The sequence below is a fragment of the Gelidibacter sp. genome (assembly GCF_053579655.1).
This window is the reverse complement of record NZ_JBMDWE010000001.1, coordinates 115,344-173,014: the sequence shown is the minus strand read 5'-3', so window position 1 is coordinate 173,014 and position 57,671 is coordinate 115,344. Positions and strand designations below refer to the sequence as shown.

Sequence of the window (57,671 nt, the reverse complement as noted above, 5' to 3'; positions counted from 1 at the left end):
ATAAATACCATAAAATATCAAGACAATTCTATTTATAATTACAATGTTTTAGAAATCAGTAAAATTTGTGGTTTAAATATTTCTTATAGTTTCTGGATCCCTGAAAACCTCGATTTTATGGTGGATTCTTTAAAAACTGAAGCCTTAAAATCGGACATCATTAAATCAATTAGTGCTCTCAAAGATTCCAACAACATTATTTCTTGGCATATTGAAAATGATATTCAATACAATCAAAACAACTTTTACCATAAACCTTCAATTCTTTATCAAAATAGATCATACATATTATGGCTAAAAAATTTAGTTGCTGAAATAAAAAAAATAGATGCTAAACGTCCTTTGATAGTTGATGTTGAAGTTAACCAACATTCTATATTTCATATCAATCGGATACTATCAAACATAAAAAATATTGATGCTATAGGGCTGTTGGTTAAGGATCCTGAGTATTTAGATGATGTGGTTGCATATTTAAAAGAAATAAAAAAGCAGTATATTTTAAGCGGAATAGAAAGTGATTTCTTAGAAGATCATAATATTGTAAGAAATAAAACCCCCTTCTTTATTATGTCTTGGCAAGACAAACATGAGAGTAATAAACTTGATTTTGATGGAATAGTCGATAGAAAAGGTAGGTATAAACCATCATATGCAACACTTTCAGCTCAATTAAATCAGAATAGTAGTAAGATTGAATTGCCTAAAATTAAAATCTTCAAACCCGCGAAGTTAATTTATGATGATAAAACTTACACTTTTCATGCTATGGTATATCAAAAGGATGAGGGGTGGCAATTTGCCTCTAAAATTAAGGGTTTAAGGTATGAGTGGTCATTGGTGAAATGTGACGCATATGGAAACTATCTTGCAATAAAGGACATAGGAGTGGATGCGAAAATATCATTAAAAATACCGAAAAACCATAATCATTATAGATTGTACTTAACAATTATCAATGGTGATTATGTTTCAACAGATATCACCAGTCTCCATACACCATTAATTGTAAAATGATTTTATTCTTTGACGGTTGAATGTTTGGTATCGTTAAATTATATTCGGTTTATCTATTCAATTACAAATTTTAAAATGAATAAATAGAAATATAAGAGACTGCTGAGTAATTGCAAACTCGCCAATAATTTGATCTTGCTCAGCAACCGGCAGACTTAAAGATATGTGTGCATGCGTATTTTTCACAATAAGAATTATTTTTTTGACATAACTATATATTACCGATAAGATAGATATGAGCAGAAAACAAATAGTGTTAACTTTATAGTATAGACACCTGAACGATGGGTTCGCCGATAACCACCTTAAAAACACATAATTCCTTATCGTTGAAATCTAAAAATGATTAAGGCTAAGGAGGTCAATGAAAAATGCTTCTCTTGATAATCCTGAATTTTCTGTTTCAATAAATAAACCACACTTTGGAAAAGGTAATCCGAAAGCTAAAAAAACAGGCTTATCAAATTGTGATGACGAATTTTAAAAAATAGGTAACGGCCATGAAAAAAATATTTACAAATATCTCACGCGTCGTCTGGATACTTTCTTTGGTAAGTATGTTTGCTGATATCGCAAGCGAAATGCTTTACCCCATTATTCCCGTTTATCTGCAGAGTATCGGTTTTTCGATATTTCTGATAGGCTTGCTGGAAGGTGTTGCTGAAGCGACTTCCGGATTGAGCAAAGGTTATTTTGGCAATTGGAGCGACAGGATTGGCAGGCGAATGCCGTTTGTGCGGATGGGGTATTTTTTAAGCGCCATAGCCAAACCGATGATGGCTGTTTTTATATTTCCGGTATGGGTGTTTTTTGCAAGAACTATTGATCGACTTGGAAAAGGTTCGCGCACGGCTCCAAGAGATGCAATTCTTTCAGACGAATCTACATTCAAGACTAAAGGGCAGGTATTCAGTTTTCATCGAGGGTGGGATACTTTAGGAGCGGTCTTTGGCCCTGCGTTAGCCTTGTTGTTCCTGCATTTTTATCCAGGGAAACTCGCATGGCTTTTTTATATAGCGTTTGTACCTGCCATTATTTCGGTGGCGTTTACCTATTTTATTAAGGAAAAGCCTGTACTACCACAAGAGCAAAAAGGAGCACCAGGTTTTTTTTCATATTTTAAATATTGGAAAGTGTCAACGCCCGCTTACAAAAAGTTGATGATCGGATTAGTCGCATTTGCTCTTTTTAATAGTTCTGATATGTTATTATTGCTCAGAGTGAACGAGGCAACGGGGAACGAGAACCACGTGATTATGGTATACATTTTTTACAACCTGGTGTATGCGCTCTTGGCATTTCCTTTAGGCTTATTGGCGGACCATTTGGGCCTCAAAAAGATCTTTCTTTTTGGTTTAATTCTTTTTTCTGGTATTTATTTTGGAATGGCTGAGGCGAGCACCAACTCCTTGTTTTATGTACTGTTCGGGATTTATGGAATATATATGGCAGCTACCGAGGGAATTTCGAAAGCGTGGGTGGCGAGCCTCTGTAAAAAAGAAGAAGTAGGTACGGGAATTGGGCTTTTTGTAGCACTGCAAAGCATCGCCTTGATGATTGCTAGCGCCTTGGCAGGATTATTATGGACCTACTACGGGGCAGCGGTGGCCTTTATGTTAACGGCTATGATGAGTGTCTTGGTATTTGTGTTTATTTTGATTTTTGTTAATAAACCTGAAAGCCAAGAGAAAACCCAATAATGATTTGATGAATAAAGGCCTTAAAGATATAGCGTACCATAAAATTTCAGTTTCAGTGGATGGTAGTGAATTCCATCGCACCCATTATAAAATAAAAATGTAGGATTACCACCTACATTCATAAAAATTGATACTTTGTATTAGAATTTATATGTAAGGTTTAAAAAATGGGCTTGAATCATATTTTTTGTTGTCTTTGTGTTTTGTCGAGACACCTTATTGTTGTAATTTATCTTTTGAATGGAACAATCAACGAATCTAAACTTGCTTTTAGTTTTTCTTCGAGCGAATGCCTCTTGACCTTTTTCCTTTTATCATCCCATTGTGTTTTTTCAACCGAAACACCAGAATCAATGTAGGGCTCAATTTTGAGCCTAAACAATTGTGTCCCATTTATCTTTAGGTAAGGCGATAGATAATAGCTGAAATTAATTAGTTCAGTATTAGTTCGAAAAACAAACAAATACCAACAATCATTCGCTTCTGATAATAAGTTTATACTTGTGATTAACAGTGCTTTACGTCTTTACTCCTCCATCGTATGATACACGTTCTGGACGTCATCATCTTCTTCCAATCTTTCTAAAAGCTTTTCAACATCTTCAACTTCTTCAGCTGTCAACTTTTTAGTTACTTGTGGAATACGTTCAAAGCCAGAGGACAAAATTTCAAGACCTCGTTTCTCCAATTCCGATTGAATGGCACCAAAACTTTCAAAAGGGGCATAGATCAAGATCCCATCATCATCCTTAAAAACTTCATCTGCTCCGAAATCGATAAACTCCAATTCTAATTCTTCCGGATCTAAACCTTCGGCGGCAATTCTGAAATTACAGGTATGGTCAAACATAAATACGACAGAACCTGAAGTTCCCAAGTTCCCATGACATTTATTGAAATAACTGCGCACGTTGGCGACCGTTCTGGTATTGTTGTCTGTAGCTGTTTCTACTAAAATGGCAATCCCGTGCGGTGCATAGCCTTCAAAGAGCACTTCTTTAAAATCGCCCAAACTTTTATCTGATGCTCTCTTAATCGCACGTTCCACATTGTCTTTTGGCATGTTTACGGCCTTGGCATTTTGGATAACGGCCCGTAAGCGTGCGTTGGTATCAGGATCAGGACCACCGTCTTTCACGGCCATTACAATGTCTTTGCCGATACGTGTAAAGGCTTTACTCATTGCTGACCAACGTTTCATTTTACGTGCTTTACGAAATTCAAAAGCTCTTCCCATTCTTGTAAGTTCTAATTTTTAAGTTTAATATTCAGTATTTCAGTTATCAGTCTCCAGTCTCCAGTCTCCAGTATTCAGTCATCGGTCATCGGTCATCGGTCATCGGTCATCGGTCTTCGGTCTTCGGTCTTCGGTCATTGTGCATCTTTCTCCCAAATTCTGAGCAAATTTAAAAAAATTCATGTCATTAGTGCGATGTATCCAATGAAAAAACAATAGGTCAATTATATTTAATGTTCTTAATATCGCTCAAAATTGCCAGTGCTTCATGAATGTAAATATCAGTCGAAATATCTTCAATCTGACTTTCGTTAAGCTTCATTTGATCAACATCCCATAATTTATTGGTGGTTTCTGCGGTGTTTTTCACCAGTATTCTTTGAGTCTTAAAATCGAGTGTTTTGTAAAGTGTAATCCATAAATCATTATAAGTCTGTACATCATCATAAATGTTGCCGAGAGTTAAAGGATAATTTAAATCTCTATCCATATAATTAGATAAGAGCTTAGTGTTCATGTCTTTGATTGCCGTAAAATTGCTATTGCTCTCGACACGGAACTTGCTTTTAGACTGGATTGCAGGCATAGGAATTTGTTTATAGGCGCGATGTTTCATGAATGGAACGATGGTGTCATTGGACAGTGCAAATGGACTATAAGCTTCACTGGTTTTAAAATCGTCATATAACGACGGTAAGATAATATCGGGGACAACACCAATCGATTGGTGGCTTTTTCCGGTAACCCGATAGAATTTCTCAACGGTTAGTTTACAAAACCCCAATTCGTCAGTATCGCTTAAGGGTACAATAATTTGTGCTGATGCCTTTCCATGACTTGGAGAGCCCACAATAATGGCGCGATTATAATCTTGCATGGCGGCTGCAAAAAACTCCGCGGCAGAGGCACTGTAATTATCGATAAGGATGACGATGGGCTTGTTGAAAAATGAGCCTTTAATGCCGTCTTCTATTGTAAAAGTATCGCCATTTCCAAATTTCAAAATCGCCAAAGGTCCTTTGTTTATGAATAATCCGGAAAGGTTCGAGGCTTCTTTCATGGAACCTCCACCATTGAACCTTAAGTCCAACACTAAACCTTTAATGTTTTTATTATCAATTAATTGTAATTGAGTGGCAACGTCATAGGTTAAGCCAATGCCGCTGGGCGAATCAAAATCTGTATAAAAACTAGGAATCTTTAGATAGGCGTAATCTGATTTTTTATGGAGTAGAAATACTCTACAGGAATTCTCTACAACTTTCAGTTCGGTTTTTGTGAGTGGGATATCGTGAACGGCTCCATTTTGCTTCTTGATTTTAAAGATGATGGTTTCATTTTTTTCATTAGAAGTAAAAGCGGCAATATCTTCATTGGACACGCATAAGGTTTCTAATATTTGTGTGGGAGACGTTAAGGATTTGATCACATCATTCTCGTCAAAATTACCGTTTAAAGAGGCTGCACTTCCAGGTGCAATATAAGCGATGACAATATCGCCATTCTTGTCTTTTGCGGTATCAATTCCGAAAGTTAACTGATGATTGGACACAGAGTCTTCAAACTGTGATTTATCTGAATCATTATAAAAAAACGAATTGGGATCTTGATAATTGGCAAAAGCATTTAAAAAGGCTTCTTTTACAAAATTAGTGATATCACCATTTTTATGAAGAAATTCATCTAGCAAACAAATTTGATTTTGAATGATTTTTGGTTTGATCTCCGCTTCTAGAACTTTGAAGTTTTTTTCTAAATTAGAAAGCGAACTGTCCTGTTCAACCAAATAATCCAAAATAAAATAACTCAGGCGTTTGTTCCAATATTTTTTGAACGCTGCATCATCTTTATAGTAATCAAAATCAGGCTTTGATTTAAAATAAAGTGTATCCTTACCGGAATAATCAAAAACCACATCGTTTAATGTGTTAATGTAGGTTTTGGAAGCTTCAATACGTTGTTGAAGTATCGCGCTATACTTCTCTATAAAATCACAATTGCCCGAACTTATGGCATCATCCAGTTGATATTCATCGGTTTTAAATAACTGGATGTCAGCTTCATGAAAAAAACGTTTACCTTCATCCAATCGCTCCAAAAACAAATTAAAAACACCCTTTGAGAGACTGTCGTTAAGTGGTTTTGGGCGAAAATGATGTTGCTGAATGCGTTGGTGCAAGGCATTTAATTGATCACAAAAAACAGGGTCCTTTTGCCCATAAGTCCATGAAACGACCAAACTAAGAGCAATTATAAGTCGCCTTTTAAGCATAATTTATAAGCGCGTTTTTACTATTCTTGAACTTCGACAATCGCTTCAATAGCTTCAGCAAGTTTAAAATCTTTCGCCGTAACCCCTTTGGCGCTGTGAGTAGACAACTTGATGGTTAGCATATTGTACACATTGGTCCAATCTGGATGGTGGTTTTGCGCTTCACATTCAAAGGCAATACGACTCATGGCGCTAAAACAATCTTTAAAATTGTCGAATTCAAATTCCGCGTGAAGGGCATTATCATAATATTCCCAATCAGGAAGGTGTAATAATTTCTTTTCAATGGTTTCTTCAGATAATAGAGACATAATTTCGATATTTAAGTTTCTTAAAATTATAAATTATAATTGACAAATTCTAAGACTAAGGCTTATAATTCATGTAATTATCCAATTCTTCAAGAAGCTCCACACTACTAATCTGTAGATGTTTTGGGAGTTTATTTGTTTTTGGCATCACGGCTAAATAACGATCGTCATTGGTGGTGTATACCTGTTTGAAATGTACTTGATTGGAAGTCAACAAAGCCACCATTTCCTTTATAAAGTCGTCATGATGCACTAAGTCGGAACTTCCCAAATGAAATATGCCATTTTTGTTTCTGTTAATGATATAGTGGATTTGCTGTGTCATCTTAAAATCGGTAGTGACATTCATAATCAGATTCGGAAATAATTCAATAGGCAGTTTTTCTTGAATATGCTGTTTGATTTCTTTAAGTCGCGGTGATTGGGTGCCAAATACCATGGGCAGTCTGACAATGACCACTTTTGTTTTTGGTAAGCGCAGGAACATATTTTCAATCTTGATCTTGAAGTGTCCGTAAATACTTTCACTTAAGGTTTTATCATCTTCATAACTCGGATATTTGCTATAGGCGTCAAATACATTGGCAGAGGAGAAGAAGATGATTTTACAATTATGTGCGGCCACATATTCAGCCATATGCTGATGGGCAATCACCTGTGCATGAAATTCGCCACGTAAACAGGAAATAATGATCGAAGGTTTAACGATTTCGAGAATTTCAAAAACATCATCTTCCTCTACACGGTATTGAAAAAAGTGCTGATTGTTCTCATACATCTTGTTTGCAATGTGATAAGTGCCGAAAGTATTAAAGTAAGGCCCCAATTCTTTATACAAGGCATTCCCAATAAAGCCACTGGCGCCAAGGATAAGAATGCGATGTTTGTTGTCTGGGGTCATCATAAATTAATAACGAATTATTTAATAACGGCTAATTTGTCTATATCTGATATCCTCTATAAAAATTTGAATCTCAACACGGAATGATCTGATTTATCAAGACACAGATCATTTATCGGTATTGCTATAATTGAGTAGGCAAAAGTGTGACACGATCATTTTGTCAACACTTTTGCCCATTAAGTTTACTTCAAAATAGAATAAATTCTGCGTTATGCTTTATAAAACGGCGTTTTTACGATCGTCGCTGGAACTGCGTTTTTTCTGATTTGAATATAAATTTTATTACCAACTTCAGACATGTGAGTTGGAACATAACCTAAGCCGATGCCTTTATGCAATGAAGGCGACATGGTGCCCGACGTAACCACGCCAACAACATTACCTTGGTCGTCAACAATATCATAACCTTGACGTGGAATGCCTTTTTCATCCAGTTCAAAACCAATTAATTTTGTTTTTGGTCCGTTTTCCTTTTCTGCTTTAAGTGCTTCGCTATTGGTAAAATCCTTGGTAAATTTTGTAACCCAACCTAATCCGGCAGCGATAGGAGAGATGGTTTCATCAATATCATTGCCATACAGACAATAGCCCATTTCCAAACGCAAGGTATCACGTGCAGCCAATCCAATTGGTTTGATGCCGTATTTTGCTCCAGCTTCAAAAACTTTATCCCAAATTTGTTTTACTTCTGAATTCTTACAGTAGATTTCAAATCCGCCACTTCCTGTATAACCTGTTGCAGAAATGATTACATTATCAATGCCTGCAAAATCTCCCACTACAAAGTTGTAAAACTTAAGTTCTGAAAGATTATGACTTGTTAAACTTTGCATGGCTTCAACTGCTTTTGGCCCTTGAATCGCCAATAAGGAATACTCAGGTGAAAGGTCTTTCACGATTGCCCCAACATCATTTTTAGACGTAATCCAATTCCAATCCTTTTCAATATTACTTGCATTTACAACCAATAGATAGGATTCTTCCTCCATTTTATAAATGATCAAATCATCTACAACACCACCAGTTTCATTCGGCAAATAGCTGTATTGAGCTTTTCCAATAGTTAATTTTGAAGCATCGTTACTACAAACTTTTTGGATCAACTCCAAAGCATGTGGTCCTTCAATTAAAAATTCGCCCATATGGGACACATCAAAAACACCGACGCCATTTCTAACAGTTTCGTGTTCAGCGCTGACGCCTTCATATTGAACTGGCATATTAAATCCTGCATAAGGCACCAATTTGGCTCCAAGAGCCTCGTGTGTTGATTTTAAGGTTATGTCTTTCATATATTATTTTTTTATTTCCGCAAAAGCGAAAAATTTGTTTAAAAATTCTTGGTTAAAAAATAAACTAAGACAATAATGAAGGATAGTATGATGAACGCGTAAAATATTCCTTTTTTCAAGCTCATATTAGAAACTATAGTTTCAATAGTATGGCCGAAAAACTTAATAATTTCTACTCATATCCCCTCCATAATTGCACGGCAAAAGTATCGAAAATTATTTGGTTTAAAAATGAAGCTTCCGATTATAATTTGTTAATCGATGGCTTTGATCATTAGCGCTCTCAATCTTAATTGGAACGGATGATTAATGGAAATTAAAGTGTCACAAAACCTAAGAATTGTCATGAAAAAAGAGGCGTATGGCCTCTTTCTGTTAAAAGATTGAATTGAGAAGAACCTCTTTCAATTCGTCATAGTGTGTTATTGGAATTGATTTTTTCTTCTTGTCCATGACGGCTTCAATTTGTGGTGGAAGTGCAATGTTTTCTTTAATCACCTCGGTTACAATATCCAGGAATTTTGTAGGATGTGCGGTTTCTAAAAACACACAATGTGCATTGGGGTTGTTTTTCAAATACGCCTTACAGCCCAAATAACCAACAGCGCCATGTGGATCTGCAACATATCCGAAATCCTCGTATAATTCTTTTAAGGCTTCTCGGGTGTCATCATCAGAAAAACTATAAGAGGACAAATTAGATTTTAGCGCATTAAAGTTGTTTTTATAAATCTCTTGAATCCTGATAAAATTACTCGGATTACCGACGTCCATTGCATTGCTGATGGTTTGTACGGATGGCTTTGGTTGGTAAAGTTGAGTAGTGAGATATTCCGTTACCACATTGTTTTCATTATTTGAAGCGATAAAATGATGAATGGGCAAACCTAGTTGTTGTGCCATCATTCCGGCGCAGATATTCCCGAAGTTCCCACTTGGAACCGAAAACACAATGTTTTTATGTGTTTTATGAAGTTGTTTATAGGCAAAAAAGAAATAGAACATTTGTGGCAACCAACGCGCAACATTGATTGAGTTTGCCGATGTCAATTGCATAATACTAGTCAATTCTTCATCTAAAAATGCACGTTTGACCATATCTTGGCAATCATCAAATACGCCATCCACCTCTAAAGCGGTAATGTTCTGTTTAAGCGTCGTCAATTGTTTTTCTTGGATATCGCTTACTTTTCCGCTGGGATATAAAATGACGACTTCAACACCTTTAACTCCCAAAAAACCATGGGCCACAGCGCCGCCAGTATCTCCCGAAGTCGCCACCAAAACGGTCACTTCTTTGGTGTTGTTCTGATTGAAGTAGCCTAAACAACGTGCCATAAATCGAGCGCCAACATCTTTAAAGGCCATCGTTGGTCCGTGAAACAATTCTAAAGTAGAGATGTTTTTATTAATCTCCACAACTGGAAAATCAAACGACAAGGTTTCTGCAATAATTTCTTTTAAAACAGCCTCAGGAATATCAGGACTTACAAATTGCTTTATCGCTTCAAAAGCAATTTCTTCATAAGGTAGCTCATCTATTTTTTCAAAAAAAGAAGCGGGGAGCGGTGTAATATGTTCAGGAAAGTAAAGTCCTTTATCTGGTGCAATGCCTCTAATAACTGCTTCTTTAAATGACGCGTTTGGGGCTTTTTTGTTGAGTGAGTAGTAGTTCATGTTAATTGACGTGAGACCGGAGACGGATGACCGGAGTCAGTGTCGATAGGTCATTTATTTTTATTTAATTTTATTTCTAAATGCGATCATCATATTCATCAATTCATAAGATTTTTGATATAAATTGTCGAACTGAGTTATATTTAAATAATTTCTTTTATTTGCTTTATAAAGACAAGTCACGACTTCAGCTAAGGAGCGGATGGCGTAACCTATAAATTTCTTTTGTTCAGGATTGCTTTGTCCAATTGAACCTTCTGAAATATTCAATGCTATAGAATCAGCAGCACGTCTTATTTGTGAAGATAAATTAAACCTCTCTTTATCAGGAAAGGCTTCTGTCAAAACATCAATTTCCTCACCCAAATCCATGGCTTTTTGCCAAATAATCAGTTTTTCAAATTTAAATTTATGCATAATTCATGATTGTTTCCTATACCTCCTCGGTCATCGGTCACCCGTCATCGGTCACCCGTCATCGGTCACCCGTCATCGGTCCATAATTATAAAACTCTAATTCCTTCCGTATTGATCCGCGACACATGCGTCTCAAATGCAATGTCCGTTTTCGCATAAACCGCTCGCATCGCATTTTCTACGCTTTTCGCATTCTCTAGACCTCTAGAAAGTGCAAAAACAGATGGTCCGGCACCGGAAATGCTTGTACCTAAAGCACCATTAGCAAGTGCCGCAGCTTTTACCTCTGCAAAATGTGGAATCAGTCTACTTCTGTGCGGTTCTATGATAACATCTTGTAATGCTCTTTTTAAAAGGTCGTAATCATTGGTATGAAGCGCATGAACAAAACTCCCTAAATTGGCCCATTGTGTGATGGCATCTTTTAAAGGGAATTCCTTAGGTAAAATTCCTCGGGCGTCTGAAGTCTTGATTTCTATTTGTGGATGAATAATGGTCGCGTAAATATCCTTTGGGGTTGGTAATTGTAAAATTTCCAAAGGCATAGTGCTTCTTACTAAGGTAAAGCCTCCAAAAATTCCTGGCGCCAAATTATCAGCATGCTCACTGCCGCTGGCCAAAGCTTCGCCTTTCATAGCGAAATCGGTAACTTGGGTTTTATTATATGGGCGTCCTAAAAGTTCGTTGATGGCAAACACACTTCCGGCAGCACTGGCGCTACTGCTGCCAATCCCGCTTCCTGGTTTAATTTTTTTGTAGATCTCAATCTCAAAGCCAAAATCAGGTTGGGCATGCGCAATCATTGCTAAAGCGGAAACGCCAGCGACATTTTTTTCTGGATCAAGCGGCAAATCAAACCCTTCGATTTTAGTAATGACAATGCCTTTTTTTGCTGTTTTTCTGATGATCATCTCATCGCCAATCGTATCCAAGCAAAAGCCGAGCACATCAAATCCGCAGGATACATTGGCCACCGTTGCCGGTGAGAATATTTTGATTTCATTTTTAATCACAAGCTTTATTTAAAATTGTTGATTGCTGATTGTTGATTTTCCCGAATGTGTCGACCGCCAACTGTGGACTGCCAACTGTGGACTGCCAACTGAAGACTGAAAACTGCCGACTAGTTTCCGATCCTAATAATATCCGCGAACAACCCAGAAGCTGTGACATCAGCGCCTGCGCCTGCACCTTTAATGATCATCGGTTGTTCAGGGTAGCGCTGTGTATAAAACATGACGATGTTATCTTTTCCTTTCAAATTGTAGAAGGGATGATCTTTCGGAATTTCCCTCAAGCTCACTTTAGCCTTTTTACCGTCAAATTCTGCGACATATTTCAGTTGACAGTCGTTCTTTTTAGCTGAGGCGTAAAGTTTTTGAAAGTGTGTTTCATCTGCAATTAAAGTGTTGTAAAAATCATCCACCGAATCACTTTTTAAATTATTATCTGTTAAAAACGAGGTGTTTTCAATATCCTCCAAATTCATTGGAGTGCCACTTTCTCGTGCCAAAATCAAAATTTTTCGGGCGACATCCACACCGCTCAAATCGATTCGTGGATCTGGTTCGGTATAACCTTCTTTCTGCGCTTGTTTGACGACATCGTGAAATTTGGAAGTATCATCAAAATTATTAAATACAAAGTTCAAGCTTCCAGAAAGTACCGCTTGAATAGAAGTTATTCTATCTCCAGAATTAATTAAATGATTTAAAGTGTCGATTATTGGTAAGCCTGCGCCAACATTGGTTTCAAACAAAAATGGTGCATTGTACTTTACCGACAATTTTTTGAGATTGCTATAGTTTTCAAAGGTGCTGGAACAGGCAATTTTATTACAGGCTACGACTGCAATACTTTCTTTAAGATACTCCGCATAAATTTTTGAAACATCCTCATTTGCGGTCACATCCACAAATATACTGTTACGTAAATTGAGACTTTTGATCCGTTCTAAAAAGCCTTCCAAAGTAGCTTTTTCGCTTAAGGCCAAATCCTCTTTCCAGGATTTTAAAGACAGTCCAGATTCATCAAAAATCATGTTTCTGGAATTTGACAAACCAATCACTCTCAAGTTGATTTTCAATTGTTCTTTTAGATGTTTTTTCTGTTGATGGATTTGCTCGACAAGTCGCTCGCCCACATTTCCAACACCAGTGATGAACACATTCAACTGCTTGGTCTGATCTTCAAAAAAACGTTCATGAATAGTATTCAATGCTTTTTTCACATCTTTTTCAGCAATCACTGCGGATATATTTTTTTCTGAAGCACCTTGGGCAATGGCTCTAATATTGATATTGTTTTGTCCCAATGTGCTAAACATTAGCCCACTGATTCCTTGGTGGTTTTTCATATTGTCACCCACTAAGGCTATGATCGATAAGTCTTTTTCAACAATAATCGGATCGATTTTATTTAAGGAAATTTCATTTTCAAAGGTCAAATTAATGCTTGCTGCTGCAACGGTTGCATCTTTTTCATCAATCCCAAAACAAATGGAATGTTCTGAAGAGGCTTGTGTAATGAAAATGACGTTAATTTTCTCCTGCGCCAAAGTTTCAAAAAGACGTTTTGAAAACCCAGGAATCCCCACCATACCTGTGCCTTGCAAAGTCAATAAAGCAATATTACTAATGTTGCTGATCGCTTTTGCAGCCTTTGAAAAGCCATTGGTCTTGTCATTTGTCACGAGCGTGCCATAAGCATCTGGGTCGGATGTGTTTTTAATATGGATCGGAATATTCAAGCTTAAAACCGGTTGAACGGATGGCGGATACAGCACTTTTGCTCCAAAATGCGAAAGTTCCATGGCCTCTTGATAAGATAGCCTTTCAATAGGGTAGGCCTGTTTGACAAGTTTTGGATTGGCCGTGTACATCCCGCTGACGTCCGTCCAAATTTCCAAGCGGTTCACTTTTAAGGCTGCTGCAATAATAGCGGCCGTAAAGTCGGAGCCACCACGTCCTAAAGTGGTAATTTCGCCAGATTCAGATTTTGAAATAAACCCAGGAAGTATGGTTATTTTTTGATCCGCATTCTTAAAATAATCAACAATATTGGCATTGGTAATTTTGAAATTAACTTCAGCCTTCGTAAAATTATTATTGGTCACGATAAGGTCCTGACTGTTTTTTCTAACCGCGTTCAAATGATAGCTTTTCATGGTCTCCGCAAGGATATAAGAAGAGAGCAATTCTCCAAAACTCACTAATTTATCTGAAGTTTTGGGAGAGAGTTCATTGATAAGATAAATGCCGTCCAACAAACTTTTTAAGCTCGCGAGTTTGTTTTCAATATACTCTTTTACAGTTTCGTTTGGCTCGGAAATGAGTTCAGATAAAAGATTTAGATGAATGGCTTTAATTTGCTTAAATTCTGAGAGATAGCTTTCATTTTTTTGTTGTGCTAATTCACCTGCTTTCAATAATTTATCAGTAATGCCGCCAACTGCTGAGACAACGCAGATAGCGGTTTCTTTTTGTGAATAATTATCGAGAATATGAATAACTTTTTTAATGTTTTCTGCGGAACCAACAGAGGTTCCTCCAAATTTTAATACGTTCATGATGTGTTGTATTCTGGATTAAATGAAAAAATAAAATGAATGGAAAAATGTTCGACGAGATAAAATATAACAATTAACCCCAAGGGGTAATAGTGTTATAAGCGGTCGTGCCTTTAGAAGAAATAAAGGTCATGAAAACATTTTTTGTGTGTTGTAAAGTATGCATATCTTAGTCTATACCTTTCAAAAGTATTATTTTTACTTAAATAAAAAAACTTATCGCGCATTATTAAAAGGAAAACATAAATTATTAAATATATCTTAAAAAAGGACGATTAAAATGAAGATATTCTCAAAAGAACAAATCTATAAAGGCGATCAATTAACGACTCAAAAACAAAATATCAGTTCTACCGAATTAATGGAGCGCGCTGGGATACAAATCTTTAATTGGATTCATCAACGGATGCAAGGCGCACAAGTACCCATTCACGTGTTTTGCGGTATTGGCAATAATGGTGGCGACGGTTTGGTGATAGCACGACAACTTCTCGATTATGGGTATAATGTGCATACCTATATAGTGAATTGCAGTGAAAAACGCACTCAGGATTTTTTGATAAACTACGACCGGATTAAACAAACCACCAAAAAGTGGCCAACAATGCTTAATTGCCAGGCTGATTTTCCTGCAATCGGAGCTGAGGATATTATTGTAGATGCTGTTTTTGGAATCGGAATCAATCGGCCAGCGAATGAGTGGGTCAAAGGATTGTTTCAGCATTTTAGGGCTTCCAAAGCATTTACATTAGCGGTTGATTTGCCATCCGGACTATATCCTGATGAAGTTCCTGAAGATGAGAATGGCGTGGTTTGGGCAGATTATACCCTGAGTTTTCAGTCTCCAAAATTGGTGTTCTTTCTTCCAGAGACTTCAAAATATACGGTGCAATGGGAAGTGATTGATATTGGTATTGATTCCGATTTTTTGCAAAACACAGAAACGGAGGTCGAGCTCATCGGTAAAAATGAGATGTTGCCCATCTATAAACCCAGAGAAAATTTTTCGAATAAGGGCACTTATGGCCACGGATTGTTAATTGGCGGAAGTTATGGTAAAATAGGAGCGATGATCCTTTCAGGAAAGGCGGCATTGGCAGCTGGAGCTGGTTTGGTGACTACTTTTATTCCTAAATGTGGATATATCCCTTTGCAATCTGCTTTCCCTGAAGCCATGGTCATTACGGACGCTGATGAAGAGAAGCTAACGGCTATTACATTTGACTTTAAGCCAACTGCGATTGGAATTGGTATGGGAATGGGAGCGGATGAAAAAACGCATCTGGCATTTCAGCAGTTTTTAACTTCCAATACCGCACATTTGGTGATAGATGCTGATGGAATTAATCTGTTATCAAGACATAAAGATGATTTGAAATTATTGAAACCTCAAACGGTGCTCACACCACATCCTAAAGAATTGGAACGTCTTATTGGCAAATGGAAAAACGATTTTGATAAGTTGAAAAAAGCGAAAGCCTTCTCAAAGAAATATGACTGTATTCTGGTTATTAAAGGTGCCAACACCATTACTGTTTTTGGTAATAAAATGTATATTAATTCTACCGGCAATCCTGGATTAGCAACGGGAGGTACAGGCGACGTGTTGACGGGCATAATAACCGGGCTTATTTGTCAAGGTTACGAACCTTTGAGCGCAGCCTTATTTGGGGTTTATTTACATGGTAAATCGGCAGATATCGCCGTGGAAGATTATGGTTATCAAAGTATGACTGCTAGTCATGTAATTGATTATTTGGGACAAGCTTATCTTGACTTGTTTGCAAAATCTTCGGCAGAGGCTCAAACAGATCCGGGTAAGTAAAATCTCAAAATAAAAAAACCGCACTTTAATAGTTGATTAAAGTGCGGTTTTCAAGAAGTGTTAATGAAAGTTTAGATACTTAAACTATCAAATAACTCTACCAATTTTTTACTTGAAGGTCTTGGTGCATTCGCATCTACCACATTGCCATTTGGATCGATTAAAATAAATCTTGGAATACCTTGAATGTTATAGCCTTTAACAAAATCTGATTCCCAGTTTTTATCAGAAAACAAATGGATACCAACCAAATTATCTTCTTTGACCATTGTTTTCCACTTATTCTTAGCAACTTCAAGATCGCCACCACCACTTCTCATAGCGTCATCAACCGAAATGCTCACAAATTGAATGTTTTTATCTTTGTATTGTGCTTCTAACTTTTTTATGGAAGGTATTTCAGCAATACAAGGTCCGCACCAAGTCGCCCAAACATCTACATAAACGTATTTCCCTTTTAAATCATCTAAAGAGGTCGTGCCACCTTCAAAATTTTCGTAGTTTTTAAACGTTGGAGAAGGGGAACCTGCTGGAAATTGCTCTCTAATCGCAATAGTTTCTAAAAAGTAATTTTCATACATTCCCATCATAGGATCCAAGTTTCTATTGGCCTGAACCAAAAGAGTGGAATCAATGGCTTTGTTACTATTATAAAAATCGTTCAGCTTATTCTTGATAGATGCGATTTCTATTTTCAAATCTTCTCTATTCAAGCTGCTTAACTTATCCTGATCCAATAATTCTTCCTGCAACAATTTATGCTCCGCTAAAAAGTTATTATGTTCAGATCCTGTTCCTGTAAATTTGATGGTTTTATCAAAATCGCTGGCATCAACATCCATCGTCAGTTCATATCCGTTTTTTAAGAAGATAGGAGTGGACGCTTTCCCATCATAGATTGCAAAAACTCCAGGTTCATTTATTTTAAGCGTATCCTTAAAAGTACCATCGGCATTAACTTTAATGGTTTTGGTGTAAGTTCGTGTTCCGACTAGGAGGGAATCACTATTCTGGTTGGTGATTTTACCAGAAAAAGTAACATAATCTTTAGGTTCTTGCTTACATGCCACAATAGAAAGTGCACATAAGACAATAAATATTTTTTTCATCGTTATAATTTTAAGTCTCAAAAGTAACAGTTTGAATACATATTTGCAGGTTTTTTTATTAATTATTAACATTTGTTGCATAATGTAAAGGTTATGCTGATTTTTGGGCTCAGAAATAAAATCCATGACATTAACACATTCCATCTCTACAAAAACATTAGAATTATCTACTATAAGCGATATCCTTTTTTATGATAGAAAGTTAGAACTTTCTGAAGAATCTATTACCAAAATCAATAATTGCCGTAAATATTTAGATGAAAGAATGCTCGGGCAGGATGAGCCCATTTATGGTATCAATACAGGTTTTGGATCTTTGTATAACGTTAAAATATCTAAAGATAATTTGACGCAGTTGCAAGAGAATTTGGTCATGTCCCATGCGTGCGGTATTGGAGATCAAGTGCCAAATGCTATTGTGAAATTAATGTTATTGCTGAAAATTCAATCTTTAAGTTATGGTCATAGTGGCGTACAACTGGAAACCGTTTTGCGTTTGGTTGACTTTTATAATCACGATATTTTACCCATCATCTATACACAAGGATCTTTGGGAGCATCCGGAGATTTAGCGCCTTTGGCACATTTGGCCTTGCCTTTAATTGGTAAAGGCGAAGTGTTTTATGAAGGACGCATAAGAACTTCACAAGAAGTTATGGACGAATTTAATTGGCAACCAATTACCTTATTGTCAAAAGAAGGCTTGGCACTTTTAAACGGCACCCAGTTTATGAGTGCTTATGCTGTTCATTTATTGTTGAAATCCTATAAACTTTCTTATTTGGCTGACTTTATTGGCAGTATTTCTTTAGATGCTTTTGATGGACGAATTGAGCCTTTTAATGAATTGGTGCATTTGGTCAGGCCTCATAATGGTCAATTGAAAACGGCCAAACGCATCCGGGAATTTCTGGAAGACAGCGCGCTTATTTCACAAAAGAAACAACATGTTCAAGATCCGTATTCCTTTAGATGTATGCCGCAAGTACATGGCGCTACCAAGGACACCCTTGAATTTGTTCATAAAACCATAAAAACAGAAATTAACTCCGTTACCGACAATCCGAATATCTTTATTGGGGAGAACGAAATTATCTCTGGCGGAAATTTTCATGGCCAACCTTTAGCATTGGCATTGGATTATTTGAAAATTGCCATGGCCGAATTAGGAAACATCTCTGAACGACGAATCTATCAACTCATTTCGGGATTGCGCGGACTTCCAACATTTTTAGTGGATAATCCCGGATTGAACTCTGGTTTTATGATTCCGCAATATACCGCTGCCAGTATTGTAAGTGCGAATAAACAGTTGGCCACACCAGCAAGTGTCGATTCTATTGTTTCTTCAAACGGTCAAGAGGATCATGTGAGTATGGGTGCAAACGCCGCAACACAAGCTTATACCTTAGTTTATAATGTAGAGCGGGTTTTGGCTATTGAATTGCTGAACGCTTCTCAAGCCATAGCTTTTAGAAAACCTACAAACTCATCATCCATAATTGAAGCCTTCTTAAAGAGTTATACCAGTGAAATCAAATTTGTAACGCAAGATGAAATATTTCATGATCTTATCGTAAAATCCATTCAGTTTATTGATGGTTTTAATATTGATAATGACTTGCTTTTCGATTAAAATTTCAATAGAAATTTCATTTCTAGAAGACATGAAAATCTAGAAAACTTGATGGTCTTAAAAGTCTAAATTTTAAGGGAATAGTAGGGTAGGATAAATTGAACTTATAGCTCTAAGATGGATTTGGCCCAAGATACCGCAGCATTCAGGTCATCAAAAGTTTCGATCGGTTTGTTATTTAAAAACAATTTTTCTACTTCAACATTGGATTTGGCCTTGAAATCTTTTGACACAACAGCGAATCCTTTGAGGTTGCAGATTTTTGAGGTTTCGATATAGGTTGCAGGATCTACTGAATAGGAATTTATGCGATGGGTTATATACACAAAAGACCTGTTTTTGAAATACGCATCCGCTACATTTTTGAGTACGCTATTGTGTTTTGGTTCAACAACTAGTCCTTCATTGATAATAACAATGAGGTAGCAGTCGTAAATATGCATCTCACAAAAGTCAAATTTTAATAAATCTGTCATATTTAAATTTAATCGGCAGCGAAATTAAAACAAAAAAGCATCTGATATTTCACAGATGCTTCTTTTATTTTCAGGAATAATAAGTTATGATTCCGTCTGTTTTACTGGTTTTTCAATCTTAACCACCAATTCATTGGATTCTGAGTCCAAATCCATGGTTATTTTGTCGCCTTCATTGAGGTGTGCTGTGATGATCTCTTCGGCCAAAGTGTCCTCAACGTATTTTTGAATCGCACGTTTTAAAGGTCTTGCGCCATACTCTTTATCAAATCCTTTTTCAGCAATATAATCCTTTGCTTTAGAAGTCAATGTCAGTTCATAACCCAAGTCTTTAATGCGAAGAATTAATTTCTCCAACTCGATATCAATAATCTTATCGATATGTTCTTTTTCAAGCGTGTTGAAGACCATCACGTCATCGATTCGGTTTAGGAATTCAGGAGCGAATGCTTTCTTAAGGGCATTTTCAATAATGCTTTTGGAATTATCGCTAGCCTGGGCAGCTTTTGCTGCGGTTCCAAAGCCGACACCTTGTCCAAAATCTTTCAATTTACGAGCGCCAATATTAGATGTCATGATGATTATGGTGTTTCTAAAATCGATCTTACGTCCAAGACTATCCGTCAAGAATCCATCATCGAGTACTTGTAGCAACATGTTAAACACATCAGGATGCGCTTTTTCAATCTCGTCCAATAAAAGTACGGAGTAAGGTTTGCGTCTGATTTTTTCAGTCAACTGTCCACCTTCTTCATAACCTACGTATCCTGGAGGTGCTCCTACAAGTCTTGAGATGGCGAATTTTTCCATGTATTCACTCATGTCAATTCTAATAAGTGCATCTTCACTATCGAAAAGTTGTTTTGCCAACACTTTGGCTAACTGCGTTTTACCAACTCCTGTTTGACCTAAGAATATAAATGAGCCAATTGGTTTGTCAGGGTCTTTTAGTCCGGCACGATTACGCTGAATGGCTTTTACGACCTTCGCAACCGCTTCGTCTTGTCCAATGACTTTACCTTTGATCAGTTCTGGCAAATTGGCCAATTTATTGCTTTCGGTTTGCGCGATTCTGTTTACCGGAATTCCGGTCATCATGGAAACCACATCCGCAACATTGTCTTCAGTAACGATTTCTTTATGCAGTTTGGTTTCTTCCTCCCAGTTTTCTTGGGCCACCGCCAATTCTTTCTCTAAACGTTTTTCATCATCACGCAGTTTTGCAGCCTCTTCATATTTTTGCTTTTTGACCACGGAGTTTTTGGTTTCCTTAACCGCTTCCAATTGCTTTTCGAGCTCTAAAATTTGTTTTGGCACATCGATATTCGTGATATGGACTCTGGAGCCTGCTTCGTCCAAAGCATCAATAGCTTTGTCTGGCAAGAAACGTTCGGTCATATAGCGGTTCGTCAACTTTACACAAGCTATAATGGCTTCTGGAGTGTATTGCACATTATGATGTTCTTCATATTTATCTTTGATGTTTTCTAAAATCTGAATGGTTTCTTCAACAGTTGTTGGTTCAACAATCACTTTTTGAAAACGACGCTCTAACGCACCATCTTTTTCAATGTACTGTCTGTATTCATCCAAAGTAGTGGCGCCAATACATTGTATTTCCCCTCTAGCCAAAGCGGGTTTAAACATATTGGAGGCATCCAAACTTCCTGTGGCACCACCGGCACCTACAATCGTATGGATTTCATCAATAAAAAGAATGATATCATCATTTTTTTCCAACTCATTCATCACTGCTTTCATGCGCTCTTCAAACTGTCCACGATATTTGGTTCCGGCAACTAAACTTGCCAAATCCAAAGTCACAACGCGTTTGTTGAAAAGTATGCGTGACACTTTACGTTGGATGATTCGGAGTGCTAAACCTTCCGCAATGGCCGATTTACCAACACCTGGTTCACCAATAAGTAAGGGGTTGTTCTTTTTACGTCTGCTCAAAATTTGAGAAACACGTTCTATTTCTTTTTCGCGACCAACTACGGGGTCCAGTTTACCTTCTTCAGCCATAACCGTTAAGTCACGACCAAAATTATCTAGAACTGGTGTTTTTGACTTTTTGACACCTTTTGCCGTAGATTGGCTGAATGGGTTTTGTTTCGTTTCATTCTCCTCATTTAAATCGTCATCAGAAAATGACTCCGCCTTTGGAGATTCTGTGTAGTCATCATTGTTAGTTATCATAGACTTGAATTGTTCTTTTACGTTATCATAATCCACTTTAAGCTTGTTTAAAAGCTTTGTTGTTGGATCATTTTCATTTCTTAAGATGCACAATAATAAATGTGCCGTATTGATTGAGGTGCTTTGAAATAACTTAGCTTCTAAAAAAGTGGTTTTAAGCGCACGCTCCGCTTGTCTTGTTAAATGTAGGTTTTTCTTTTCGTTTGATGTCGAAATAAGGCTTGGGTTTGCCGGACTCAAGATCTCCACTTTACGTCGCAAGTGGTTTAAATCAATTTCCAAAGCGCTTAAAATGTCAATAGCTTTGCCATTGCCATCTCTTAGCAACCCTAGCATTAAATGTTCAGTACCTATAAAATCATGTCCCAACCGTAAAGCTTCTTCCTTGCTGTAGGCTATTACATCTTTTACTCTTGGGGAAAAATTATCATCCATATTAAAATCCTTTCTGCATTAAAAATAATGAAAACTACTGTATTAGGGCAAAAACTATACCTTAAATGTTTTCATATTGGCTAAGTGACGAAAAAAACTTCACAATCTCAAAACATTTAACGAGATACTTATTAAATAAAAATGCGGGCTATTGTTAATAAACTATGCCAAAAACACGCGATAAAGTGGCGTTAAAACTCATAAAAGGCTTATCTTAGCACGATTTGAAAACTTACAAAAAATCTAATTAATTTATATATGACAGAAGGAGAAAAAGTGATTCCTATCAACATTGAAGATGAAATGAAATCGGCTTACATTGATTACTCAATGTCAGTCATTGTGTCACGTGCTTTACCAGATGTTAGGGATGGTCTAAAACCAGTGCACAGACGTGTGCTTTTTGGCATGCATGAACTAGGAATTAGAGCAAACACGGCTCATAAAAAATCAGCAAGAATTGTTGGTGAAGTACTCGGTAAATACCATCCACATGGTGATACCTCCGTTTACGACGCCATGGTTCGTATGGCTCAAGATTGGAGTTTACGCTATATGTTAGTGGACGGACAAGGTAACTTTGGTTCCATTGATGGTGATAGCCCTGCAGCAATGCGTTATACAGAAGCGCGAATGCGTAAAATTTCTGAAGACATGTTGGCAGACATTGATAAGGAAACTGTTGATCATCGACTCAATTTTGACGATACTTTACAAGAACCAACCGTTTTGCCTACACGTATTCCTGGACTTTTAGTTAATGGAGCTTCTGGTATTGCAGTGGGTATGGCGACGAATATGCCTCCTCATAATTTAAGTGAAGTAGTTGATGGCATCATCGCTTATATTGATAATCGTGATATCGATATTGACGAGTTGATAACACATATTAAAGCTCCAGATTTTCCTACTGGAGGAATAATTTATGGTTATGATGGCGTAAGAGAGGCTTTTAAAACAGGTCGTGGTAGAGTTGTGATGAGAGCAAAAGCAGTTATTGAAGAGGTTCAAGGGAGAGAGACGATCATCGTCACTGAAATCCCATACCAAGTCAATAAGGCCGAGATGATCAAGAAAACGGCTGATTTAGTCAATGAAAAGAAAATTGACGGGATTTCCATGATTCGTGATGAATCCGATAGAAACGGGATGCGTATTGTTTACGTGTTGAAGCGCGATGCGATTCCTAATATCGTTTTGAACACCTTATATAAGTACACTGCGTTACAGTCGTCTTTTAGTGTTAACAATATCGCGCTTGTGAAAGGTCGTCCAGAATTGTTGAACTTAAAGGATATGATTCATCATTTTGTTGAGCATAGACATGAGGTTGTAATAAGAAGGACTATCTATGAACTTCGCAAAGCAGAAGAACGCGCCCACATTTTAGAAGGATTAATCATTGCTTCAGATAATATTGATGAAGTTATTGCATTAATCCGTTCCTCATCGAATGCTGATGAAGCACGCGAGAAGTTGATTGAACGTTTTGCACTTTCTGAAATACAAGCGAAAGCTATTGTGGAGATGCGTTTGCGTCAATTAACTGGTTTAGAGCAAGACAAATTACGTTCTGAATATGATGAGTTGATGAAAACCATTGAAGATTTGAAAGATATTCTTGATAAAGAAGAACGTCGTATGCAAATCATCAAGGATGAGTTGGCTGTTGTTAAAGATAAGTATGGCGATGAGCGTCGTTCAGTCATTGAATATGCAGGTGGCGACTTGAGCATTGAGGATATGATTCCTGATGAGCAAGTGGTCATTACCATTTCACATGCGGGTTATATTAAACGTACGTCATTGACCGAATATAAAACTCAGAATAGAGGAGGAGTAGGTCAGAAAGCATCTACCACCCGTAATGAGGATTTCTTGGAGCATTTGTTTGTTGGAACCAATCACCAGTACATGCTGTTCTTTACTCAAAAAGGTAAATGTTTCTGGATGCGTGTTTATGAAATTCCTGAAGGTAGCAAAACCTCAAAAGGTCGAGCGATCCAAAACTTGATTAATATTGAACAGGATGATAAAGTAAAAGCGTTTATTTGTACTCAAGACCTGAAGAACGAAGAGTATATCAATAGCCATTATGTCATTATGGCAACTAAAAACGGTCAGGTTAAGAAAACATCTTTAGAGCAATATTCGCGTCCAAGAACCAATGGTATTAATGCCATTACTATTAAGGACGATGATATTTTACTAGAAGCGAAATTAACCACTGGTAACAGTCAGGTGATGTTGGCTCTAAAATCTGGTAAAGCGATTCGTTTTGAGGAAGCTAAAACACGTCCGATGGGAAGAAGTGCTTCTGGTGTAAGAGGTATTCGATTGGCACATGATAAAGACGAAGTCATTGGTATGGTGACTATTGAAAATCCAATGGAAGAATCTGTATTGGTAGTTTCTGAAAATGGTTTTGGTAAACGTACTTATATTGATGATCCAGAAGATGGTGTCGAAGTTTATCGAATTACCAACAGAGGTGGAAAAGGTGTGAAAACCATTTCTATTACTGAAAAAACAGGTAGTTTGGTGGCCATCAAATCGGTAAGTGATGACGATGATTTAATGATTATTAACAAGTCTGGGATAGCTATTCGTTTGGCAGTAAAAAATCTTCGTGTCATGGGAAGAGCTACTCAAGGCGTGAAATTAATCAATTTGAAAGGCAATGATTCTATTGCCGCAGTTGCAAAAGTAATGAGTGAAGAAGAGGAAGAAGTTGAGCTACTTGAAAACGATTTAAATGAATCTGTTGACAATGAGCCTTCTAACGAAGACGGCACAACTCTTGATAACTTAGAAGACGAAAATAATAATTAACACTAAATACTTAAAATAACTAAAAATGAAAAAACAAACGATCGTCGCTTTGGCACTTTTAGTAGGTTCGTTTTCTTTTGCACAAAAGAACGAATTGAAGGACGCTGAAAAAGCCTTAAAGAAAAGTAACTACGCAGAGGCTAAATCTGCAATTAATTCTGCAGAGTCCTTAATTGGAAATGCAGACGACAAAATGAAGGCTCAGTTCTACTTTTTAAAAGGACAAGCGTATTATGCCAACGGTACGGGATCAGGTGCTGATATGGATACGGCCATCCAAAGTTTGGATATGGTGGAAAAGACTGAAGGAAAGAATGGAAAGTATTCTAAAAACGTTCAGGAAATTAAACAAGGCATGCTGACTTCTTTCTTGACCAAAGCAAATGAAGCTTTAGAAAGCAAAAACTTTACAGCTTCTTCTGCCGGATTTGAAAAAGCCTACAGAATGTCAACAAAAGACACCTTGTATCTTTATTATGCAGCTGCAACAGCGGTAAATGGTGAGGATTACCCAGTAGCTTTGAAATATTATGAAGAGCTTAAAAATCTTGGATATAATGGGGTTGAAACGGAATATGTAGCCATTAATAAGACTACAAACGAAGAAGAATCATTTCCTTCAAAGAGTTTGATGGATATTTCTGTTAAAGCTGGAACGCATATTAAGCCACAGGCTAAAAAATCAGCTTCTAAAAAAGGAGAAATTGTTAGAAACGTTGCCTTGATATACATGAACCAAGGAGATAACGAGAAAGCTGTAGCAGCGATGAAAGACGCAAGGAAAGCGAATCCTGATGATTCTTCTTTGATTATTTCTGAAGCTAACATGCAATTGAAAATGGGCAACAGAGAGGAATTTAAAAGTCTGATCCAAGAAGCTTTGGTAAAGGATCCAAACAATCCAGAATTGTTATTTAACTTGGGTATCGTAGCAGCTGAGGCCGGCGAAACCCAAGAAGCTAAAGGCTATTATGAAAAAGCAATCGAATTAAAGCCTGATTATACGGATGTATATAATAATATGGCCGTATTAATCTTAAGTCAAGAGCAAGATATTATTGAAAAAATGAATGCGCTTGGTAGTTCAGCTGCTGACAACAAAAAGTACGATCAACTTAAAGCTGAAAGAACTAAACTTTATACCGATGCGATTCCATATTTGGAAACAACGCTTAAGTTAAGACCTACAGATTTGCAAGCAGCAAAAACCTTGGTGAATATCTATAGCGCTATTGGTGAAACTGCAAAATATAAAGAAATGAAAGCCAAAGTTGAAGCTTTGGAAAGCGGTCAAAAATAATTGTACCGATGGATTCAATAAAAAAATGCTATCTCTTTTGGGATAGCATTTTTTTTATATTACTTTTTTTATGACCCTGAGTTTATGGGTATGCATTTTGACATCACTGTTGTATATTCCAGAATGATCCAATCGATCAATTCTAACTTTTCCATGGGCGTGGATGATGTAATTGTCAGGCATAATGATCCCGACATGCACAATCTGTCCTTCATTATTATCAAAAAAAGCCAAATCCCCTGCTTCACTTTCTTCAATAAAACTTAAAGCTTCTCCTTGTTTTGCCTGTTGTTCCACAGCACGAAACAGTTCGTAGCCATTCAATTTATAAACCATTTGCGTAAATCCTGCCGCATCAATTCCAAAGGGCGTTTTGCCTCCCCATAAATAAGGCGCATTGCGATACATAAAAGCAGTATTTATTAGGTTTGATTTTGGCTGAACGCCTGAAATACAATTCCCATCAAAGGAGTGGTTAAGAAAATTTAAAGCGGCTAAGGAAGATCCCAGTGGAATGGTTAATAATTCGTCATTGGCATCTTGTATAAATTCAATCAAATCGGCCGAAAGTCTTTGCGCACAGTCTATTAATGAATTATAATCTGATTCCGGAATTTCAAGATATTGGTTATTGTCAATCCAACCTTCGCAGCGGTCAAATTCCAAACGGATTTTACTCCATTTTTTTCGTCTTTCAATGACTTTAAAAACATCGCCATATAATACTTGCGAAAGGAGTTCGGTTGTATCCAAAGGTTCAACTCTTAAAGAGACAATGCTTAAATTGGCAATTCCGTAGGTCATCGATGGAGATTGTCTATTGACTAATTTTTATTAAGGATGAAGTAATCGTTATGAGTTGGAGTGGAAATAAGTATTGAAAATATAGAATTAATAATATTATGCACGTTCAATCACAATTGCTGAAGCACCTCCGCCACCATTACAAATAGCTGCTGCTCCAATTTTAGCGTTGTTCTGTTCCAATACATTGATCAAGGTAATGATAATCCGAACCCCTGAACAACCCAATGGATGACCTAAAGAAACCGCGCCTCCGTTAACGTTGACATTACGATCATTCAGACCTAAAATTTTCATATTTGCCAATCCAACAACAGAAAAAGCTTCATTGAATTCAAAAAAGTCCACATCTTTTATTGAAATACCAGCTTTATCCAACGCTTTAGGTAAAGCTAAGGCCGGCGCCGTAGTAAACCATTTTGGCTCATGTGCGGCATCAGCATATCCTTTTATTATGGCCAAAGGTTTTAAACCTAAAGCCTCTGCTTTTTCTCTACTCATTAAAACTACGGCACCTGCGCCATCATTTATGGTCGAAGCGTTTGCAGCAGTTACGGTTCCGTCTTTTGTAAAAGCAGGTCTTAATGAAGGTATTTTATCCAGGCTTACATTCGTGTATTCTTCATCTTTAGAAACAATCACAGCATCTCCACGACGCTGAGGCACTTCTACAGGTACAATTTCATTATCAAATTTTCCGGCATCCCAAGCGGCTGCAGATCGTTTATAAGATTGGACAGCAAAAGCATCCTGATCTTCTCTACTGAATTCATATTCTGTTGCACAAGCATCAGCACAAACCCCCATAGCATTGTCATCGTAGGCATCAACCAAGCCATCTTTTTGCATCCCATCAATCAATGTTGCCGGGCCAAATTTTGTTCCCGTACGCGCGTGAAAATAATGAGGAATCAAACTCATGTTTTCCATACCTCCAGCAACAATAATATCAGCATCGCCCAAAGCAATCGCTTGCGCTGCTTGCATGACTGCCTTCATTCCTGAAGCACATACTTTATTGACCGTTGTACAAGGTACAGTATCCGGAATCCCAGCATAAATAGCGGCTTGACGTGCAGGCGCTTGTCCAGCTCCTGCTTGTACCACATTGCCCATTATCACTTCTTGCACCAATCCTGGATTAAGATTGATCTTATCCAAGGCACCTTTTATGGCTATAGCTCCTAATTTTGGAGCAGGAATTGTAGATAAGGCTCCTAAAAAACTACCGATTGGAGTTCTAGCTGCAGACACAATAACGACTTCTTTGCTCATTTCTAATGGGTTTTAATTTGATTGGTGCAAAATTAAACATTTTTTAATTGATTTTGGGACGAAACCTAAGGTTAAACCGACAAATGCTTTTATATTTTACTACTTTTGAAGGAGAATTGATAAGATTTTGATGAAAAATATTATAAACAAGTGGTACAAGAATCATTCACTTATTTACAAAATTATCCTATTTATTGGGACAACGTTTCTAATTGTTTACCTCTTTCCTAAAAGTGGAAAGTTCAAATACAATTTTGATAAAAACAAACCCTGGCAATCTGAAAATCTGTATGCGCCATTCGACTTTGCTATTCAAAAATCGCCAGAAGAGTTAGAAAAGGAGAAATCGGCCATTATTGAAAATAGTGCCATTTATTTTGATATTACCGAGGAAGTCAAGGATTTTGTATATGACGATTACAACAAGAAGTTCAATGCTACCTTTAATGATTCCTTGGGTCGTAAAAAAACGGAGTTGTACAAAATCGGTAAAACGGTACTTAACGAGATTTATAAAAATGGTGTTTTAGAAGAGGACTACAATTATCCCAATGATAAGAATGTGGTGATTTTGGATGGCCAGAATCAGATAGCTTCTACGACCTATTCAGAACTTGCTAAAATAGACGCCTTTCGAAAACTCTTGGAAAAGCAACTTGAAGAAAAAGGAAATTCGAATTTTAGTTCGGTATTTGTGTCCCTGTTTTTTGATTTGATTGAACCCAATTTGAAAGTCAATAAGTCCATGACAAAAAACGCATTGGATGAAGAGTTGAATAAAATATCGACTACACATGGCAATGTTGAACGAGAAACGCTGATTATCGCTAAAGGCGAGCTGGTGGAAGGTCATAAATATGACGTTTTAAAATCGTTGGAATCGGAATACGAATCTCAGGTTTGGAGTTCTTCCAATTACACTTGGGTGGTCATTTCCTACTCAATTTTAGTGGCATTAACCTTATTGATGCTGCTTCTTTTTTTAAGAAAATATAGGATAGAAGTGTTTTTGGATAATACCAAGGTCACTTTTATATTTTTCAATATTCTTTTGATGGTGTTGTTAACCACACTTATTGTGAGTTATAATGCCAGATACGTATATGTGGTGCCGCTTTGTGTCCTTCCATTAGTATTAAAAGCCTTTTTTGATGCGCGATTAGGATTGTTCTCACATGTATTGACGGTGCTTTTATTAGGGTTTGTTGTGCCCAACAGTTACGAGTATATGTTTTTACAGATCATTGCTGGGATTGTAACCATTCTGACGGTTTCTGAATTGTATAAACGTGCTAATTTATTTATTTCGGTGGGACAGATTACGGGCATATATATCATTACCTATTTCGCTTTTTTCGTCATTCATGAAGGCAGTATCGTCAATCTCAATTTTGAGGCCTTCGGAATTTTTATTCTCTGCGGATTAGCCACTTTGTTTGTACAGCCGTTGATTTATATCTATGAAAAGTTATTTGGATTGGTTTCAGATGTATCCTTGTTAGAGCTTTCAGATACCAATGGCAAGCTATTAAAGGAATTGGCGAATAAGGCGCCCGGAACGTTTCATCACAGCTTAAACGTTGCCAATTTAGCCGAAGCCTGTGCCAATGAAATAGGAGCCAACGCCATGTTGGTTAGGGTAGGAGCGTTATACCATGATATTGGGAAGATGAAAAATCCGACCTATTTTATCGAAAATCAATCTACCGGAATTAATCCTCACGATGAATTGTCGGCACAGGAAAGCACTCAAATTATTTTCGACCATGTTCTGGATGGCATTGAAATAGGAAAGCGCAATAATTTGCCCGATCGGGTCATCGATTTTATCAGGACGCATCACGGCACGACGATGGTATATTATTTCTATATGAAAGAAAAGGAAATTGATATTGCTGCCAATGCTGCAGATTTTAGATATGCCGGCCCAAAACCTTTCAGTAAGGAAACAGCAATTTTAATGATGTGCGATAGCGTTGAAGCTGCTTCAAAAAGCTTAAAAGATCCATCATCCACCAAAATCAATCATTTTGTGGAGAACATTATTAACAAGCAAATGGAGGACGGACAGTTTTTAAATGCGAATATTACCTTTAAAGAGATCGAATCTATCAAGAAAATTTTAAAAAATAAATTAGCTAACATCTTCCATCTCAGGATAGAGTATCCAGAATAAAAAAATGGGAAGAAATAGTTTACAAATTAGTTGTAATCTTTGAAATGATGTACTACATTTGCATCCGAATTCAGAACAACAAGTTCTTTATTTAAACGGAGAGGTGCCAGAGCGGTAATGGAGCAGATTGCTAATCTGTCGACGGGTAACTGTCGCCAGGGTTCGAGTCCCTGTCTCTCCGCAAGATTTGCTAAATATACCGGATAGCAAGTTTAAAAAGAAATTCAACTCTTGTAGTTGATTTCGGGGTGTAGCGTAGCCCGGTTATCGCGCCGCGTTTGGGACGCGGAGGTCGCAGGTTCGAATCCTGCCACCCCGACCAGCAAAAGCCTACAAAATCATAGATTTTGTAGGCTTTTTTCATTTGTGGCGTTGCCAACGCAGTTGAGCAAAAGCAAACAAATGAAAAAAGCCGTGAAAACAGCTTTTCGCGGTTTTGGCTTTTAATGAGCAACGACCTCATCTCAGGATCAACAAAGCTAATCCTGCTCCGTCAAATCAATGTAAGGCAAAAGTTATGGTTTTTTTAGGTTAAGTGAAAATTGTTGGTGGAAAACACGGACAATGGCATAGCAAACGTCCTTCCATTCGGATAATTACCTACTTGACAATAATCGTTTTTTTAAGATTTTCGATACTTTCTGATAGGTTTGCAGTTGTAGAAATGGCAATTCGTTGTATGTAACGCAACCTTTCATAGTATTCAGCATCTAAAGATTAAACTAATCTTTAAAAACCAACAAAATGAGGAAAATTATTAAATTAAATTTATTTCTGTGTTTAGCCATTTCGATCCCATTTCTTTCCAGTTGTTCAAAAAGCGATGATGGAGATGCACAAATAACAGTTGAAATGACTGTGTATCCAGAAACCGGTTATAATGTTTACTTTATGTCTGATAATGTCTATGGTGAATTTTTAATGTTTTCAGAGAGCGATAATCAAGAAAAAAGACTGCTCACAAGTGGCCAATCTATTTACGATAATTTGGAATATGAAAAGGGCTATGAATACAAAATCGAAGCAAGAAAAATATTCTTAAAAAATCCGCCACAAGATGGCTCTTCAATCGAGTTTGAGTTTGTAAAAACCCTTTCCAAGAAAAAAGTTATTACTCAAAATAATGAATTCCAGATTGAAATGGAAGTTGGCCCAACTAAGGTTGAATTTATTTCACTTTCAAAAAATAAACCTCAAAAAGGCTTATTGGTCAAGGAAAATGGAGAGAACAAAATGAAACCGCTGTTAGGAATAGAGGGATTTAATTACGAAGAAGGTTATACCTACAAGCTGACCGTCATAAAAGTAATTCAGCCAGAACCTTATTCTGTAACCTACATTTTGGTTGATATTATATCCAAAGAACAAGCGTAAAAATGATTGGATTTTCAAACATCACTTTTATTCTGAAAATCCAATTTTTATATAATATCTCGTGAAAATTGTTGGTGGAAAGCACTAACAACGGCGTTGTTAAGGTGAGGCGTAATTTGGAGTTTATAAAATCTAATGTTCTTTAAAAATCCAGGCTTTCTACGTCAATGATACCCCAACCATTTATATTAATGATTACCCAAATATCATTTTGTTTTATCTCAAAATGAGCAATAGTGACATTTTCCAAGCATCCTAAAATCGAAATGCCACTTTTTACTTCAATTTTGGAAGCGAGCTTTTCATTTAATAGAAGCATGTTTTTCTTTATTATTGGCAATAATTCAATACTAAGATTTTTGATTATTTTATGATAAATAAAGGTATTGATTAGGGATTTCAACAGTTGATTAGCAAACCAACTTTTTCCTTTACTATCAATTTTATAAGTATCAATATAAATTTTTTGAGACCCAACATCCAGGTTTACAAATGTTAGAACTGAAATATCTAATTCTCGCTTATTGTAAAAAGTGGTTAGCGTTTCTAGTTTAACCATCAATTCTATATTATACTTTTCGATATCGGTTTGTTCAATATCAATGTCGAGGATCTTAAAGTAATTGACGGTTTTTCCATTAGAATTAGGTCTACTGATGGTTGTACCCACAAACTCTTTATTTAAGTAGTTTTTTAAGGCGGTAAAACTAATTTTAATCGGAATGGATAGCGATATATCGTGATTAGTTGATTCTTGTTGGTAATCCATATTTCGGAAATTTAGGATGAGACTCAATTTAAATAACTAAAATTTTATAAATATCTTGAGTAGTGTATTAAAAAGCACGCTTCAATGTTGTAGATAGACATCTTCTAAACCTGAAGATTTCTAACCTTTAATAAATTAGTCTTTCTAACATTATTCTTCAAAGTTACCTAATATTCTACGGTCGGTGAAAATTATTAGATTGATAATGAAACAACTATTTAAGTTGATGGACCTTTTATTCTGTTTCCATTAATTACCTTACTGTCAACAGGAAGAAACTATAGGCTATAGGCAACCTCTCATATCTAATTTAAAAGCGATAACATACTTTTTATTTCACGGAATAAATTTAAATATAATCGCAAAATAAACCATTGACTTTCTTAAAATCAAGACTTTATTTCCTTAACTTTAGTACACAATCACAGAGATATTCCTATATGCCGCTACTTCCTAAAGGATGAAACAGTGGGTCTATTTTATAATCATATAAAATTTTTCACTTATGGCAAAATTCAATCTTCTATGCCTGCTGATTTTCTTTACTCTAACAATATCAGGACAAAATCGAGATAGTGGCATCCGTCAAAAAGAAATCGGTCCAAAAATTAAAGCTTATCTGGATAAAAATTAAGGTCAAAATTTAAAGACCCGATTTTATGAGGAAAAGAACGGCGATTTGAAGACCATTGAAGCTGATTTTGAGTTCGAAAACCGAAAATATACCTTGAGTTTTTCAGATCAAGGGGATTTTTTAAAAGAAGAAGTTGACTTGAAATTCGATGGTTTACCGGACAGTGTTCAGGTAAATATCAATAACTATTTATCTGGCAAATATCCACGCTTTAAAATTGTTAATTCCCAAGAGGTCAATCCCAATACAGAAGGTAGCGTTTATAAAATTGAAGTTCGGCATTCGGGGGACTACTATGAAGTCTATTTTGATAGAAATGGAAATTTCACAAAGTATGACGAGTTAATATTTCAGCCCATCAATACTCAATTTTAACCGATGAAAAGGTTATTATTTATAGGGGCTCTTTTGCTCATGTCAAATCAGTTTCAAGCACAGAATCTCAGTTTTGAAGGTGTTTTTCCAGTCTGGAGTCAAACAGGAAGAATTAGTGATAAATTTAATTACAATTTCTTCATAGCGACAACCATTGAGCCCTTTTCCGTCAAAGAAGCCGGTGTTGAATATCCTGCAACCGACTTGAATTTGTACATTCAGCCAAGTGTTATTTATGTCTTGGATGCCAATTGGAACTTTGCGGCCAGTTATACCTATCAGAGGAATAATCCATTTAATCGTAACTTTTTTAACGAGCATCGACTTTGGCAACAAGTGGTATTGTCTCTTCCACTTGGCAAAGGCCGACTGACACAAAGGCTTAGGTTGGAGGAGCGATTTATAGAAAATAAAGCAACCAAAACCTATCCTTTTTCCACCAGGACAAGATATCAGCTCGGGTATAATATGCCTTTGCAAGGAAAGACATTAGATGAAAAGGAATTTTATTTAAATGCTTATAATGAGTTTTATTTTAATTTGACTGGCGCAAAACATACAACTTATAGCGATAATTGGACTTATTTGGGTGTTGGCTATAATATGGGTAAAATGGGAAAACTTGAATTGGGCTATCTGCTTCAAGTTTCGGTAAGAAATGACCAAAAAGATTTACGTTATTTTTATATTGCACAACTTATGTGGGTTACCAATTTTGAATTCTTCAAAAAATCGGCCGACTAAAGACTGGATTGAACTATTGTTAATTCCAAAGATTGGCTGATTTCTTAAATCTTCAGAATGCCAAGTTAAAAAACTTCCTCGTTATAATCAGGAGCTTTTGAAATTAGAAAATTTCCAAAATTATATATTTGTCTTAGGGGATTAATTAATTCAAAAGTTACATTTTCAGCTTAAACCGATTTACAGGAACCTATGAGCCAAGCTTTGCATCATTTTTTTGAAAATAAAACATCGCCAGAAAAATCAGGCCTTTTGACTCTCTTGAAACTGCAATAATTTCCAGTTTAAATAATGGGCTAGGGCCAGCATAATTCCACCTATAACGGTATTGAATATCTCCCATAACTCCGTTAAGTTAAGTCGGCCTAACGCAAAAAATAAAAATCCTAAAATAGCATATACTAAAGGCTTTGCTCTACGATGAACTTTTTTATAGCTAGGCCAAAGAGAAGTCACCAAAAACACAAAACCCAAACTTATAAACGACCATTCAATATAAGGGTTTCCGAAAAAATGCAAATTACTCAAGGATGAAAATGACAATATTAATGGTACTGCAGCACAATGTATGGCACAAATAAGTGAACTTGAAAGTGCTATGATATCTATAGTGTTGCTTTTAATTTTCATGTGTTTGTTATAATTTTACTAGTAATTTCACTCTTGTCGTGTTCCGAATTTCTTGAAACAGACATTCAAATGCAAGTAGGTCGCATTAGATTGTGTTGCAAACATAAGCCATATTTCGTATATTGCAACACAATCGCAATAATTTATTGCGAACTAATCGCATTAGGCAATGAAAAGAAGAAATACACCCACCAAAGAAGCCGTTTTAGATGTTTTAATTAAGGCAGGTAAAGGCATGAGCCAGGATGCGATTGAGGACCAAATCGATATTGATATCAATAGAGCCACCATCTACAGGGTCTTAAATCGTTTTTGTGACGATGGCATTTTGCATCGAGTTGTTGCTGAAGATGGCAAACAGTATTTTGCTTTATGGGAAAAACATGATGAGGCCGTCTTGTCAGAACAACACTTTCATTTTAAATGTGTTAAATGTGATACCATCGAATGCTTGCCAGTAGAAGTTAATTTTTCAATTCCTAAGGAATACCTTGTTGAAAATGTAAATTGTGTTTTAACCGGAACTTGTAAAGACTGTTAAACCCCATTCTCAATCTGGCCATCAGAAGCGCTCCAAAACATAAAATGGCCACCAAATAGAAATAGCTTATTTCAATTGGACCGCTATACTTACAAATACTTCTTGTAAAGATTATTCAGCACCCTTAAATCATAATCTGTTAGTGTTGAATCGACTTCCGTTTGAATAAAATGAAGTTTAAACGCTTTGATAGCCGCCGGCAAATCGCTGACATTATAACCAATAATCTTAAGAGCAACCCTTGGACTTACATCTAATAAGGGCGCTAATTCTGGGATTTCTGTTTTGGTAACCACACTAGAGTCGTTAATTGCTATGTTGATTTCCTGAGGAATTATGATGTCCAACAGCGTGATGTCCTCTAAAAATGGAACATCGACTACAGGAATTTCGTCATACCATAATCCGTAGCCTTCCTTCGCTAATGCTTTCCAAGGAAAAGTCCTGTTGGGATCATTCTTTCTGGTGGGCGCAATATCAGAATGGCCGATAAAGTTGGCTGCTGGAATTTTATATTTTTCTTTCAAATCTTTTAATAAGTTCATTAAACTCTGGATCTGAAGTGGCGAAAATTCGTCAAAACCATTATTGTCCAGTTCTATGCCAATAGAGGAGGAGTTTAAGTCTGTATTGGAGCCCCATTGGCTATTTCCGCCATGCCAAGCACGGTAGAGATCATTGAGCATATGGTATATTTCGCCATTCTTTCCAATAACATAATGCGCACTGACCTGAGTTCTTTCTAAAGTAAAGGTTTTAAGGGTTTGCCCCACCGAATCTTGCGCCGTATGGTGAATAACTACAATATTGGGTCTTCTCAAATTAAAATTAGTAGTGCCGACCCAGTTTTCAGCATAATTTAAAGTACTTGCCGTGCCTGGATGAGGAGGTGGGATATGTTTTAATTCTTTAGAAAGTACTTTGGTCTGTTTTTTATAAACTTTATTAGTGGGCGCATAGGGGTTACTCGCACATGACAAGATTAGGCAGGTTGCAGCAATTATGGTAATTAGTGTATGTATTTTTTTCATTGATGGGATATTTTAAAATTTAGCAAACAAAAATTAGTATCGCTTATAATTAGAGTTATGGAAAACGGCTAAACCAAATTTAAGCCAGCGTCCTTGTAATTTTTAAGCATAGGATCGTCAAGTTCATAATCGGTCACCACGGTGTCAATTTCATTAAAACTACAAACATCATAATTGAGGATGGAGTCCAGTTTATTAAAGGTTGCTAAATACACCACGCGTTCTGAGGCGTTGATCATCGCCTTTTTAATGAGTGAGACTTCGTAACCCTCGTCAGTGATGCCTTGTTTGATACTCAGCGCACTAACGCCTATAAAAGCAATATCGACCCTTAAATTTGATAAGTATTGAATCACATCAATGCCTGTGGTAACCATCGAGCTTCGGTGAATTTTGCCCCCAATAAATATGGTTTCAATTAAGGGATGCTCGGTTAACTGCATCGCAATTGGCAAACTGTAGGTGTATATGGTAGCTTTCAGCGTATTAGGCAATAATTTGGCAAGCATTAAATTGGTCGTTCCGCCACTCATGATGATGACCATGCTGTCTTCAATTAAGGTGATGGCTTTTAGGGCGATGCGCACTTTGTTCTCTCGATTGTAAATGACATCTTCATTATAGTGATAGAGTTTTTGGATGGTTGAAATGGCACCGCCATGGACTTTAGTCAATAAAGCCTGTTCATCCAATTCCTTTATATCTCTTCTTATGGTGTCTTCTGAAACCTTTAATTTTTCAGACAAAAAACTTGAACTGACTTTTCGGTTAATGCTTACTTCATCAACTATTTTTTTCTGACGCTCTTTTTTTTTCATATCAATTTTCTTTTCCCAATTAAGCCAATATCTTTATGCGAATGTTTTTTAAATATAAGCAAAACTTTGCGTGTTTTACTGCTCAATCCCGCACAATGAGCTAAAATATTATATATTTGACGATAACTGTTCGAAAATCGCGATAAATAATAATAATATTATGGATACTTCTAAAAGATTAATTTCACTGGACGTTTTAAGAGGCATGACCATTGCATTGATGATCCTTGTCAATACTCCAGGAAGTTGGAGTTTTATTTACCCACCATTGAAACATGCCGCTTGGCACGGCTGCACACCTACCGATTTAGTATTTCCCTTTTTTCTTTTTATAGTGGGCATGTCGGTTTATTTTTCGTTTAAAAAATACGGCACCAGCTTATCAAAAGTAGCCGCTTCCAAAATAATGAAGAGAACCCTCATCATATTTTTAATAGGCCTCTTACTGAATTTATATCCTTATTTTAATTTTGAAAAGGTCCGGATCATGGGGGTTTTACAGCGTATTGCTTTGGCTTACGGCGTTGGCGCCCTGCTTTGCCTAGCTTTAAAAAGACAAAAATTATTAATCATTCTGGCCGTTATTTTATTGGGCTATTGGGCGCTCTTGTATTTTGGAGCAGCCTCAGAGCCCTATAGTTTGGAGGAGAACGTGGTCAGACGTTTTGATTTCTTCCTTCTGGGAGAGAACCATATTTACAAGGGATTTGGAATTCCCTTTGATCCAGAAGGCTTGCTGTCTTCTATTCCTGCCATTGGTACCGTGATTATTGGTTACCTTATTGGTCAGGTAATTGACATCGAGAAATCGATTGCCTTAAAAATGAAAAAGTTATTGATTTATGGGGTTGCCATGGTGGCATTGGGTGGTGTTTGGGCATTGGTATTTCCACTCAACAAACCTTTATGGACCAGTTCTTACGTTTTATATACTGCAGGATTGGGAACACTATTTTTAACGCTTTTAATTTTTATTATTGACTATAAAAAGTATAGCACTTGGTCAAAACCATTTGTTCATTTTGGCTCTAATCCGTTATTTATTTTTGTGTTTTCAGGACTCTATGCAAAGACCATCAGCTACCTGATCAAAATACCGGTCGAGGGAAGTTCGAGTCCGATTTCTTTTTATAATTACTTATTCACTAAAGTGTTTGCACCTACATTCGGTAACATGAATGGCTCTTTACTGTTTGCCATAAGTCATATTATTGTGTTTTGGTTCATATGCTATATCCTGTACAGAAAGAAAATCTTCATCAAAATATAGCTTCTTATACCTGTTTTTTAAGGTTAAACCCGCATTGTTCGAGTTAATTCCAACAAACGTGCAGCATTTCGCAAAATAAGTGCGTGTTTGTGTAATATTTTATTACTTTTATCCTCATTAACCAACGGAATTGGCGCCGGAAGTGAATTTCATAGGAGTGCATGTGTTTTAGATGTGTCCACCTTCAGCGTTTAATCCCATCCAAAAAACAAACTAACCCTTAAATCCGAAATTATGGATTTAAGAAAATATAACCAACAATACCCATGAGCGCAACCTTAATTCTAATCATCATAGCCCTATATTTTGGGGTTTTACTGCTGATTTCACACTTCGTTTCAAAAAACTCCAGTGACGAATCCTATTATACAGGAGATCGAAAATCACCTTGGCAAATTGTTGCTTTTGGGATGATAGGTGCCGTGCTTTCTGGGGTTACGTTCGTGTCCATCCCTGGAATGGTGGGGAATAACTATTTTTACTATTTACAGTTCGTTTTTGGCAACATCGTAGGCTATGTTTTTATCACCTATGTTTTGGTTCCAATTTATTACGATTTAAGACTCGTATCTATTTACACCTATTTAGAAACCCGATTTGGCATTAAAACTTACAAAACTGGTTCTCTGTTCTTTTTGATTTCACAATCCTTTGGAGCAGCGTTAAGATTGATGCTGGCCGCAAAAATTTTGCAGTATGCCGTTTTTGATGCGTTTCAAATTCCTTTTTTCGTAACGGTCATTCTTATGCTGGCGCTCATTTGGTTATACACCCATAAATCTGGGATAAAAACCATTGTGTGGACCGATACCTTACAGACCTTCTTTTTATTGTCGGCGGTATTAGTGACCATTTATGTGGTCAAGAATTCCTTGAATTTGACTTTTGCCGAAACGGTCAGCTCGGTTACCAGTCACGAGTATTTTAAAATCTTTGACTGGGATGTGCATTCGGGAAACAACTTCTTTAAGCAATTTATTTCAGGGATCTTAATTGCAGTGGCTATGGTTGGTCTCGATCAAAATATGATGCAAAAAACACTGACCTGCAAAAACAAGAAAGAAGCCCAAAAAAACATCCTTACGTTTAGCATATTTTTGGCGGTTGCCCAATTTTTGTTTTTAGGCTTAGGGGTCATGTTGTATATGTATGCTGAAAAATTTGGTGTCCAATTGGGTATGGAAAACGGGAAACTCATTAATACCGATAATTTGTTTCCTATGCTATCCTTAAACCATTTTGGGGTTATTGCCGGCGTCAGTTTTATCTTAGGAATCACGGCAGCTTCATTTTCGAGTGCAGATTCGGCGATAACAGCGCTAACAACCTCCTTTACCCATGATTTTTTAAACATCCAAAATAAGAGTTTAGAGAAAAGATTACAGTTAAAAAATCGCACCCTGTTTGGGTTTTCAGCATTCATTTTTATAATCATTATGCTGTTTTCACATAGTAAGGGCGATGTCATTTCAACCATATTCAAAGTGGCTGGATATACTTATGGACCCCTATTGGGATTGTATATTTTAGGTATTTTTACCAAAGTAAAAGTCTATGACAGCGCTGTTCCGTATATATGTGTGTTGATGCCGATAGTGACCTACTTTTTAAACTACTCTTTTATTGAATGGTTTGATTTTGACTTCGGCTTCATGAATATATTTGTCAATGCCTTGCTTACTGTCATATGTTTGTTGGTAGTAAGAAAGAGGAGTAAGGAAATCGTATAATTAAAGTAAAAGCATCTAAAACTAGATAACATATGTCGTATTATGGAAAATAAACTCACCACTGAACAAGCCTCAGCTTATAATGATTTAGAAAAAATGGACACGTTTGAGCTGCTCTCAAATATGAACAAAGAAGACAAAACAGTGCCCCTCATCCTTGAAGAAGCTATTCCATCGATTACGAAATTGGTAGATGCCATCTACGACAAAATGAAAGAGGGTGGACGGCTGTTTTATATCGGTGCTGGAACAAGTGGTCGTTTGGGGATTTTGGATGCCTCAGAATGTCCGCCAACCTATGGTGTCCCAGATACTTTGGTCATTGGTCTGATTGCAGGTGGCGATGTGGCCTTGAGGAAAGCTGTGGAAAATGCCGAGGACAACACGGAACTGGCTTGGAAAGACTTACAGAAATACCATATTAATAAAAATGATGTCCTTATCGGGATCGCTGCTTCGGGCACTACGCCCTATGTTATTGGCGGCGTGAAGGAAGCCCGGAAACTTGGGATTATTACCGGCTGTATTACCTGTAATAAAAATTCGCCATTAGCCTTGGAAGTGGATTATCCTGTGGAATTAGTCGTAGGACCAGAGTTTGTTACCGGAAGCACCCGCATGAAAGCGGGCACCGCACAAAAACTTGCCTTAAATATGATTTCCACCACCGTCATGATCAAATTGGGAAGGGTAAGAGGTAATAAAATGGTGGACATGCAACTTTCCAATAAAAAGCTCGTTACGAGAGCAGTTCAAATGATCATGAACGAACTCAATGTGGAGGAAGAATTGGCCGAAAAGTTATTATCTGAACACAAAAGCATCCGAAAGGCTATTGATTCCTATAATTCAAAGCAATAAGGTAGAAGTAAAGAATTAAGACCGCTTCGCTTATAGAATCAAGAACAAAGACTTAGATCGTTATTCTCTGAAAGTGAGCGAGCTAAAAGTTGAATAAGAAAAAAACAGACGTTCAAAAGAATAGTTTTAAGAATACAAAAAAATGAAGAAAATTATTACTCAGAAGGCCACCATAGCTTATCAAAACGACGTACTATAAAATTAAATCCATGTTAATTGGATTACAATAAATTTAAATTAATAATGAAAAACATTTTTATTACCGCCATTATTGCCAGTCTTATATTGGCCTCTTGCGCTAAAATCCCCACCAAACATTCTGACACTATCGACCCACAAACCAAATGGGCGGATAGCATCTATAATAACATGACACTCGAGGAAAAAGTTGGCCAATTATTTATGGTTGCTACCTATTCCAACCGAAACAGTGCACATACCGATTCCATTCAAAAGCTTATCACTGATAACCATATTGGAGGCCTAATATTTTTTCAAGGTGGACCCGTGCGCCAAGCAAACCTGACCAATCATTACCAATCCATTTCAAAAGTTCCTTTATTTATTGGGATTGATGGCGAATGGGGTCTAAGCATGCGTTTGGACAGCACCTCCAGATATCCTTATAATATGACGCTTGGTGCGATTAAGGACAATGCTATCGTTCAGCAAATCGGAAGGCAGATCGGGAAAGATTGCAATCGCATGGGAATTCATATCAATTTTGCGCCTGTAGTCGATATCAACACCAACTCCATAAATCCTGTGATTGGCGTCCGCTCTTTTGGCGAAGATAAATTCAACGTCACTGAAAAAGCAATAGCATTTACAGAAGGCATGCAGAGCACGGGAGTGTTGGCCTGTGCCAAGCATTTTCCAGGACATGGCGATACGAGTACAGATTCGCACAAAACACTGCCAACGGTTTCTTTTTCGGAATCGCGTATTGATTCCGTTGAACTTTATCCTTATAAAAAACTTTTTCGAAAGGGGATTGCCGGCGTCATGGTTGCCCATTTAAACGTGCCTAGTTTGGAAAGCCAGGAAGGTTTACCATCTTCATTATCCTATCCTATAGTTACAGAATTGCTAAAAGAAAAGTTAGGCTTTAGAGGCTTGATTTTTACAGATGCCTTAAATATGAAAGGTGTCGCAGATTATGGTCAACCTGGCGATATCGATTTGGCCGCTTTTATGGCGGGGAATGACGTCCTTCTTTTTACAGAAGACGCACCCAAGGCCATTTCAAAAATCATGGAAGCTTACCAACAAAACGAGATTACAGAAGCGCGTTTAGCGCATTCCGTAAAGAAAATCCTTGCAGCCAAGTTTGATGCTGGTTTGAATGCTTTTAAGCCTATTGAAACAAAGGGGCTTTTCGAGGATTTGAATGAACCTATCAATGCTAAATTATACAATGAGGCGATTGCAAGTGCTGTGACCGTTATTCAGAATTTGGACGATCAATTGCCGTTAGATAAAAATGTAAAGGAAAATATCGCGTTTATCAAACTAGGCAATGGTTCAGCAGATGCTTTTGTAAAAGCATTAAAGTCGAGAGTTAGGATTTCTGACATCTCTAATCTTTCAAATGAAAAGCTGCTAGAAGAAATTAAAAAATACGACCGCATTATTATCGGATACCACCGCCAAAATAGTCGATTAACGAATGCTATTTCAGAAGCCGATAAAAAGCTGATTGAAACCATTTCAAAAAATAATAAAACCATTCTTACCGTATTTGCAAGTCAGTATAGTTTGAAGGAAACGAATTTGGAAGCGGTGAAAAGTATCGTTGTTGCTTATGAAAATTCGGAAGTTGCCAATGATATTTCGGCTAAAATAATATTTGGTGAAGTTGGAGCAGATGGTACTTTGCCAGCCTCAATATCCCAAGCTTATCCAGTGCATACGGGAATCAATATCCAGGAATAATTCATTATAAATAGAAGGTTAATATAAAACGCCTTGCTATAAATGTTTTGGCCACTAATTCGTGAATTAGTGGCCTTTTGCATTCTCAGGGGGTACTGGTCATTTCACGAAGCAGACTATAGGTCCTGATATAGGCTAGCTTCTTTAAAGAAAATATAAAACTGATGAAGTCCATCGATAATATCCACCAACGCTATCGGTGTTGTTTAAACTCATCAAGAATTTGCGAAGATCTGCGCTAACTGCGGGAAACTTTTTTAATGGATTTTAAAATGCTAAAAACTCTTACGCAAAGTTGCCCTAAGTAGGCACAAAGTTCCACAAAAGCAGACCTTACTGAGGGAAGTGCATTTTGGGCACGATCGGGACACTCTTATTGGACACGAACTCGACACGGACTAGACACGGGGGAGAGGCGCGTAAAAATTCTAGGTGTTTTGCGTATCCACAGCAATGGGGTGACTGCTTTTTAATAGCCGTAGCATGTTTTTTTTCTAAATTATTTAAAAAACAAGACTATCATCGATATGCATCGCATACTAATTCCATTTTTTTTTTATTTAACCTTCTGCGGATTTGTTAAATTAGCTGTTCAATTTATGAACTAAAAGATCTATCTCATGCAAAAGTTAAAATTCCTTTCGTTGCTACTTCTCGTTTTTCTATGGAGTAGTTGTCAGACAGAACCCAAAAAGAAAAACAATTCGGATGAATTTGGAGCAAAAGAAGAAGCAACCTATAGAAAAGCGCTAAGCACGTTGGCTTCGGATGAATTAATGGGACGAAAACCATTTACAGAAGGAGAAGATAGGACTTTGAATTATTTGAAAGGAGCTTTTGAATCTCTAGGATTGGAGCCTGGAAACGGCAATAGTTTTTTTCAGGACGTTCCCATGGTAGAAATAAAAAACAGTTTTAAGGACGATAAGGTAATTATTACGAAAGGTAAGGCTAAAATTGAACTGGATTATTTAACAGATATCGTCGGGGGAACACGCCGAGTGGTTGAAGACCAAAAAATAGAGGGTGTCGAAATGGTATTTGTAGGTTTTGGAATTGATGCTCCCGAATACCATTGGAATGATTATGAAGGCATCGATGTCAAGGGTAAAATAGTGGTGGTCATGATTAACGACCCTGGATTTTATAATTCCGATTTGTTTAGAGGAAAGGATGTTACCTATTATGGCCGATGGACTTATAAATTTGAGGAAGCAGCCCGAAAAGGAGCAGAAGGCGTGTTGATCATTCACGATACTAAACCTGCGGCCTACGACTGGAGCGTCGTGCGGTCGAGTTGGTCTAAATCTAAACTCTTTTTGCAAACCGAAAATGACAACATGAATTTTTGTGCTTTAGAAGGTTGGGTCTCAGGGCCAGCCGCTGATAAACTCTTTAATTTGGCAGGAATAAAGGATTCTAAAGAATTATTTGAAAAAGCGAAACAACCTGGTTTTAAACCAGTTTCTCTTGGAGCCACACTTAATCTGACCTTAAAAAATGAAATTAAAAAATCAGTATCCCGAAATGTATTGGCAAAAATAACCGGAAACGAACGTGCCGATGAATTCCTCATTTTTTCAGCACATTGGGATCATTTTGGAGTCGGGGAAAAAATAGATGGCGACAGCATTTACAATGGCGCTGCCGATAATGCAACCGGAGTGGCTGCGCTGCTGGCCTTGGCAGAAAAGTTTAAGGAAAGCCCTAAGCTTGAGCGATCGTTATTGTTTTTTTCGCCTACAGGTGAAGAAGCCGGTTTATTGGGCTCTGAATACTATGCCACACATCCGATTTATCCCTTAAATAAAACAGTGGTCGATATCAATTTTGATGTATTACAACCCTTTGGATTGATGAAGGATATTTTCATCATTGGAAAAGGCCAATCTGAAGTGGATGCTTATCTCGAAAAGGAAGCTGAAAAAGAAGGGCGTATTGTTAGGGCAGTGGATGATCCTAGTGATGGGTGGTATTATCGATCAGATCACTTTAATTTTGCAAAAGTTGGAGTTCCCACACTTTACGTGGCTAATGGTATGAATTCCTTTGAACACGGTGAAGAATGGGGCATTCGGCAAAAGGAAGAATATACCCGTTTACGTTACCACAAACCGCAGGATAACTATGATGCTTCTTGGGATGTATCGGGAACTATGGCGGATCTTAAATTGATATATCGCGTGGGTCAAAATCTTGGCAATTCGTCCGATTTCCCAAAATGGAATGATGGTGTGATGTATAAAAGAATCCGTGAAAAACAGTAATGATCAGAAGATTCTGCTAAAGGTTTTTTGAATACTTTGTCAATAAAACTATGGCTTTAAAATGACTAGCTCCGGGTTTTTGGCCCAGAGCTAGCTTACTAAAAAATATAAAAAGGGGAATTGAAATTAATATCGGATTACCAACCTGGATTCTGTTTTAATACCACGCCTTCAGCTTCGTATAAGCTGATGTCGTTAGTAGGGATAGCAGTTAGGTAATTTTTTGGCGAAACAAATTGTCTTACCACGCCAGAAGCATAAGGAATAACGTAGCCGTCAGCAGTTACTTTTGTTTTAGAGGCTGTTCCTATCAATTCAGGAATTCTGGCACCTAATACAACATCTGGATTACTAGTGGTATCTAAATAATCACCTTTTTTCCAACGTAAGATATCTGCTTTACGCATAGACGTCCAGCTCATGAACTCGATTCTGCGCTCACGACGGATTTCCCAAATGATAGGACTTACAATGCCAGTTATTTGCTCTAAAGCAGAAACTCTTTGTGGGTCTTCAATTTGTACACCATTAGCCAATACATTGGTTCCATCGGTTGTTAAGGTTGCAATGCCAGCACGTGCGCGAACTTTGTTGAGTGACGCATCTAAATCGGCATTAGAAATTGATCCTAATTCAGCCGCCGCTTCAGCATAGTTCAAATATACTTCACTCAAGGTGAAAATAGGCGCATCAATATGATTCTGTCCAATAGTGGTCACTTCAGGTCCAGACAATGCCGGGTTATTATACAATTTAAAAACATAGCCTGTGATGGATGTCAATCCATTCCAAGGTTTGTCAGAATAAGCATAATCCTGGGTACCGAATGCCTTTCCAAAACGAGGGTCTCTGTTGGCAAAGGTATTGGCGATATTGTCATCTCCTAAATATTCGGCGTTTCCACCTACTTGTTTAATTGGTAAGCCATTTTTAGTCACATAACTTTCTGCAGCAAATTTTGTCAATCCGCTTTGAATGGTTGATGTATTGGTGTAGGCTTGGATGGAGTTTGCTAAAGTACCTTGGATGTATCTTTTCGCTAAAATCACTTCAGGATTGTCCAACAATTCTACAGAGTTATAAAGCGATTGCCAATCGGGCTTTAAAGAATAAGCTGAATTATCCATCACTGCCAAAGCTGCTGCTTTTGCTTTTTGAAGATATTCATTCCCATTTTGACCCGTGTTATATTTACGGTTAGTACCTTCATATAGGCACACTCTACTTAATAAAGCGTACGCTGTGTATTTATTTACAGTAGTATTCTTGTCGTCAATATTTAAAAGTAAGGTTGTGGCTTCTTCTAAATCCTTAATCACATTATCAATGACTTCAGCTCTGCTCAAAGCAGGTTTGTAAACATTTGGATCGCCTTGGGTTAAATACATATCGGTATAAGGAACATCTCCAAACTCTTGTGCCAAACGGAAGTAGGTGAAGGCTCTAAAGAATTTTGCAACACCCAAGTAGTGTTTTTTCTTGGCATCATCCATTGGAACCGTTGGAACGCGCTCTAACATTAGGTTACTACGACGGATCAAGGTGTAATAGCTGTTCCAATTGGCATTGGTTGCGTTGGCCGTGGTCGCAAAGTTAGTGAAGACGTTCATCGCTAAGTTATCATCTAAATTAGATGAATTATGAAAATAGAAATCGGCTGTTGTGCCTGCATTATTTCCATAACCTAAAAACGTATCATAGTTTAACCAAGAGAATGTTCTGACGTTATTTTCAGAAGTCCAAAAGTTATCATCCGTGAAGATATCTTGAGGAGGCGTATCTAAATAATCCGAGCAGTTAAAAGTTAGCGTTGCCATTGAGAGCGCAAGTACAGCTAACTTTAACTTAGATTTTATTATTAATTTTCTCATTTTTTTAAATTTTTAAATTAGTTTTTAAAATGCAATTTGAACCCCAAGAGACCATGTTTTCGCATAAGGGAAGGTTCTACCCCAAGCGGATTCAGCTTCGTTAATTTCAGGATCTACCGGTAATTTACTGCTTTTAAAAGTCACTAAATTCAAACCAGAGATATAAGGTCTAATTTTATCGATACCCATTTTTTGAGTAATGGTTTGTGGAATTGTATAGCCCACAGTTAAGCTTTTTAATCTCAGGTAAGACATATTCAGTAAATATCTCGATTGCGCCACGAAGTTATTCGATCCTGGTGCATAGGCGCCAAAAGCGTTACCCGCATGATTAGGATATGGATTAGGATAATACGCATCGGTATTATCTGGTGTCCAGTAATCATTCATGTGTTCGTACATAGCATCTGTTCTGTTGTAAAATGGCAATACCAAGTCGGAAGTAGCCCAGTATTGACGCTCTCCAACACCTTGGAAGAACGCATCCACATCAAATCCATAAAAAGTACCTCCAAAACGCATCCCGTATTGGTATCTTGGTGTTGTATTACCAATAACGCTCAAGTCACCTGAATCGTCTGCGGTTCCTTTTCCTCTTGAGATGATGCCGTCGCCATCTAAATCTTTGTACATCACATCTCCCGCACCATATTTAAAAGCTCCTGTACGTATATTCTTATAATCTACGCCATTGACAACTAATCCAGAGGCATCCACAACATCAGAAGCTTGTATCAATCTGTCTGAAGTTAATCCCCAAATTTCGCCAATTTTTTGGCCAGTATAATATGAGCCTAATAATTTTGACGAGTTATTCCATTCGGTAACTTCCGTGGTATAATCAGAAAGGGTAAGATCAGCATATACACTCACATCATTAGTGATGTTTTTGTTGAAATTAATACCTAGTTCCCAACCTCTGGTTCTTAAATTTCCTGAGTTTGTGTTGGCCGCTGTCTGTCCAAAAGAACCTGGAAGGGTTTTTCCTGGAGACAACATGCCTTCGGTATCACGCTGATAGTAGTCAAAGGTCATTCCTAACATATTGAAAACTCTAAGATCGACACCAATATCTTTGGTGGTTACTTTTTCCCAAGTCAAATATGGATCCACGTTGTTTGGTAAACCTACAGAAGGAGGAATGGTCATACCGCTACCCAACCACCATGGATTAGAGCGTGACATGATCGGTAAAAAGGCATTGTTGGCAATGTTTTGATTCCCGATGGAACCAATGGAAGCGCGCACTTTTAAATCATTTAACCACTCGCGAGTGCTTTCCATGAATTTTTCATTTGAAATTCTATATCCCGCAGAAGCTGAAGGGAAGAATCCCCATTGCTCATTGGTTGGAAATTTTGAAGACCCGTCATAACGTGCATTTAACTCCAATAAATAGATCCCGTTGTAATCATAATTCACACGCGCAAAAACCCCAGCGATCGCATATTGAGATAAACCTGGATTAAGCGTTTCATTGGAGACTAATGGGGATGTAAACTGATCACCAATCGCTAAGTTGAATTCTGGTTTGTTTTTATCTAAAAGTGTATTTCTACGGGCATAGGTTCTTTCAAAGGATTGCCATTCGGTATTTAAACCTCCTAAAACCTGAAAGTTGTGGATATCATTAAGTGTTTTAGAATAATTACCGTAAATGTTAGCAACGTTTCTTACATACGAAGATTTAGCCTGGGCTACAAAATCATTGCCCGTTTCCATCATGGTTGGTTTTCCAGAAACTAAATCTCCAGCACCTGTCCACCAATCCCATAATGGCACTTTGCCGCCATTTTGCTTGTCGCTCATGAAATTGTTATTGACACTATATTCACCAATGATGTTAAAATCGCTGGTTACCTGCGCCGTTAATTTTGCACTTAAGCGATTGTTGTTTTCAATTCTTTTATTCATGGAGGCATTATGCATATAGCCCGGTGCATGGCGGAACTCAACGCCATTATAGGTACCGTAAGGGAAATAAGAACCCCAACGCATGTAGTATCCAAAATAACCATTTCCAGCAGTATCTAATCCGCTGTTATAGTAGTTAAAAGGCGCTTGGTATTCTTGGAAAGAAGATAAAACCTTGAAGTCTGCTGAAAGCCAATCGGTCAATTGGGTACTCATCCCCATGTTCAGGTTGATTCTTTCATTCTTTTCAGTATTAATTTTCATAACACCGTCTTGGTTAGAAATGCCTAGTGAAACGATGAACGAGCTTTTTTCTCCCAAAGAGCCTTGTGCCGCTAAATTATGAAAGGTTTGTGCAGCATTCTTCTTTAGCATCTCTGCGTGCGGATCCCAAATTCTATAAAAATATTGTTTCCCTCCAATAACCTCGAAATCTTCTCCTAAGATCATATTGCGATCATTGCTGTTTCTTGAGGATGCATATTGTTGTTTCCAATTGATGATTCCTGGAAGCAAGGTCTTGTAGTTCATTCCAAAAGATTCTGGATTGGCGTTTCCTGCACGCGCCTGTGCCTCAATCATGGCTGGAAGTTCAACAGTAGGGTCATTAAACTCCACTAATGAAATAGGATTGCTCCAGCCATAACTGGTGCTATAGGTGAATTTGACTTTTCCTTTGCCGCCTTTACCATCTTTAGTGGTTATTAAGATGACACCAAAAGCAGCTCGCGCTCCATAGATGGATGCTGATGCCGCATCTTTAAGAACGGAAATGGAAGCCACATCTTCAGGATTAATCATTGACATGTCTGATGGCATACCGTCCACCAATACTAATGGAGAGCCCGAAACGGTACCATTGATGATAGTTCCTGCACCTCGAATATTAATATTTGACGTTTTACCAATGTTTCCAGAATTAAATGAAACGTTTAAACCTGGTGTGGTGCCTTGCAATCCTTTGCTGATATCGGTAATCGGTTTACTTCCAAGAGCGCGATCCACGTCAACTTTAGCAACCGCACCTGTAAGATTGATCTTCTTTTGCGAAGAAAACCCTACAATAACGACTTCATCCAATAGGGAAGAGCTCTCAGCAAGAGCGATGTCCAGGTTTTGTTGGCCTTCATATTTTACGTCTTGAGTCTCAAACCCAATATAACTGAAACTCAACGTTTCGCCCGAGCTTACAGCAATGCTATAATTACCGTCAAAATCGGTCGTACTACCTTTAGTAGTACCTTTAATCAGTACGTTGACTCCTGGGATGGGAGCGCCGTCTGCTTTATTTTTTACGCTTCCGGTCAAGATTTTGGACTGCCCAAAAGTTGCCTGAATCATAAAAAACAATAATGGAATAAGGAGAAATTTCTTCATACTTCTTTAGTCTTTATTTGGTTAATTAACATGTATTAACCAAATATATTTAAATATTGCGTATAAATGCGTTTTTAGACTTTTTATTTAAAATAACAATACGAATAACGCAAACTCTTGCATTATTTCTCAGGATTTGGTTTTTGGATTCAATATTTCGATATATTTGTAGCTTATCTTAAATTATCAGACCATGCTTAAAGCCGAAAGACAAAATTATATCATGGACAAGCTTCTTCAAGAGCAAAAAGTAGTCACTACTACTTTGGCCTTAGATCTTGACTTATCGGAAGATACCGTACGAAGGGATTTAAATGAGCTCGACCGTAAAAAGTTGCTCAAGAAGGTTTATGGAGGCGCCATATTAATTCCGGAGAAATCGGCTGATATTTTTAATATTCATATCAATGCCGAGGAGCAAAAGAAAATAATTGCGACCAAGGCGTTGTCATTGTTGCATGATGGTCAGGTTATTATCATGAGCGGCGGAACGACCAATCTGGTTTTTGCAAAATTAATTCCTGAAAGTCTAAAGGCCACCATATATACCTACAGCTTAACCATAGCCATGCAATTATCGCAACACCCCAATATCGATTTAATATTGATTGGGGGACGCATGCAAAAAAACGCCATGGTAACGACCGGTATTGATGTCATTCAGGTATTGTCCAAGGTTAAAGCCGATATCTGTTTTATCGGTGCCAGTAGCATCAATATAAAACAGGGCCTCACAGAAGTTGGCTATGAAGTTTCCATCGTAAAAAAGGCGATGATAAAAGCTTCTGACAGAGTGGTTTCAATGTTTTCATCGGATAAGTTGAACACTAAAATGCCACATAGTGTGTGTGAGCTTCATCAATTGGATACCATCGTAACCAATTTAGATCCTCAAGATTCGCGATTGGATGAGTATCGAAAATCGGGTGTGAACATATTATAATACATTCTTTTATTCAACCAGTCTGCGTTTTTTTGCATTCTTTAGGGTTTGATTTTTAAAATAACGCAAAATAATGTTTTTTAATATTATGGATATGTGAATCCTGAATAGATACTGTAATTACATTACTTGTTAGGTTCATATCTATTCGATAACTTAATGAAACACAATTCAAGAAAGTCGGAAGATTAATAAAACTTCTGATGTCTGATCAATTTTAAGAATTTATCCATGATGAAAAAAATAGGATTTAGTTTCGTGTTTGCTTTTTTGATCCTATCACTGGTGGGCTGCAGATCCTTGAAACATTCAACAAGCGTTTTCGATGCCAAGCTCAACGAAATCTACATCGATTCGATGATGAACAATGCTCTTGAAAAAGGCTTTTTTCCTGGCGCTCAAATTATCGTGGGCAGTAAGGATTCTATTTATATCTCGAAAAATTATGGATATCACGATTACTCAAAAGAACAACAAGTAATACCTGAGGATGTTTACGATTTGGCTTCGATGTCCAAGGTTTTGGGAGCGACCCTTGTGGCTATGCGTTTGGTGGGAGAAGATCAAATAGATTTAAATGATAAGTTAGGCGTTGCGGTTGCTTTTTATAAACATACGCCCATTGCCGATATAACGCTTTTTGAATTATTAACACATACCTCAGGCCTCAAACCTTTCATTACCTTTTATCAAGGTTTACTTTCAACTCCGGATGGATCACCGCTTTTAAATAATGCGAAATCTGAGGATTATCCCGAGTTGTTCGGCGATATGTATGTCCATAAAAATATCATTTATGATCCCCAATATCTTTCCATTGAACCCAAGGACCATTATGTTCAGGTTTATAAAAAGATGTGGTTAAATCCCGAATTTTATAAAACGGTTTCTGGTCAAATAGCTTTGGCGCGTACACATCCTCGAGGCAGCTATTTATACAGCGACTTGAATTTGATTTTGGTACAACAAATGATGGAAGCCAAAACAGGAAAGACCTTGGATGCCTTGGCGCAGGAAAACTTTAAGGACTTGGGCCTTTCAAATATTGGCTACAATCCTTTGAAATGGACGACTGAAGAGCATGTGATCCCGACCGAGATCGATAATTTTTTCAGAAAAGATACCTTACACGGTTATGTGCATGATGAAGCAGCGGCTATTTTAGGTGGTGTTTCTGGAAATGCAGGCTTATTTGCTAATGCCGAATCCATCGCCGTTATTTGTCAGATGTTACTCAATAAAGGAGAATATCGGGGAAAACAAATTCTAAAGCGAAAAGTGGTTAAAAAGTTCACTAAATCGCCACTAGCCAAAAAAGGAATTTATCGTGGCCTCGGTTTTGACAAACGACAGCCCGATGCGTTTTATAAAAAACATGATTTTGGACATACGGGCTATACGGGAACCTTTTTCTTTATGAATCCTGATACAAACAGATTTTTAATTATTCTTTCCAATCGTGTGCATCCAACGCGAACTAACAGACTGATGTATGAGGATGATTTTGGTCCGAAAATTTGGAGACAAATAAATCGTTGAGACTATTAGAGTTGCCTCAAGAAACCATCTGACATTTGAAAACAGAGATTGTACAATGCTTAATATTTAGTATTGAGATTCCTTATGGATGCTCCTAAATATCGTGTTGAATTATTAGCCCTCTTTATACCAACGTACCTGAAAATTTATACCGCTATCCACAAACGCAACATTAAAACTCATCTCTTTTTCTATTTCTAGTTATTATGCCATTAATACTATTAAATTTGCTACTATTCATTTTAATTGAAAAAACACATATATGATTGGTATCGTCGGTGGCGTAGGTCCCTATGCAGGAACAGATTTACTTAATAAAATTTTTAACAATACCCAAGCAAATACGGATCAGGAACATTTGGATGCCATTTTGATATCCATGTCTTCCACAATTGATGATCGTACCGAATATTTAATTGGGAATACAGAAGATAATCCAGCTCATGCTATCGTAAAAGTGCTTTTAAAGCTGGAAAAGGCAGGTGCAACTATTGCAGGAATTCCTTGCAATACGGCGCATTCAGACCAAATATTCGAGGTTATTCAAAGTGAACTAAAAAAAGCCAACAGCACTATTGAACTGTTACATATGATTAATGAAACGGTAGCGTTTATTGCTGACCATTATCCTAAGGTCACTAAAATAGGCGTGTTGTCCACTACGGGAACTTATAAAAGTAAATTATATGCCTCTGCATTACAATCAAAAGGCTACGAAGTGATTGTGCCGTCATTGGAAATGCAAGAAAATAGTATTCATCCCGCTATTTACCATAAAACCTATGGCATTAAAACCACGTCCAATCCGATACATCCACAGGCGAGGGAAAATTTAATGCAAGGCATGGCCTTTCTTAAAGAGGAGGGGGCAGAAATCGCCATTTTGGGCTGTACAGAAATCCCTCTGGCCATTACAGAGTCAAATATTAATGGGGTCATCACTATCGATCCTACCAATATTTTGGCGAGAGCCTTAATTTATAAAAGTAATCCTGATAAACTGAAACCACTTTAAATCGTTATTTATGTCAAAAAAAATAATCAGCTTCTTAATTATATTGAATGTTACATTTAGCATCCACGCTCAAGAACGTGCTAGAGCAAGAGATTTAGGAATTGCACCAGGTATTCTTACGCCTGGGCATTTTAATGCCATTACCGACGTCAAAGGTGTTGCGGTGGGTCAAAAGACGCTAATTATAGGTGATTCCATTCGCACGGGAGTGACCGTGATTATGCCACATCAAGGCAATGTATTTCAAGAGAAAGTTCCTGCAGCCGTTTTTGTTGGCAACGGATTTGGAAAAGCTATCGGTACCACGCAAATCGTAGAACTTGGAAATCTGGAATCGCCCATTGCATTGACCAATACACTTAATGCGTTTTTGGTAGCAAATGCTTTGATAGATTACACGTTATCCATTCCTGAGAATGCTGGACTTCGCTCTGTAAACCCGGTGGTTGGCGAAACCAACGATGGATGGTTCAATGACATTAGAGGCCGTCACGTAACCACTTCTCATGTTCAAGAGGCCATAAAATCGGCCACCATGGGGAAAGTTGAAGAAGGAAACGTGGGCGCAGGAACCGGAACAAGAGCGTTAGGATTTAAAGGCGGCATCGGAACCTCCTCTCGGGTGCTCCCAAAGGACAAAGGCGGCTATACCGTTGGGGTCCTGGTTCAAACTAATTTTGGAGGCATTCTGACCATAAATGGCGCTCCTGTAGGAAAAGAATTGAATAACTTTTACATGGCGGAAGATGTGCCTTATGTGGTGGATGGGTCGTGTATGATCATCATTGCTACGGATGCCCCATTATCGGCACGCAATTTAGAGCGCTTAGCAAAACGATCCTTTTTAGCTTTTGGAAAGGTGGGCTCTTTTTCGTCCAACGGCAGTGGCGATTATAGCATTGCCTTTAGCACGCATCCAGACTTGCGAATTCCTCACGACTCTAAAGAAATGGAAAGAAAAATCATAGATGTTCCGAATGATGAAATGTCTCCCTTATTTCTTGCCGTACTTGAGGCTAGTGAAGAAGCTATTTATAATTCACTTTTTATGGCCACTGACATGACAGGTCAAAAAGGACGAACGATGAAAGCATTGCCTATTGCCGAAACCCTCAAAATCATGGATAAGTATAATGCGCGTGAAAAACCAAAGAATAAGAAAAAATAACTAGGAGCGCAGCGAAAGCTGTTTTCAGCAATTTTTTAATGGATGGATTGGCCGAGCGTTTTTGATGAAATCGCTCGGCCAATTCTTTTTCGCCATTTTGTTGAGTTTTTTAGTTGGGTTGCATTTGCGAAATTGGTTTCTAACATCCAAATCTTATAGCTTCTTTTCAGTATTGTAAAATATAGAAAAGAATTTTTATTTTATATTCATTCCAAATTATCTTTTTTAATTAAGCGCTAACCCTTTCTCAAAGGGTTAAAATCACACTCCTTTTTTAATAAATATTTCTGATTGAACAGGTTGATTAGAGTCTCTTGGTTTAACAGGAAAATAACTACTAACTGAATATGTGACGCTCTTCAAGTCGGCAAGCCTCTATTTTCAGAATTGACCTTTTAAACTGAATTCTGGTATATGTAAGCTTGTTTTCTGAATGAATTCAGGCCTTAATAAGTGATTTTATTCTATTTCCACCGACTCAAAATAAACTTCTTTTTAACCTTTCTTATGCCAGGCTCAATTTGCATTTCTGAAAAATAAAATTATATTTGTTAAGGTTACTATAAAGTTTTGTTAATAAAACTGCTATAATCTTCACAAATTAACTAACTAATTATTTAAACTATGAGAGTGAAAAAATTTGGAATTCTAACATTTCTACTTTTGTTTCTGGTTCAAACTGGTTTTGCACAGGAAAAAATTGTAAGCGGCACCGTAATAGATAATAATGGCGTACCAATAGCTGGGGCCAATATTATCATTAATGGCACAGCCCGTGGTACAACTACGGACTTCGATGGAAAGTATACGATTAACGTTGCTGAAGGACAAACGCTTGTTTTTACAAGTGTTGGATACAATGAGCAAAAAATCACTGTAAAAACTTCTAATACGATTGATGTCACTCTTATGGAAGGCGTGGCCTTGGATGAGGTTTTCGTTGTAGCCTATGGGACGGCAACCAAAGAAAGCTATACGGGTTCAGCTGACGTTATTAAAGCATCAGATCTTCAGTTAGCTCAAAATACTTCTTTTCAAGACGCCTTGGTGGGTAAAGCACCAGGTGTTCAGATAACAAAGGGATCAGGGCAAGTGGGATCGGCAACCAGTATACAAATTAGAGGGGTTGGGTCGATAAACGCTTCAACAGAACCATTGTATGTGATCGATGGTGTTCCTGTTGCTTCTGATAACTCGGGGCAATTGCAAGGCTATATTTATACCAGCAATAACGTTTTAAACTCATTGAATCCTGAGGACATCGAGTCGATTTCAATTTTAAAGGATGCTGCAGCCTCATCTCTTTACGGGTCGCGAGCGGCTAATGGTGTGGTTTTAATCACGACCAAAAAAGGAAAGACCGGAGAGCCAAAAATTAGTTTAAAAACGTCCATAGGTTTTTCTCCTTCTTGGGCAACCGACAACTGGGAACCGGCTAGTACTGAGGATAACCTTGACTATCTATATCGTGTCTATTATGATGCTGAGTTGTCTGGAGGTGGCACTGCGGTACAATCTAATGCCTATGCTTTAAGATCCTTAAACAATCGCTTTGGGAAATATGGATATATTTTTGCCACCAATGGTACTGGTCCAGGCGAGAACCTTGTGATTACAGGTAAAACAGATGGCGTCTTAAATAGAGAAGGTCAATTTTACAATTGGCAAGATGAATTTTTTAGAAACGCTGTCAACTTAACAAATGATGTTGCGGTAAGTGGTGGAACAGATAAAACTACCTACTTTTCATCCTTCTCTTATACCCGAAATGACGGCCGTGTGAAAGAAAATAATTATGACCGCTTCTCTGGACGTGTCAATGTGATTCAAAAAATAGGCAATTTTATTGAATTTGGATCCAATGTCAATGTTTCCGGAAGTACATTAACCGGTTTTAATGATACCAATAATGCTGGAGCGAATTATTTTCAGGCCGTCCGCAGCCGTTTATTTGGAGTGTATTGGCCAACCGATTATAAAACTGGCCAAACCTATACTGGGCGTTATGGAAATAGCTTCGCTTACAATAACTTGTTTCATGATAATGAATGGGAAAATTTCTCAAAAGTTTTTCAAACACGCATCATAGAAACCGTTAAAGTGAATATTTTACCAGAATTAACAGCACAAACGATTTTCTCTTATGACAATAGCGAAACGAAAGACCACCTTTATTATAGTCGTTTACATTATAATGGTAAGGGATTGGGAGAAGTGAACGAAATGTCTACCAATGAAAAGCGTGCCGTTTCTTCGACGACTTTAGTCTATGACAAAAGTTTTGGAGTGCATAATTTCAATGCACTTGTAGGTTTTGAAACGGAGCGCAATCGAACTACTTTTCAAAGATCAACAGGTACAGATTTACCAGCGAGTGGATTGCACACTGTTTCAACTGCAGGA

42 protein-coding genes and 2 tRNA genes (2 of these 44 cut by a window edge) are annotated in these 57,671 nt (G+C 37.4%); 24 read left to right on the top strand and 20 right to left on the bottom strand.

Translation table 11 applies throughout. The features are described from left to right. Together ACOH2D_RS00710 and ACOH2D_RS00705 are read left to right on the top strand one after the other, a co-directional pair. Nucleotides 1-1,017 carry the final stretch of a glycosyltransferase family 2 protein gene (locus ACOH2D_RS00710; RefSeq protein ID WP_449534091.1) on the top strand. Its footprint begins 2,745 nt before the window's first position, so the window shows 1,017 of its 3,762 coding nt (coding positions 2,746-3,762); its start codon lies beyond the left edge, outside the window; the stop codon is at nt 1,015-1,017. Between the two features lie 500 nt (nt 1,018-1,517). After that, nucleotides 1,518-2,717, top strand: a complete 1,200-nt coding sequence (locus tag ACOH2D_RS00705; protein WP_348035471.1) for an MFS transporter — start codon at nt 1,518-1,520, stop codon at nt 2,715-2,717. Between the two features lie 526 nt (nt 2,718-3,243). On the opposite strand, the gene ACOH2D_RS00700 is transcribed toward ACOH2D_RS00705, so the two are convergent. From ACOH2D_RS00700 to thrA, 9 genes are all read right to left on the bottom strand, one after another. Continuing rightward, on the bottom strand, nt 3,244-3,954 hold the full coding sequence (locus ACOH2D_RS00700) for a YebC/PmpR family DNA-binding transcriptional regulator (RefSeq protein ID WP_348035469.1): 711 nt from the start codon (nt 3,952-3,954) through the stop codon (nt 3,244-3,246). 220 nt (nt 3,955-4,174) lie between these two features. After that, on the bottom strand, nt 4,175-6,226 hold the full coding sequence (locus tag ACOH2D_RS00695; protein WP_449534090.1) for a S41 family peptidase: 2,052 nt from the start codon (nt 6,224-6,226) through the stop codon (nt 4,175-4,177). Between the two features lie 20 nt (nt 6,227-6,246). After that, a complete protein-coding gene (locus ACOH2D_RS00690) occupies nt 6,247-6,537 on the bottom strand; it encodes a 4a-hydroxytetrahydrobiopterin dehydratase (RefSeq protein ID WP_348035466.1) in 291 nt (96 codons plus the stop codon). Between the two features lie 55 nt (nt 6,538-6,592). Beyond that, a complete protein-coding gene (locus ACOH2D_RS00685; RefSeq protein WP_449534089.1) occupies nt 6,593-7,441 on the bottom strand; it encodes a sugar nucleotide-binding protein in 849 nt (282 codons plus the stop codon). 209 nt (nt 7,442-7,650) lie between these two features. Further along, the gene (gene gcvT, locus ACOH2D_RS00680) at nt 7,651-8,733 is read right to left on the bottom strand and encodes a glycine cleavage system aminomethyltransferase GcvT (RefSeq protein ID WP_449534088.1); all 1,083 of its coding nucleotides are present in this window, start codon (nt 8,731-8,733) and stop codon (nt 7,651-7,653) included. A gap of 375 nt (nt 8,734-9,108) precedes the next feature. Beyond that, on the bottom strand, nt 9,109-10,410 hold the full coding sequence (gene thrC, locus ACOH2D_RS00675; protein ID WP_348035461.1) for a threonine synthase: 1,302 nt from the start codon (nt 10,408-10,410) through the stop codon (nt 9,109-9,111). Between the two features lie 60 nt (nt 10,411-10,470). After that, nucleotides 10,471-10,827: a four helix bundle protein gene (locus ACOH2D_RS00670; protein ID WP_348035459.1), complete on the bottom strand. Its 357-nt coding sequence runs from the start codon at nt 10,825-10,827 to the stop codon at nt 10,471-10,473. An 86-nt stretch (nt 10,828-10,913) separates the two neighbouring features. Beyond that, nucleotides 10,914-11,837 (bottom strand): homoserine kinase, encoded by a 924-nt coding sequence (locus tag ACOH2D_RS00665; RefSeq protein WP_348035488.1) that lies wholly within the window; start codon nt 11,835-11,837, stop codon nt 10,914-10,916. Nucleotides 11,838-11,950: 113 nt separating this feature from the next. Next, the gene (gene thrA, locus ACOH2D_RS00660) at nt 11,951-14,395 is read right to left on the bottom strand and encodes a bifunctional aspartate kinase/homoserine dehydrogenase I (RefSeq protein WP_348035458.1); all 2,445 of its coding nucleotides are present in this window, start codon (nt 14,393-14,395) and stop codon (nt 11,951-11,953) included. 280 nt (nt 14,396-14,675) lie between these two features. On the opposite strand from thrA, the gene ACOH2D_RS00655 reads away from it, so the two are divergent. After that, the gene (locus tag ACOH2D_RS00655) at nt 14,676-16,220 is read left to right on the top strand and encodes an NAD(P)H-hydrate dehydratase (RefSeq protein WP_348035457.1); all 1,545 of its coding nucleotides are present in this window, start codon (nt 14,676-14,678) and stop codon (nt 16,218-16,220) included. 71 nt (nt 16,221-16,291) lie between these two features. Here the strand turns inward: ACOH2D_RS00655 and ACOH2D_RS00650 are convergent, their stop codons facing one another. Further along, nucleotides 16,292-17,329 (bottom strand): redoxin family protein, encoded by a 1,038-nt coding sequence (locus ACOH2D_RS00650; protein WP_449534087.1) that lies wholly within the window; start codon nt 17,327-17,329, stop codon nt 16,292-16,294. A gap of 124 nt (nt 17,330-17,453) precedes the next feature. Between ACOH2D_RS00650 and hutH the strand changes: the two genes are divergently transcribed. Then, the gene (gene hutH, locus ACOH2D_RS00645) at nt 17,454-18,965 is read left to right on the top strand and encodes a histidine ammonia-lyase (RefSeq protein WP_449534086.1); all 1,512 of its coding nucleotides are present in this window, start codon (nt 17,454-17,456) and stop codon (nt 18,963-18,965) included. A gap of 104 nt (nt 18,966-19,069) precedes the next feature. Here the strand turns inward: hutH and ACOH2D_RS00640 are convergent, their stop codons facing one another. Together ACOH2D_RS00640 and ACOH2D_RS00635 are read right to left on the bottom strand one after the other, a co-directional pair. Next, nucleotides 19,070-19,441: a hypothetical protein gene (locus tag ACOH2D_RS00640; RefSeq protein ID WP_449534085.1), complete on the bottom strand. Its 372-nt coding sequence runs from the start codon at nt 19,439-19,441 to the stop codon at nt 19,070-19,072. Between the two features lie 84 nt (nt 19,442-19,525). Beyond that, on the bottom strand, nt 19,526-22,075 hold the full coding sequence (locus ACOH2D_RS00635; protein ID WP_348035453.1) for an ATP-dependent Clp protease ATP-binding subunit: 2,550 nt from the start codon (nt 22,073-22,075) through the stop codon (nt 19,526-19,528). Nucleotides 22,076-22,333: 258 nt separating this feature from the next. Here ACOH2D_RS00635 and gyrA point away from each other — a divergent pair, with 258 nt between their 5' ends. Together gyrA and ACOH2D_RS00625 are read left to right on the top strand one after the other, a co-directional pair. After that, entirely contained in the window at nt 22,334-24,907 is a 2,574-nt protein-coding gene (gene gyrA, locus ACOH2D_RS00630; protein ID WP_348035452.1) for a DNA gyrase subunit A, read from the top strand. Nucleotides 24,908-24,932: 25 nt separating this feature from the next. Beyond that, on the top strand, nt 24,933-26,207 hold the full coding sequence (locus ACOH2D_RS00625) for a tetratricopeptide repeat protein (RefSeq protein WP_348035451.1): 1,275 nt from the start codon (nt 24,933-24,935) through the stop codon (nt 26,205-26,207). A gap of 54 nt (nt 26,208-26,261) precedes the next feature. Here the strand turns inward: ACOH2D_RS00625 and ACOH2D_RS00620 are convergent, their stop codons facing one another. Then, nucleotides 26,262-27,011 carry a C40 family peptidase gene (locus tag ACOH2D_RS00620; protein WP_449534084.1) on the bottom strand — a complete coding sequence of 250 codons (750 nt, stop codon included), beginning with the start codon at nt 27,009-27,011 and terminating at the stop codon, nt 26,262-26,264. Nucleotides 27,012-27,107: 96 nt separating this feature from the next. Further along, on the bottom strand, nt 27,108-28,286 hold the full coding sequence (locus ACOH2D_RS00615; protein WP_348035449.1) for an acetyl-CoA C-acyltransferase: 1,179 nt from the start codon (nt 28,284-28,286) through the stop codon (nt 27,108-27,110). A gap of 130 nt (nt 28,287-28,416) precedes the next feature. On the opposite strand from ACOH2D_RS00615, the gene ACOH2D_RS00610 reads away from it, so the two are divergent. From ACOH2D_RS00610 to ACOH2D_RS00595, 4 genes are all read left to right on the top strand, one after another. Beyond that, nucleotides 28,417-30,462, top strand: coding sequence for an HD family phosphohydrolase (locus ACOH2D_RS00610; RefSeq protein ID WP_449534083.1), 2,046 nt, complete (start codon nt 28,417-28,419; stop codon nt 30,460-30,462). Nucleotides 30,463-30,559: 97 nt separating this feature from the next. After that, nucleotides 30,560-30,643, top strand: a tRNA-Ser gene (locus ACOH2D_RS00605). Nucleotides 30,644-30,706: 63 nt separating this feature from the next. Beyond that, nucleotides 30,707-30,784: transfer RNA gene (locus ACOH2D_RS00600), tRNA-Pro, on the top strand. Nucleotides 30,785-31,206: 422 nt separating this feature from the next. Next, nucleotides 31,207-31,836: a DUF4377 domain-containing protein gene (locus tag ACOH2D_RS00595; protein WP_348034927.1), complete on the top strand. Its 630-nt coding sequence runs from the start codon at nt 31,207-31,209 to the stop codon at nt 31,834-31,836. Between the two features lie 142 nt (nt 31,837-31,978). On the opposite strand, the gene ACOH2D_RS00590 is transcribed toward ACOH2D_RS00595, so the two are convergent. Then, nucleotides 31,979-32,605, bottom strand: a complete 627-nt coding sequence (locus ACOH2D_RS00590) for a DUF4403 family protein (protein ID WP_449534082.1) — start codon at nt 32,603-32,605, stop codon at nt 31,979-31,981. A 505-nt stretch (nt 32,606-33,110) separates the two neighbouring features. On the opposite strand from ACOH2D_RS00590, the gene ACOH2D_RS00585 reads away from it, so the two are divergent. From ACOH2D_RS00585 to ACOH2D_RS00575, 3 genes are read left to right on the top strand one after another with little or no spacing between them, the layout of a single operon-like run. Continuing rightward, a complete protein-coding gene (locus tag ACOH2D_RS00585) occupies nt 33,111-33,239 on the top strand; it encodes a hypothetical protein (RefSeq protein ID WP_449534081.1) in 129 nt (42 codons plus the stop codon). A gap of 45 nt (nt 33,240-33,284) precedes the next feature. Next, nucleotides 33,285-33,614, top strand: coding sequence for a hypothetical protein (locus ACOH2D_RS00580; RefSeq protein WP_449534080.1), 330 nt, complete (start codon nt 33,285-33,287; stop codon nt 33,612-33,614). 3 nt (nt 33,615-33,617) lie between these two features. Then, a complete protein-coding gene (locus ACOH2D_RS00575; protein WP_348034954.1) occupies nt 33,618-34,358 on the top strand; it encodes a DUF2490 domain-containing protein in 741 nt (246 codons plus the stop codon). Nucleotides 34,359-34,601: 243 nt separating this feature from the next. Here the strand turns inward: ACOH2D_RS00575 and ACOH2D_RS00570 are convergent, their stop codons facing one another. After that, entirely contained in the window at nt 34,602-34,988 is a 387-nt protein-coding gene (locus ACOH2D_RS00570) for a MerC domain-containing protein (protein ID WP_449534079.1), read from the bottom strand. Nucleotides 34,989-35,157: 169 nt separating this feature from the next. Between ACOH2D_RS00570 and ACOH2D_RS00565 the strand changes: the two genes are divergently transcribed. Then, complete coding sequence (locus tag ACOH2D_RS00565; protein ID WP_348034952.1) at nt 35,158-35,529, top strand: Fur family transcriptional regulator; 372 nt, start codon at nt 35,158-35,160, stop codon at nt 35,527-35,529. Between the two features lie 89 nt (nt 35,530-35,618). On the opposite strand, the gene ACOH2D_RS00560 is transcribed toward ACOH2D_RS00565, so the two are convergent. Next, nucleotides 35,619-36,560, bottom strand: a complete 942-nt coding sequence (locus tag ACOH2D_RS00560) for an N-acetylmuramoyl-L-alanine amidase (protein ID WP_449534078.1) — start codon at nt 36,558-36,560, stop codon at nt 35,619-35,621. Between the two features lie 68 nt (nt 36,561-36,628). Further along, on the bottom strand, nt 36,629-37,378 hold the full coding sequence (locus ACOH2D_RS00555; protein WP_449534077.1) for a DeoR/GlpR family DNA-binding transcription regulator: 750 nt from the start codon (nt 37,376-37,378) through the stop codon (nt 36,629-36,631). 160 nt (nt 37,379-37,538) lie between these two features. On the opposite strand from ACOH2D_RS00555, the gene ACOH2D_RS00550 reads away from it, so the two are divergent. From ACOH2D_RS00550 to ACOH2D_RS00530, 5 genes are all read left to right on the top strand, one after another. Beyond that, the gene (locus ACOH2D_RS00550; protein ID WP_449534076.1) at nt 37,539-38,648 is read left to right on the top strand and encodes an acyltransferase family protein; all 1,110 of its coding nucleotides are present in this window, start codon (nt 37,539-37,541) and stop codon (nt 38,646-38,648) included. Between the two features lie 266 nt (nt 38,649-38,914). After that, entirely contained in the window at nt 38,915-40,378 is a 1,464-nt protein-coding gene (locus ACOH2D_RS00545; RefSeq protein ID WP_348034949.1) for a sodium:solute symporter, read from the top strand. 42 nt (nt 40,379-40,420) lie between these two features. After that, entirely contained in the window at nt 40,421-41,239 is an 819-nt protein-coding gene (gene murQ / locus ACOH2D_RS00540; protein ID WP_449534075.1) for an N-acetylmuramic acid 6-phosphate etherase, read from the top strand. A gap of 243 nt (nt 41,240-41,482) precedes the next feature. Then, on the top strand, nt 41,483-43,174 hold the full coding sequence (locus tag ACOH2D_RS00535) for a glycoside hydrolase family 3 protein (protein WP_348034947.1): 1,692 nt from the start codon (nt 41,483-41,485) through the stop codon (nt 43,172-43,174). A 620-nt stretch (nt 43,175-43,794) separates the two neighbouring features. Beyond that, complete coding sequence (locus ACOH2D_RS00530) at nt 43,795-45,441, top strand: M28 family peptidase (protein WP_348034946.1); 1,647 nt, start codon at nt 43,795-43,797, stop codon at nt 45,439-45,441. A 137-nt stretch (nt 45,442-45,578) separates the two neighbouring features. On the opposite strand, the gene ACOH2D_RS00525 is transcribed toward ACOH2D_RS00530, so the two are convergent. Together ACOH2D_RS00525 and ACOH2D_RS00520 are read right to left on the bottom strand one after the other, a co-directional pair. Further along, a complete protein-coding gene (locus tag ACOH2D_RS00525; protein ID WP_348034945.1) occupies nt 45,579-47,312 on the bottom strand; it encodes a RagB/SusD family nutrient uptake outer membrane protein in 1,734 nt (577 codons plus the stop codon). 24 nt (nt 47,313-47,336) lie between these two features. Further along, the gene (locus ACOH2D_RS00520; RefSeq protein WP_449534074.1) at nt 47,337-50,603 is read right to left on the bottom strand and encodes a SusC/RagA family TonB-linked outer membrane protein; all 3,267 of its coding nucleotides are present in this window, start codon (nt 50,601-50,603) and stop codon (nt 47,337-47,339) included. Nucleotides 50,604-50,796: 193 nt separating this feature from the next. On the opposite strand from ACOH2D_RS00520, the gene ACOH2D_RS00515 reads away from it, so the two are divergent. The 5 genes from ACOH2D_RS00515 to ACOH2D_RS00495 all read left to right on the top strand — a co-directional run. Then, a complete protein-coding gene (locus tag ACOH2D_RS00515; protein ID WP_449534073.1) occupies nt 50,797-51,546 on the top strand; it encodes a DeoR/GlpR family DNA-binding transcription regulator in 750 nt (249 codons plus the stop codon). Nucleotides 51,547-51,777: 231 nt separating this feature from the next. Further along, on the top strand, nt 51,778-53,085 hold the full coding sequence (locus tag ACOH2D_RS00510; protein WP_348038537.1) for a serine hydrolase domain-containing protein: 1,308 nt from the start codon (nt 51,778-51,780) through the stop codon (nt 53,083-53,085). A 262-nt stretch (nt 53,086-53,347) separates the two neighbouring features. Further along, a complete protein-coding gene (locus ACOH2D_RS00505) occupies nt 53,348-54,100 on the top strand; it encodes an aspartate/glutamate racemase family protein (RefSeq protein ID WP_348038535.1) in 753 nt (250 codons plus the stop codon). Nucleotides 54,101-54,110: 10 nt separating this feature from the next. Then, nucleotides 54,111-55,268, top strand: a complete 1,158-nt coding sequence (locus ACOH2D_RS00500) for a DmpA family aminopeptidase (RefSeq protein ID WP_348038533.1) — start codon at nt 54,111-54,113, stop codon at nt 55,266-55,268. Between the two features lie 624 nt (nt 55,269-55,892). Beyond that, a protein-coding gene (locus ACOH2D_RS00495) for a SusC/RagA family TonB-linked outer membrane protein (RefSeq protein WP_449534072.1) crosses the window boundary here: on the top strand, nt 55,893-57,671 show its 5' portion. 1,377 nt of this gene lie beyond the right edge of the window; only the first 1,779 of its 3,156 coding nucleotides appear in the window; its start codon is at nt 55,893-55,895; its stop codon lies beyond the right edge, outside the window.

Coding starts and splice junctions, on each gene's coding strand:
- ACOH2D_RS00705 (WP_348035471.1), top strand. CDS start 1,518: ATGAAAAAAATATTTACAAATATCTCACGCGTCGTCTGGATACTTTCT.
- ACOH2D_RS00700 (WP_348035469.1), bottom strand. CDS start 3,954: ATGGGAAGAGCTTTTGAATTTCGTAAAGCACGTAAAATGAAACGTTGG.
- ACOH2D_RS00695 (WP_449534090.1), bottom strand. CDS start 6,226: ATGCTTAAAAGGCGACTTATAATTGCTCTTAGTTTGGTCGTTTCATGG.
- ACOH2D_RS00690 (WP_348035466.1), bottom strand. CDS start 6,537: ATGTCTCTATTATCTGAAGAAACCATTGAAAAGAAATTATTACACCTT.
- ACOH2D_RS00685 (WP_449534089.1), bottom strand. CDS start 7,441: ATGATGACCCCAGACAACAAACATCGCATTCTTATCCTTGGCGCCAGT.
- gcvT (WP_449534088.1), bottom strand. CDS start 8,733: ATGAAAGACATAACCTTAAAATCAACACACGAGGCTCTTGGAGCCAAA.
- thrC (WP_348035461.1), bottom strand. CDS start 10,410: ATGAACTACTACTCACTCAACAAAAAAGCCCCAAACGCGTCATTTAAA.
- ACOH2D_RS00670 (WP_348035459.1), bottom strand. CDS start 10,827: ATGCATAAATTTAAATTTGAAAAACTGATTATTTGGCAAAAAGCCATG.
- thrA (WP_348035458.1), bottom strand. CDS start 14,395: ATGAACGTATTAAAATTTGGAGGAACCTCTGTTGGTTCCGCAGAAAAC.
- ACOH2D_RS00655 (WP_348035457.1), top strand. CDS start 14,676: ATGAAGATATTCTCAAAAGAACAAATCTATAAAGGCGATCAATTAACG.
- ACOH2D_RS00650 (WP_449534087.1), bottom strand. CDS start 17,329: ATGAAAAAAATATTTATTGTCTTATGTGCACTTTCTATTGTGGCATGT.
- hutH (WP_449534086.1), top strand. CDS start 17,454: ATGACATTAACACATTCCATCTCTACAAAAACATTAGAATTATCTACT.
- ACOH2D_RS00640 (WP_449534085.1), bottom strand. CDS start 19,441: ATGACAGATTTATTAAAATTTGACTTTTGTGAGATGCATATTTACGAC.
- ACOH2D_RS00635 (WP_348035453.1), bottom strand. CDS start 22,075: ATGGATGATAATTTTTCCCCAAGAGTAAAAGATGTAATAGCCTACAGC.
- gyrA (WP_348035452.1), top strand. CDS start 22,334: ATGACAGAAGGAGAAAAAGTGATTCCTATCAACATTGAAGATGAAATG.
- ACOH2D_RS00625 (WP_348035451.1), top strand. CDS start 24,933: ATGAAAAAACAAACGATCGTCGCTTTGGCACTTTTAGTAGGTTCGTTT.
- ACOH2D_RS00620 (WP_449534084.1), bottom strand. CDS start 27,011: ATGACCTACGGAATTGCCAATTTAAGCATTGTCTCTTTAAGAGTTGAA.
- ACOH2D_RS00615 (WP_348035449.1), bottom strand. CDS start 28,286: ATGAGCAAAGAAGTCGTTATTGTGTCTGCAGCTAGAACTCCAATCGGT.
- ACOH2D_RS00610 (WP_449534083.1), top strand. CDS start 28,417: ATGAAAAATATTATAAACAAGTGGTACAAGAATCATTCACTTATTTAC.
- ACOH2D_RS00595 (WP_348034927.1), top strand. CDS start 31,207: ATGAGGAAAATTATTAAATTAAATTTATTTCTGTGTTTAGCCATTTCG.
- ACOH2D_RS00590 (WP_449534082.1), bottom strand. CDS start 32,605: ATGGATTACCAACAAGAATCAACTAATCACGATATATCGCTATCCATT.
- ACOH2D_RS00585 (WP_449534081.1), top strand. CDS start 33,111: ATGGCAAAATTCAATCTTCTATGCCTGCTGATTTTCTTTACTCTAACA.
- ACOH2D_RS00575 (WP_348034954.1), top strand. CDS start 33,618: ATGAAAAGGTTATTATTTATAGGGGCTCTTTTGCTCATGTCAAATCAG.
- ACOH2D_RS00570 (WP_449534079.1), bottom strand. CDS start 34,988: ATGAAAATTAAAAGCAACACTATAGATATCATAGCACTTTCAAGTTCA.
- ACOH2D_RS00565 (WP_348034952.1), top strand. CDS start 35,158: ATGAAAAGAAGAAATACACCCACCAAAGAAGCCGTTTTAGATGTTTTA.
- ACOH2D_RS00560 (WP_449534078.1), bottom strand. CDS start 36,560: ATGAAAAAAATACATACACTAATTACCATAATTGCTGCAACCTGCCTA.
- ACOH2D_RS00555 (WP_449534077.1), bottom strand. CDS start 37,378: ATGAAAAAAAAAGAGCGTCAGAAAAAAATAGTTGATGAAGTAAGCATT.
- ACOH2D_RS00550 (WP_449534076.1), top strand. CDS start 37,539: ATGGATACTTCTAAAAGATTAATTTCACTGGACGTTTTAAGAGGCATG.
- ACOH2D_RS00545 (WP_348034949.1), top strand. CDS start 38,915: ATGAGCGCAACCTTAATTCTAATCATCATAGCCCTATATTTTGGGGTT.
- murQ (WP_449534075.1), top strand. CDS start 40,421: ATGGAAAATAAACTCACCACTGAACAAGCCTCAGCTTATAATGATTTA.
- ACOH2D_RS00535 (WP_348034947.1), top strand. CDS start 41,483: ATGAAAAACATTTTTATTACCGCCATTATTGCCAGTCTTATATTGGCC.
- ACOH2D_RS00530 (WP_348034946.1), top strand. CDS start 43,795: ATGCAAAAGTTAAAATTCCTTTCGTTGCTACTTCTCGTTTTTCTATGG.
- ACOH2D_RS00525 (WP_348034945.1), bottom strand. CDS start 47,312: ATGAGAAAATTAATAATAAAATCTAAGTTAAAGTTAGCTGTACTTGCG.
- ACOH2D_RS00520 (WP_449534074.1), bottom strand. CDS start 50,603: ATGAAGAAATTTCTCCTTATTCCATTATTGTTTTTTATGATTCAGGCA.
- ACOH2D_RS00515 (WP_449534073.1), top strand. CDS start 50,797: ATGCTTAAAGCCGAAAGACAAAATTATATCATGGACAAGCTTCTTCAA.
- ACOH2D_RS00510 (WP_348038537.1), top strand. CDS start 51,778: ATGATGAAAAAAATAGGATTTAGTTTCGTGTTTGCTTTTTTGATCCTA.
- ACOH2D_RS00505 (WP_348038535.1), top strand. CDS start 53,348: ATGATTGGTATCGTCGGTGGCGTAGGTCCCTATGCAGGAACAGATTTA.
- ACOH2D_RS00500 (WP_348038533.1), top strand. CDS start 54,111: ATGTCAAAAAAAATAATCAGCTTCTTAATTATATTGAATGTTACATTT.